Annotated in this window: 43 protein-coding genes (1 of these 43 running past the window's edge); 21 read left to right on the forward strand and 22 right to left on the reverse strand. The window is 39.0% G+C overall.

Features of this window, described 5'->3' with window-relative positions:
- A partial coding sequence (locus M9949_13355; protein MCO5252388.1) for a GEVED domain-containing protein occupies positions 1-843 on the reverse strand: 843 nt, incomplete at its 3' end.
- Positions 844-1,260: 417 nt separating this feature from the next.
- Here M9949_13355 and M9949_13360 point away from each other — a divergent pair.
- Positions 1,261-1,650 (forward strand): DUF302 domain-containing protein, encoded by a 390-nt coding sequence (locus M9949_13360; GenBank protein ID MCO5252389.1) that lies wholly within the window; start codon positions 1,261-1,263, stop codon positions 1,648-1,650.
- A gap of 80 nt (positions 1,651-1,730) precedes the next feature.
- Here the strand turns inward: M9949_13360 and rplI are convergent, their stop codons facing one another.
- Both rplI and rpsF read right to left on the reverse strand, forming a co-directional pair.
- Entirely contained in the window at positions 1,731-2,180 is a 450-nt protein-coding gene (gene rplI / locus M9949_13365) for a 50S ribosomal protein L9 (protein ID MCO5252390.1), read from the reverse strand.
- A gap of 26 nt (positions 2,181-2,206) precedes the next feature.
- The gene (gene rpsF, locus M9949_13370) at positions 2,207-2,686 is read right to left on the reverse strand and encodes a 30S ribosomal protein S6 (GenBank protein ID MCO5252391.1); all 480 of its coding nucleotides are present in this window, start codon (positions 2,684-2,686) and stop codon (positions 2,207-2,209) included.
- A gap of 248 nt (positions 2,687-2,934) precedes the next feature.
- On the opposite strand from rpsF, the gene M9949_13375 reads away from it, so the two are divergent.
- The gene (locus tag M9949_13375; protein ID MCO5252392.1) at positions 2,935-4,458 is read left to right on the forward strand and encodes a S1 RNA-binding domain-containing protein; all 1,524 of its coding nucleotides are present in this window, start codon (positions 2,935-2,937) and stop codon (positions 4,456-4,458) included.
- Positions 4,459-4,578: 120 nt separating this feature from the next.
- Positions 4,579-5,331: a hypothetical protein gene (locus tag M9949_13380; protein ID MCO5252393.1), complete on the forward strand. Its 753-nt coding sequence runs from the start codon at positions 4,579-4,581 to the stop codon at positions 5,329-5,331.
- On the opposite strand, the gene M9949_13385 is transcribed toward M9949_13380, so the two are convergent.
- The 5 genes from M9949_13385 to M9949_13405 all read right to left on the reverse strand — a co-directional run bounded on the left by M9949_13385 (position 5,332) and on the right by M9949_13405 (position 18,219).
- Positions 5,332-5,979 carry a hypothetical protein gene (locus tag M9949_13385; protein MCO5252394.1) on the reverse strand — a complete coding sequence of 216 codons (648 nt, stop codon included), beginning with the start codon at positions 5,977-5,979 and terminating at the stop codon, positions 5,332-5,334.
- Positions 5,976-6,599, reverse strand: coding sequence for a hypothetical protein (locus M9949_13390; GenBank protein MCO5252395.1), 624 nt, complete (start codon positions 6,597-6,599; stop codon positions 5,976-5,978). The genes M9949_13385 and M9949_13390 overlap by 4 nt, the downstream gene beginning before the upstream one ends.
- Before the next feature lie 110 nt (positions 6,600-6,709).
- Entirely contained in the window at positions 6,710-8,698 is a 1,989-nt protein-coding gene (locus M9949_13395) for a hypothetical protein (GenBank protein ID MCO5252396.1), read from the reverse strand.
- Complete coding sequence (locus M9949_13400; GenBank protein MCO5252397.1) at positions 8,695-12,234, reverse strand: T9SS type A sorting domain-containing protein; 3,540 nt, start codon at positions 12,232-12,234, stop codon at positions 8,695-8,697. Before M9949_13400 ends, M9949_13395 begins: the two co-directional genes overlap by 4 nt.
- 243 nt (positions 12,235-12,477) lie before the next feature.
- A complete protein-coding gene (locus tag M9949_13405) occupies positions 12,478-18,219 on the reverse strand; it encodes a GEVED domain-containing protein (protein ID MCO5252398.1) in 5,742 nt (1,913 codons plus the stop codon).
- 180 nt (positions 18,220-18,399) lie between these two features.
- On the opposite strand from M9949_13405, the gene M9949_13410 reads away from it, so the two are divergent.
- Positions 18,400-19,650, forward strand: a complete 1,251-nt coding sequence (locus tag M9949_13410; protein MCO5252399.1) for a hypothetical protein — start codon at positions 18,400-18,402, stop codon at positions 19,648-19,650.
- Here M9949_13410 and M9949_13415 read toward each other — a convergent pair.
- Positions 19,643-21,013, reverse strand: coding sequence for an LptF/LptG family permease (locus tag M9949_13415; GenBank protein ID MCO5252400.1), 1,371 nt, complete (start codon positions 21,011-21,013; stop codon positions 19,643-19,645). The two genes, M9949_13410 and M9949_13415, sit on opposite strands and share 8 nt — an antisense overlap.
- 176 nt (positions 21,014-21,189) lie before the next feature.
- Here M9949_13415 and secG point away from each other — a divergent pair, with 176 nt between their 5' ends.
- The 8 genes from secG (at position 21,190) to mnhG (ending at position 27,473) form a co-directional block, all read left to right on the forward strand.
- Positions 21,190-21,567: a preprotein translocase subunit SecG gene (secG, locus tag M9949_13420; GenBank protein ID MCO5252401.1), complete on the forward strand. Its 378-nt coding sequence runs from the start codon at positions 21,190-21,192 to the stop codon at positions 21,565-21,567.
- A 143-nt stretch (positions 21,568-21,710) separates the two neighbouring features.
- Positions 21,711-24,026 (forward strand): DUF4040 domain-containing protein, encoded by a 2,316-nt coding sequence (locus M9949_13425; GenBank protein ID MCO5252402.1) that lies wholly within the window; start codon positions 21,711-21,713, stop codon positions 24,024-24,026.
- Complete coding sequence (locus M9949_13430; GenBank protein MCO5252403.1) at positions 24,023-24,439, forward strand: Na+/H+ antiporter subunit B; 417 nt, start codon at positions 24,023-24,025, stop codon at positions 24,437-24,439. Before M9949_13425 ends, M9949_13430 begins: the two co-directional genes overlap by 4 nt.
- Complete coding sequence (locus tag M9949_13435; protein ID MCO5252404.1) at positions 24,436-24,789, forward strand: Na+/H+ antiporter subunit C; 354 nt, start codon at positions 24,436-24,438, stop codon at positions 24,787-24,789. Before M9949_13430 ends, M9949_13435 begins: the two co-directional genes overlap by 4 nt.
- Positions 24,789-26,309 carry a Na+/H+ antiporter subunit D gene (locus tag M9949_13440; protein ID MCO5252405.1) on the forward strand — a complete coding sequence of 507 codons (1,521 nt, stop codon included), beginning with the start codon at positions 24,789-24,791 and terminating at the stop codon, positions 26,307-26,309. Before M9949_13435 ends, M9949_13440 begins: the two co-directional genes overlap by 1 nt.
- 2 nt (positions 26,310-26,311) lie before the next feature.
- Positions 26,312-26,785, forward strand: coding sequence for a Na+/H+ antiporter subunit E (locus M9949_13445; GenBank protein ID MCO5252406.1), 474 nt, complete (start codon positions 26,312-26,314; stop codon positions 26,783-26,785).
- Positions 26,782-27,054 (forward strand): monovalent cation/H+ antiporter complex subunit F, encoded by a 273-nt coding sequence (locus tag M9949_13450; protein ID MCO5252407.1) that lies wholly within the window; start codon positions 26,782-26,784, stop codon positions 27,052-27,054. The genes M9949_13445 and M9949_13450 overlap by 4 nt, the downstream gene beginning before the upstream one ends.
- Positions 27,051-27,473: a monovalent cation/H(+) antiporter subunit G gene (mnhG, locus tag M9949_13455; GenBank protein ID MCO5252408.1), complete on the forward strand. Its 423-nt coding sequence runs from the start codon at positions 27,051-27,053 to the stop codon at positions 27,471-27,473. The genes M9949_13450 and mnhG overlap by 4 nt, the downstream gene beginning before the upstream one ends.
- On the opposite strand, the gene M9949_13460 is transcribed toward mnhG, so the two are convergent.
- Genes M9949_13460 through M9949_13470 form a run of 3 tightly spaced genes read right to left on the reverse strand, consistent with a single transcriptional unit; the run spans position 27,470 to position 30,434 of the window.
- Complete coding sequence (locus M9949_13460) at positions 27,470-28,447, reverse strand: aspartate-semialdehyde dehydrogenase (GenBank protein ID MCO5252409.1); 978 nt, start codon at positions 28,445-28,447, stop codon at positions 27,470-27,472. The genes mnhG and M9949_13460 overlap by 4 nt on opposite strands.
- Positions 28,434-29,276: a TIGR00282 family metallophosphoesterase gene (locus M9949_13465; protein ID MCO5252410.1), complete on the reverse strand. Its 843-nt coding sequence runs from the start codon at positions 29,274-29,276 to the stop codon at positions 28,434-28,436. Before M9949_13465 ends, M9949_13460 begins: the two co-directional genes overlap by 14 nt.
- Before the next feature lie 27 nt (positions 29,277-29,303).
- Complete coding sequence (locus M9949_13470) at positions 29,304-30,434, reverse strand: glycosyltransferase (GenBank protein ID MCO5252411.1); 1,131 nt, start codon at positions 30,432-30,434, stop codon at positions 29,304-29,306.
- A 99-nt stretch (positions 30,435-30,533) separates the two neighbouring features.
- Between M9949_13470 and M9949_13475 the strand changes: the two genes are divergently transcribed.
- The 3 genes from M9949_13475 to M9949_13485 all read left to right on the forward strand — a co-directional run bounded on the left by M9949_13475 (position 30,534) and on the right by M9949_13485 (position 32,807).
- Positions 30,534-31,316, forward strand: coding sequence for a class I SAM-dependent methyltransferase (locus M9949_13475; protein MCO5252412.1), 783 nt, complete (start codon positions 30,534-30,536; stop codon positions 31,314-31,316).
- Between the two features lie 51 nt (positions 31,317-31,367).
- Positions 31,368-31,607, forward strand: a complete 240-nt coding sequence (locus tag M9949_13480) for a hypothetical protein (protein ID MCO5252413.1) — start codon at positions 31,368-31,370, stop codon at positions 31,605-31,607.
- Between the two features lie 78 nt (positions 31,608-31,685).
- Entirely contained in the window at positions 31,686-32,807 is a 1,122-nt protein-coding gene (locus tag M9949_13485) for a hypothetical protein (GenBank protein ID MCO5252414.1), read from the forward strand.
- 2 nt (positions 32,808-32,809) lie between these two features.
- On the opposite strand, the gene M9949_13490 is transcribed toward M9949_13485, so the two are convergent.
- The 5 genes from M9949_13490 to M9949_13510 are packed head-to-tail and all read right to left on the reverse strand — an operon-like array spanning position 32,810 to position 35,560.
- Positions 32,810-33,565, reverse strand: a complete 756-nt coding sequence (locus M9949_13490; GenBank protein ID MCO5252415.1) for a glycosyltransferase family 2 protein — start codon at positions 33,563-33,565, stop codon at positions 32,810-32,812.
- A 59-nt stretch (positions 33,566-33,624) separates the two neighbouring features.
- Positions 33,625-34,026, reverse strand: a complete 402-nt coding sequence (locus M9949_13495; GenBank protein MCO5252416.1) for a putative toxin-antitoxin system toxin component, PIN family — start codon at positions 34,024-34,026, stop codon at positions 33,625-33,627.
- Positions 34,027-34,788 carry an enoyl-CoA hydratase/isomerase family protein gene (locus M9949_13500; GenBank protein ID MCO5252417.1) on the reverse strand — a complete coding sequence of 254 codons (762 nt, stop codon included), beginning with the start codon at positions 34,786-34,788 and terminating at the stop codon, positions 34,027-34,029.
- 56 nt (positions 34,789-34,844) lie between these two features.
- Positions 34,845-35,414 (reverse strand): C40 family peptidase, encoded by a 570-nt coding sequence (locus M9949_13505; protein MCO5252418.1) that lies wholly within the window; start codon positions 35,412-35,414, stop codon positions 34,845-34,847.
- The gene (locus tag M9949_13510; protein ID MCO5252419.1) at positions 35,411-35,560 is read right to left on the reverse strand and encodes a hypothetical protein; all 150 of its coding nucleotides are present in this window, start codon (positions 35,558-35,560) and stop codon (positions 35,411-35,413) included. The genes M9949_13505 and M9949_13510 overlap by 4 nt, the downstream gene beginning before the upstream one ends.
- 159 nt (positions 35,561-35,719) lie before the next feature.
- Between M9949_13510 and M9949_13515 the strand changes: the two genes are divergently transcribed.
- The 5 genes from M9949_13515 (at position 35,720) to M9949_13535 (ending at position 47,354) form a co-directional block, all read left to right on the forward strand.
- The gene (locus M9949_13515; protein MCO5252420.1) at positions 35,720-36,139 is read left to right on the forward strand and encodes a CoA-binding protein; all 420 of its coding nucleotides are present in this window, start codon (positions 35,720-35,722) and stop codon (positions 36,137-36,139) included.
- 251 nt (positions 36,140-36,390) lie between these two features.
- Positions 36,391-43,599: a cell surface protein SprA gene (gene sprA / locus M9949_13520; GenBank protein ID MCO5252421.1), complete on the forward strand. Its 7,209-nt coding sequence runs from the start codon at positions 36,391-36,393 to the stop codon at positions 43,597-43,599.
- Positions 43,600-43,679: 80 nt separating this feature from the next.
- On the forward strand, positions 43,680-45,032 hold the full coding sequence (asnS, locus tag M9949_13525) for an asparagine--tRNA ligase (protein ID MCO5252422.1): 1,353 nt from the start codon (positions 43,680-43,682) through the stop codon (positions 45,030-45,032).
- A 34-nt stretch (positions 45,033-45,066) separates the two neighbouring features.
- Positions 45,067-46,365, forward strand: coding sequence for a serine hydroxymethyltransferase (locus M9949_13530; protein ID MCO5252423.1), 1,299 nt, complete (start codon positions 45,067-45,069; stop codon positions 46,363-46,365).
- A gap of 314 nt (positions 46,366-46,679) precedes the next feature.
- The gene (locus tag M9949_13535; protein ID MCO5252424.1) at positions 46,680-47,354 is read left to right on the forward strand and encodes a hypothetical protein; all 675 of its coding nucleotides are present in this window, start codon (positions 46,680-46,682) and stop codon (positions 47,352-47,354) included.
- A 212-nt stretch (positions 47,355-47,566) separates the two neighbouring features.
- Here the strand turns inward: M9949_13535 and mscL are convergent, their stop codons facing one another.
- A complete protein-coding gene (gene mscL / locus M9949_13540; protein ID MCO5252425.1) occupies positions 47,567-47,974 on the reverse strand; it encodes a large-conductance mechanosensitive channel protein MscL in 408 nt (135 codons plus the stop codon).
- A 25-nt stretch (positions 47,975-47,999) separates the two neighbouring features.
- A complete protein-coding gene (locus tag M9949_13545; protein MCO5252426.1) occupies positions 48,000-48,914 on the reverse strand; it encodes an Hsp33 family molecular chaperone HslO in 915 nt (304 codons plus the stop codon).
- 129 nt (positions 48,915-49,043) lie between these two features.
- Here M9949_13545 and M9949_13550 point away from each other — a divergent pair, with 129 nt between their 5' ends.
- The gene (locus tag M9949_13550; protein ID MCO5252427.1) at positions 49,044-51,713 is read left to right on the forward strand and encodes a VWA domain-containing protein; all 2,670 of its coding nucleotides are present in this window, start codon (positions 49,044-49,046) and stop codon (positions 51,711-51,713) included.
- Positions 51,714-51,794: 81 nt separating this feature from the next.
- Here M9949_13550 and M9949_13555 read toward each other — a convergent pair whose 3' ends face one another.
- The 3 genes from M9949_13555 to M9949_13565 all read right to left on the reverse strand — a co-directional run.
- Positions 51,795-52,574 carry a hypothetical protein gene (locus M9949_13555; GenBank protein ID MCO5252428.1) on the reverse strand — a complete coding sequence of 260 codons (780 nt, stop codon included), beginning with the start codon at positions 52,572-52,574 and terminating at the stop codon, positions 51,795-51,797.
- 53 nt (positions 52,575-52,627) lie between these two features.
- Entirely contained in the window at positions 52,628-55,519 is a 2,892-nt protein-coding gene (locus M9949_13560) for a T9SS type A sorting domain-containing protein (protein MCO5252429.1), read from the reverse strand.
- A gap of 494 nt (positions 55,520-56,013) precedes the next feature.
- Positions 56,014-57,671, reverse strand: the 3' portion of a protein-coding gene (locus tag M9949_13565) for a cytochrome b/b6 domain-containing protein (protein ID MCO5252430.1). It continues 505 nt past the right edge of the window; only the last 1,658 of its 2,163 coding nucleotides appear in the window; the start codon falls outside the window, past its right edge; it ends in the stop codon at positions 56,014-56,016.

Genomic DNA, 57,671 nt, shown 5'->3' on the forward strand with positions numbered 1-57,671 from the left:
AGGGAATGTTGATTTGAATGGCAAAGCGAAGTCAATCAAATAATCTTCAATTTCGCCCTGATTATATCCGTACCAATGGTTTGGACCAACCCATGAATAGAGGTATGCATAACCATTCCAGCAAGCATTTGCAGCTTGTCCGAAGTTAGAACCAATTACTGTAGGGTACCAATAACCAGTCATGATTCTCATACGAGTGACACCTGTTTTTTGGTCGTCAGGTATTGTTATTTGATAAGTTTCCCAATAATTTAGTTTGCAAGGACCATAAAATCTCCAATCATTTGTAGCACCGATTTTTTTTGTTAAACCGCTTGCAATTCTGGTTGGATGATTAATCCATTCATTTGGGTCATCCCAGTCGCCATCAATGTTGAAATCAATAAAGACTCTATGGGTACGCCAAGCGTTTGCCCAAGAATAAATACAATAATCGGTTGTACCATAGCCATAGTAGTTCCAATCAACGCGATAAGCAATGTTATAAGTTTCACCGGGTTGCATTTCGCCTTTTACTCCGGTATAAACATAACATCCTTCCCAATGTCCCCATACATATTGACCATCGGAAACACGATGTAATACTACTTCATCAGTATTGCTATTTGATACCTTGACCTCTTTGATAGGCATAGTAAAGTAATACATATAGTTTGAACCCCACGATTGCGATTTTATGTAGCTGGGGTAGCACCACATGTCGGGATTCCAATTTGCAGGAACTTGTGATGTATTCGGGATACAGTATGTTGTAGGCCCGTCATCATCCTGCGCCTGTGCCATGTTCAAAGCCGTGAACATTAAAGCGGCTATGAAAAACATGGTAAATAATTTCTTAAACATAGGAAACTCCTTATATAAATAAACAAAAATAAATTTTTGAACCATTCTAATAGTTATAACAATATTTTTTGAAAAATGTTACAGTAAAATTAATAAATTTGTATAGAAAATATAATTTCTATAATTCGATGCAATATAAGAACAAATATAAATAAAAATTTTTAGATTACAATAGTTTCTTATAAATTTTTATTCAGCCTGATATAATCTACTATAATGAATCATTCGTTCAGTTCTAAGCAATCGTCTTTCATTAATAATTATTCATCAATATTCTTTATATTTTGTAATATGAATATATTTACATTATATATATTAATAAATTTTAATCATAATTACTTTGATTCAAGTCCAAATTACACTATATTGGTACAATCATTTCGTTAGATTATTAAACTAATAACAATGGAAATTGAAATGGAAAAGTACTATTTTTCGAAAATTCTCAATTGCTCATTCGATGAAGCAATTGAAAAAGTGAAGCATGAGCTATCACAGTTTGGGTTTGGAGTTTTAATGGAAATTGATGTCCAAGATACATTGAAGAAAAAACTTGATGTGGACTTCCGAAAGTACAGAATTCTGGGTGCCTGCCATCCACCATCGGCATATAAAGCATTTTTGGCAGAGGATAAGATTGGTACGATGCTACCGTGCAACATTGTAGTTCAAGAATTGGAATCCGACAAAATCGAGGTTGCCGCAATAGACCCAATTGCATCAATGATGGCAGTAGAAAATGAAAAGCTCGGAGAAGTAGCTAAAAGTGTAGCTAACGATTTGAAAGAAATTATTGGAAGACTATAATGCCGGATGTAACAAAAAAAAGGGGCAATTGCCCCTTTTTTTATACATTATATATACAGATGATGTATAATCGTAAATGTTTATTCTTCCTCGCTGATTACCCAAACTTTGATAGTCGCGATAACTTCGGGATGAAGTTTGACTTTGGCATCGAAAACACCAAGAGTTTTGATAGCATCTTCGATTATGATAACCCTACGGTCTATTTCATGTCCGAGTAAGCTTAGTTCTTGTGCAATCATAGCCGGAGTAACAGAACCGTACAATTTGCCTTCTTCACCGACTTTCATAGCGATACTAACTTGAACGTCAGAAATTTGGTTAGCCAATTTTTCGGCAATTACTTTTTCGTGTTCGAGCTTTTTGGCGCGTTGTTTTTTCTCAACTTCTAACCTTTTGACAGCTGAATCAGTTGCGAAATATGCAAAGCTGCGAGGAATCAGATAATTACGAGCATAGCCGTCCTTGACGCTAACAATTTCGCCCATTTTGCCCAAATTATAGATGTCTTGTCTTAATATTATTCTCATTTTATATAGCCTTCGTTTATTTTTTCTTACTCTTGTTCGGTGACTTTTTCAACTGCAGGTGCAGCAGGTGCGTCAGCTTGCTTGTTGTACCTTCCTCTTCCTCTTTCATTAGGAGTGGTTACAGTTTCTTCTTTGATTGGTTCTTCCGGGCTTTCGAGCACGATAGCTTTGCCACTAACTAAAGCACGTTGTCTGCGGAATTCACGCAACTTTTCGGGCAATAGCAAGGTTAGATGGCGTAGAACTGTATCTTCGAGCACGAGAAAACGTTCAAAGATAGGTACATTCGTAGGAATCGAGCTGAATACCACATGAATATATAAGCCGTTGTACTTCTTGTTAATTGGGTAGGCAAGACGCTTGCGTCCCCACTTATTAACTTCGAGTACCTCACCGCCATGGTTTTCGATATAGCCGGAGATTTTGCTGACTACTGTATCGAGGTCAGCGTCTTCTAAAGCGGCATTTAATATGATTGTAGATTCGTAAATACGGCGCAAATTCATTAAAATACTCCTACTATAAACAATTTTTTTTCATAATTTTCTATGTAGTTATAACATAGAATGTCAAAAGTATCATTTTTTATCGAATTGACAAAATCAAATTGAAAATATTTTTGATTTTTTTGCAAATTTATGATAATTTTTTTGTTTACTTATGTAGTAATTTCATATTTATACTTATCTTTGTATTCTATTTTAAGTAAATTTTTAGAATTCAAGCGTTTTTCGTAAATTTTTAGGTGCCGAGAATGACTTCTGAGGAAATCACAAACAAAGTTGATGAAACTAATCAACAAATTACTGATGTAATAAACAAACCCGAAACCACAATTGTGGCAGAGGATAATGAATCCAAATCAGATGATGTAAAAACAGAAGTAGTTGCAGAGCCAACTACTGAATCTGAAGAAACCCCAACTGAACCGGTTGAAACAGCTACCGATAAAGTTCCGGAGCCTTCTGTTGTTGATGAGTCAACTCAACCTCCTGATATCAAAGTCTCCGACGACCACGCCAAAGAGAAAGAGAACGAAGAACAATTCAATGCTGTCTTTGAAAAGTTGAAAGCTATCAAAGAAAGTAATTCTACTATTACAGTCAATGTGGCAGAAAGAATTCGTGGCGGTCTGAGGGTATTCCATCAAGACGTACCCATGTTTTTACCTGCTTCGCAAATTTCGTCTAAACGCAGCCCGAGCGAAGATGAGTTAAAAGAATTCATAGGCAAAGATATCGACGTTCATGTCCACGAATTGCAAGAAGACACCACCAAAAGAAAGACAGTAATAGTCAGTAGGAAGCAATTATTAGAAAGTGATTTCTGGGAAAATCTAAAAGTTGGGCAAACTGTCGAAGGTCCTGTATCTTCAATAGCATCATTTGGTATATTTATTGACCTTGGCGGATACGAAGGCTTGATACATGTTTCGAGATTATCTCAATCACATGTAGAAAATCCTAAGACATATGCCAAAAAAGGTGATGTACTTAAAGCAAAAGTTGTTGCTTTTGATGAAGAAAAGAAGCGGATTTCGCTCAGTACAAAGGAATTGGAAGATTCTCCATGGATTGATATCAATTCTAAATTAGCGGTGAATGCCAAAGTAAAAGGTATAGTAAGACGTTTGACAGATTTTGGTGCTTATGTTGAAATCATGAAAGGAATTGACGGGCTTTTGCGTACAAATGAAATTAGTTGGACAAAAAGAGTCGCTAATCCTGCCGATGCATTAAATATTGGTGACGAAATCGAAGTTCTCATTTTGCAAATTAATGAAGAAAAACGTGCTTTGACTCTCAGTTTGAAACGTTTGTCCGAAAATCCTTGGACAGCTTATGCGGAAAAATATACTACCGACTCTATTCACAACAGTAGTGTCAAAGAAATCGTCAATCACGGAATGGTAGTCAATATAAATAATGAAATTGACGGGTTTATGCCGCGTAGCCGAATGAAAGGCTATCTTAAAGGAAACAAAATTCCGTTTAATGTGGGTGACCCATTTGAAATTAAAGTTCTCAGCCTTGATACTTCGAAAGAATCATTGATTGTTACTCCTGCTGTGGAAATAACGGTAGAGGAAACTACAGAAAGAACCGATAGATCTGAAAGACCACCTCGTAAAAAGTCTGACAGAGACGATAGGAAACCAAGAAGAAGCCGCGAAGAAGATAAATATAAAGAAATGCCAAGCAACGACGGTGCATTTTCATTCGGCGATATGCTATCTGACGAAAACAAAAAGTTGCTTTTCAACAAAATTGATAAATAATTTATAATATTTGTAATATTAGACCGATATTGATTAATAAGCAATATCGGTTTTTTTTATCTTTGTATATGTTATTGCGAACATTTTTAAAAACGTTTTTCCGATGAAAATGAGGTTGTTTTGTTTAAAATTTTAATATTCGTTATTTTGATATTTTTACTGTCAGCGTATATAGCAAATTCGCAAAGCAGTAGTGATGAAAAAAAACCTGAAACAATCCTGAAGATTCAGCCGCCGAAATCTCCTTTGGAGACGATGCAAGAAGGCGACAGCAAAGATGAAAATCAAAAACTGCCAACATCAAAGGATAGCTTCTCGCCTGAGCAAGATAGTGCTTTTTTTGCGGCAATGAGACTATCACTACCAATTCGGACTTTGCTCAACCAAAATTTGAAATATTCCGACGATTTGTGGAATTTTGAGAGAAGTGTTTCGCAAGGAACTCCATGGCAAATTGCTATCGAAAATTTACGCAGCATTCCTCCTGAATTTTACAGAGCAGACCCGGTCGAAATGGTTAACAGGCAATATGCCATCGAGCAATCAATGCATGTACCATTCATAAATAACCATTTAAGAACCGGTTCGAAGTTTACCTTTGAATCCATTGGGAAGTTTTTCGGTCTGATTGAAGATACTTCTACAGAAATCAAGTACAATTTAGACTTTTCTACTAATGTGGAAGTTGTGATTTATTCAATCAGTTCAGTTGTCGTAGCAACATTATATAATGGCAATCAGATGCCCGGTTCGTACAAACTGACTTGGAATGGAAGGGATGAATTTGGCAAACTGATGCCACCGGGAGATTATATTGCCGAAGTGCGAATCGGAAATGAAAGATACATAAGGAAAAGAATCATAATTCGCTAATCAAAATCCACCGAATTTAATCGTCATAGTCGCAGTCAGACCGTTCAAATCGCTCCCTTGCAGATGGACAGTTTTGCCCTCGCTTTCGAGATTTTTGGGCTTGTAATCAAGTCCGGGGATAAATCTATAACCAACTCCAATAATCAACCTGTAAAAAGGTTTAAAATACATATTAAGATTTAATTGGGGTTCAACAATGAAAAAACCTTTTTTTTCGAGTTTATACTCCGGATTGTAAGAATGTACTTCGTTATCAACTGTAACTGTTGCAATCGTTGGTCTGAAATTCATATTTCCGTATCCGGCAGAAATGGTAAGCGATGGGAAGTATTCCTTCTCCGGTGAAAGAATCGCGTAATCAAATTCCAAAGCGATATAGTTCATTGCTAAGACCGGAAATTTATCAATTTGGCTATCAATGACATCGGAGCTATAAGAATTGAAGCTAATAGCATTTACCGATATGCCCGTATAAATTCTCGGTGAAAAATTTAAGCCCAAATTGCTGCCACCAATAACAGAGAAATTATTTGCTAATAATGTCGGCTTAAAGATGATTCCAAAATTCACATGTGGGTATGCAAAAGATGTCACCGGCAGAATACAAGTGGCAATTAGAGCAAATAATATGCTTTTGATAATTTTCAAAATGCTACCAATATGAAATTTAAACGATAAACCACACTGCTCAAGTCTTGTTTTGAGAAATCCCCAATATCGGGTCCTGTACTCATTCTCCAACCTACTGAGCCACCAAGTGAAATTTTGTGGGTAATAGGAATTTCCAATCCAAGTGCTGTTTCGCCAATCAAAAACCACTGAACATTGAGATTGCCAGCAACATCAATGTTTCTGCTATAGCCATAAGATGCGTATGCCAATCCGCCTGAAACTGATATATACGGATAAAAGCCTTCAATCAAATTCAAATAAAATGTGGGGCTTAAACTTACGTATGACAATCGCAGATGCTCCGATTTTTCACCATCAACCACATAAATATTGGTTGACAATAAGGAATACCATTCCATAGCAAGTTTAACATTCCGATTGAAATATACTCCCAAATCGAATCCTAATTCTATACCATATTCAGATTTCATGGGGGAGGCTTTGCCACCTAATGCTACCGCAAATCTGGGAGCATTGGGGTCCTTTTGCTGCTCTTGAGATTCGTTATCTTCCCATTTCCCGCCGGGCAACAGTTGAGCATTGGCGGCTATCGCAAATAGGAAAAACAATACAATATAAAGTGAGTTACGTAACATGAATCTTCTGATAATGAACAATACAACACAAACTTATATTATTACGAACAAATCAGCAATCTAACTTACGAATAATATATATTTTCATCTTTCGGTAGCTGACGCTCGATTTACTCATCAATCCGAACAATGACTGTACGGCTCAAAATTCTGCCGTATGGTGTATCGGTAGAAAATGTAATGGGTGAATCGTAATCTACAGTAAGTTGTTGGGGCTTGACTCCTATCAGCCTGACGGCGCTTTCGCCGCGTTTACGAGCTAAAACGTTGTTATATTCCGGAGTTCCCAAATCATCAGTCAGCGGATACAATGTGATTGATTTCCCTTCGGCTATCTTGGATTTGATATACTTCAGAGCTGTATTATCAATTGCAAAAAAGTCCGATTTGTCGAATTCGGAATAAGCCAAAACGAAATAGCTGAATTGGGAAAGTTGCGATGAAGCATTGATATAAATATTATTCGCAGTTTCTTCGTGCTTCAGATACAATTGTATTTTAGTTTCTGCTGTTTGTTTTTCTTCATTTTCTATTTTGGCTGTCGCAGTTAAAGTTTTCAATCGTGATGACTCGTTGACGAAAATTGAAGAATTCAGCAATAGCTCGTTTTGACCGTTTTTCAGTTTGGTCGGATTAGCACCTTCAATACTCGAAGACCCCTCGAAATAAGTAATTTCTGATTCTGATTCGACAAAAGTTTGCAAAAAGACGACTTTGTTGGTATTGTGGAGTAATTGCATCGATTCGATATTGTGTTGAATAAGACTTTCGACACCGTCAATCTCGAAAATCACTTTGCGAGTTTCGTCAATTAACTCGGTATAATTGAAGTCATTGCCCTTAAGAATTTCATTCTTGAGTATAATCCTTTCCGATGCGATTCCTTTGGCAATGAGTTGAGATTTGATGCTTTCCCCGCGTAAGGCAATAATATCCGCTTCATCATCACCGCTGATAGATTTAATAGTCAATATTTTGCCGGGTTCAGCTTTCAGTTGTTCTGACAAAATATCAGCATACTTAACAGCGAAATCATTTTGCGAAAGAATATTGAAAAAAGCTCTTTCGTCCGATTCCGGTACAGATTGCATTTGAATGCTTCTTTCATTCGGCTTAGTAGCACCCTTTTCAAAAAAGAGCACAGGCAGATAATTCAAATAATAGATGTAATTATCCCTTTTGATAAATGCTGTGAGTGTATCGCCTGAGCTAATCTCACGCCCTTCGTATAGTCCACGTATCGCAATGACAGGAGCTTCCGGTGCTTTTGGAGCAATAGGCATCTTAGGTTCATCAGCAGGAATTACAACCGGACGTGGTAATTCGGGTTTCGCAATATTATAACGGAAAGTGACGCCGGCTCGTAAAGTGGAAATCTTCCAATCGTAATCTGAAATTACATTAGTCAGGCCATATGTATATTGTAAATCTGCAAGAACGTCAAGATTGCCCAAGTTCGCTACTTTATACGATGTGCCGAGAGCTAATCCCAGATAAAGAGGGTTCGCATCGGGCAAATCACCGGAAAATTCTTGGCGGATAGGTAAGCCGTTCTCGAAATTAATTCCTTTAGGACTTGCGATTTCTTCCCTTTGATTAAAACTTTTCCCCAACACAATGCCAAATACAAAACCAATACGGAACTCGAGTGGGATAAAATCCTGTTTGGAAATCTGGAAAAAATGTTCCGTCAGAATTGAAGAATAAGCGACGTCGAGTTTATGGTCAACCCAAACATTTTCGTAAGTATCTAAATGAAGCAGATTGCCAATATTTTCTTCAACATTATAATTTCCCGATAAATTAGCATAATTCAATCTCAAGACATATTTTGATGTGTATGATTCAATCAATTTGTCGAATCTATATTCTCCTCCGACGTACAAACTATAACCAAAATTCGTTGCACTTTCAAATTTGGTGCAACAATTCGGGATGCCCGGCAATTGTGCAAAATCAGATGAATGCGAGTTCAATCCCGCTCCAAATCCGCCAAAAATAGAATAATTTGTATATTGGGTTTGCGACAATGTATTGTTATTTGTTACTATAACAAGTGTTAATATTATAATCAAGAGCAATCTGATTCTGTATGTCATCGTGATATTATTAGTGATTGTGTAGAAATTATATTGTTAGAAAGAATTCTGATAGTATATAGACCGGAAGAAATCGGACTGACGTCAAAATTGACAGAATTTAAACCTTCCGAAACAGAGATTGCTGCTATACGGTTGACAACATTGCCCATGAAATCAGCTATTTCAATATCGGCATTACCACTAAAGTTTGCGTCAAAATCTAACTGAATCAGATTATTTGCCGGATTGGGGTTGACCGACACGTTTGATAAATAATCGTAGGAACGAATAATTCTACGGTCTTCGCATAATCCGATGATAATCAATTTGCCGTTTTCAGTTTCAATTCGAGATGTTGATGCACCAAAGAATGGTTTTCCGCTTGTAAATACCAAATCGGAATTGTCAGTTTCGGCAATCCCTGCCACCCCTTTAACCACGCCGAGAATACCGAAAGTTGGGAAATCACCGTCAATACGGAACCCTATCGTCCTGATATTACCTTCAATTGTATTTCTTGTCAGAATGGCATCTCCCCACTCAGATTTCACTTCCAAAGGTAAAAACAGTCCGGCATGAACTTCAAATTCTCCTTCGAAGGTACGAATGCCCTTATAAGATTCTTGTTCGGTTATCGATACTGTAATTGGGATTTCGACATCATTATCTGTGGCTTCAACTTCAACTACGGGTAAGCTTAAGATTACCGATGAAGTGTATGGTCCGAGCGGAATAAATTTTTGAATCAAACATGGATTGGCATCAATGATTAATGAAGCGTTGCCGGCAACGTCGGTAAGCTTGATAATTTCGATAATAGCTGTCTCGTCAGGCTTCAATGTAAATGGAGTCTGGGTTAGAACTTGGAATAATCCGGCAGGCACGACGTCGAAACCATCGAATACAATATCAGTTTTGCCCACATTATGCAAACGCAATTCACGAGTATTAATTTCAGGAATGAAAAGCAATCGGTTGTGGCTCGTCTCGATAAAACTACCGATTCCAATGCCGCTAACTTCATTAATAATTTTGATTTTATTTTGATTAGAATGATAAACTGCAATATCTGCTTCACGCAAACCCAATTCCAAAGGAGTAAATTTTATCTTTGCAAAGTAGGAACCACCCGGTGGAATTAGAGTATCTTTGATGAAAGTCTCATCTTTGAATTCCTTATTAGCAATTGGTTCGGTTGTCGAAAAATTCACAAGAAGTGGTACCGGGTCATCATTGCGAATCAATTCACGCTGATAAATTACCGTATCTCCAATACAAACTTCGCCCATCTCGAAAGGCTTATTGAAATAAGTCACATTCCTCGGGTACGAATAAGTGGAAAATGGAATTCTTATGTATGTATTGCATGTTTTGAAAACTAATTCAGTTTTGATAATTCCGGTATCTATCGGATTGAAGTTCACAACTATTTCAAGACATTGACCGGGATACAAAGTATCAAAGACCCAATCAGTGGCTAATTTCAAATTTTGATCGTTAGCAAAAAAACCTTCAGATAAGATAATCATCACATCTGTCGGGTTGCAAATTTGAGTAATCACATGTTGATTTTCAGTTCCAAGATATGCATAAGGGATTCTGACTGTATCATCGGTAAGTACTTGTTTGCGAATAATCATATTTCCTGTAATAAATTCCTCAGGATAAGTAAAAACTCTGTACATCAAATTATCGCGAGAGGTTGCCGTAGAAGCGAGCGAATGACCGTTCGGAGCAATTTGCATATCAGTCATTACATCAAAATGTCCGAAAAGAGTTTCGGCTTTCTTGGATTGAGTCAAATCGTAAAATGCTATTTGTTTGTCTTGAGTGGAGCCCACAATCAAGGACGTTGAAGTAGGATTGAAATAGATTCTAATCGGGTCGCCAATTGAAGGTCCATAAACTTTAGCAATTTCTTTTGTAGCCAAATCAATCACAAAAATATCTGTTTTCAAACCGTTACCGTCTGATTTATTGCCCAAACCAATCAACCTTCCGTCCGGAGACATGGAAATCGCCACCGAATTGAGGAAATAATCAAAACTAATTTCATCAATAACGTTGTAGTTGCTCAATTCCACTATTTTGATTTGATTATTGAATAACAGGGCAATACCTGTCCCATCAGCATTAAAAGCGAAATCCATCAAAGGTGCATCAAATTTTACAGAACGTAAGAAAGAACCGTCTATCGAAGAATAGAGGAGCATTTCAGTTCCTGTCAATGGTAAGGCAGCAATTATATCATAAGTCTTATTAGTGATGATTTTTTTTGAAATGAAATCCGCCGGGAGTTGAATTTTTCGAAATGCCGATTGCTCTCCTATTTTGAAAAATGCCAAGCTATCCCGACGCTGAATGAACGGAATACTCCACGAACGATAACCAACTATATATTCGTTTTTAGTATTATTATATACAAGTCCGAATGAAAAGTACTGTTGACTTTCATTTGCTTCGCCAAGATACGCTCTATTCATTATCGTTGGTTGCCCGGGTTGAGTCAAATCCCAAGTTAGCAATTTGCCCGTAATATTAGACGAAGTCAGTTTTGTGCCTTCAGTATCATATCCAACACTGAAAATAGTACGTAAATCTTCGCTTAATAAGTATTCATCAGCTTGTTTGAAATTTTGCTTAATTCTTAATCTCAATCTTTCAGTTTCAATATCAGGAACAGTCCATAGATATTCGTTCCCAATGACATTGTCAATAGTTGTCCAAGTAAAGCCATCATTAGTGGTGTATGATATTTCTGTCGGCAAATTTACGGAATGCCCCTTCCATCGTATAAACACAGTTTGGCACGGAGTGAATTTCGACCCATCAGGTGGTTCGGTCAACTCTATTAAAGTTTTACCATCAAGTTTGAATGAATTGCCGTACAAGGGTAAATGCTTTTTCAAACCTCCCTGATAATGAACGGTCATAACGTCATGATAATATCTATTTTCTTTAGGTTCAAAATAAATATTAACCCAATATGAGGAGCCTGACATAACAAGCCTTGGCGGTTCTGAGTGATCCGGGTCTGAATCAGAACCCAACCACTTTAATCTAAATATATCGGTGTTTGTAGTAATTGAATCTAATTTCATTCTGATTGGTCTTTTATTTTCGTCAAGAAGTGAAAACCTTACACGAACTTGTTTCGGAATTGAATTTCCCGGCTGGACAAGGCTCCAGTATCCTTCCTTGACATCACGAATCTGAATTGAATTTTCGTCAGTAATTATGACATTATGTAGTAATTTCAGGACTCCAAAGAGTAATCCCTGAACCACCTTAGAATCAATTTTCACCATTAATGTGGAAAAAATCAGAGTATCGTCAGGGTCAGATTTTTTTGTGTACCATTTTACTTCTTGCCAGCCATTGATGAGAGGGCTTACCGCTTCCGGAATTATTGCGAAAGCACCTTCGGAAATAAAAACATCTTCTAATTTTACTTCTACAGGTTGCCCCGCATTCAGAACTCTAAAATTAGCTTTAAAATATGGATATTCCGATACATCAATATTTTCTGATTGGGCTTTAAGTTGAATTTGCAACTGATACTGCCCATTTGATTGGGACACAATGCAAAACATGAATAATAGAAGCAATGTTAATTTGGACATGACAGAAAATATTTATGGAACACTATTTTTCTAATTGTTAAAAGACGTCTTGAATCTTTAATTAGTTACATATTTTTCAATAATTATTTTCGTCAATTTTAATTGCTTTAACCAACAAAAAAAAGCCCTTGGCGTTATGCCAAGGGCTTAATTGCTTTATTTAAGCGTGTGTGATTATTTCACGATTGTCACAGGTGTTGTCAAGTGGATGTTGCCACTTTGCAATACCAATGTGTAAGTACCACTTGAATAGTTGCCTACACTTATGTCCAATGTGTGGTCACCACTGCTTTGGGTGCCATCAAATAAGACTGCTACTTCTTTGCCGCTTGCATCGAACATCGAGATTCGTACTGAACCGCTTTCGCTCATTCTGTAGTTTACTTTTGTTTCGTTGCTTACAGGGTTCGGACTTGCGTTTCCTAACCATGCTGCGCCGCTTAAGCCTGTCATTGTTACGATTTGTTCACCGCTGTAACTATGACTGCCGTCTCTGTCTAATGTCTTCAAACGATAGCTGTATGTGTTGCCATAGCTTACTTTGTTGTCAACTACAGGTCCGTAATGTTTGATTACACTACTGTTGCCCGCTGCCGACATTTCATCTATTTTCACATAGTTGCTTGTGCCTGTGCTGTTTACATCGGCTCTTTCGACTTCGAAGCGTGCTGTGTTTTGTTCACTTGCCGTTGACCAGTTTACATCTACTCTTGAACCTACTTGGCGAGCGTTGAAGCTCAATAAGTCAACGGGGATGATGATACCGCCGTTGCCCGTTGCATAGTCAAATGCGCCGCGTAATGCTTTCTCGATATCGCCAAAATGTCTCCAGTCTAAGCCTAAGTATATGACATTGCTTGTCAAGCTTGAGCTTGTGACGCCTGCGATTCTCGCTATGTCGGGCCATTCGTCATTTTGTACTTTGTTGTATCTGAACGCCATTTGTGATAGCCCGTCGCCGGTTTCGACGATATTCATCAATGCCGGTTGTGGGAACATGTCACCTTCGACGTTTGTGCTTAATACATCAAATATCAAGTTTCTGCCGATGGCTACCCCGGTCATTGTCTGACCTGAATAGTTTTGACCTACTCCTAATGGATTGCCCGGGAAACGATATTCGGCACGTAAGATGTTGCGGACAAATACTTCGTCGGCATCTTCTACGTTTGTGTTTTCGCGTACCATTTCTTGGCTACCGATGATTAAGTTGCTCTTTTCGCTTACGGTACCGTTCATTGCAAAGTCGGTCAAGTTTAGTTTTTCTAATCTTGTCAATGCTTTGTCGTGTCCGTCTGACCATAGTAATGTACGATATTTGCGATAGTCAACACTTCTTGGTTCCCAGCCTGCGCGTTGGAATACGTCATAGTCATAACGTCCGTCTGCTAATTCGATTTCCCAATCCAACAATTCCATACCTTTGTCTAAAGCTTGCTTGTTTAAGCCCGATGCCAAGGCATCTGTGCTTAATTCCATTTCGTTCACATTTACATAGTTTTGTGAGCTTACTAAGACTTTGATTGGGCTGCGACGTAAGTAGAATCTTACGGTCTTGCTTACCATGTTGTTACCGTTTTGTTCGTCGGCATCCATTGTGATGTCTATTCTGTATCTTGGCGTTACGTTTGGTTCCATGCCAATGAATTGGCTTGGGATTGTGTAACCGTCACCGCGTAAATCATTGTAAGTACTTGGTACCCAGTCGGTTCCGATTCCGTCGGCTAAGTTGAAACTGATTTCGAGGTTTTCGGTTGATTCGATATCTACGACGGCTTCAATGTTGCTGTGTTCTAAAATGTATGTCCCACTTGGGCTTTCTCTGTAAATTGACGCATAGATTTTCTTGTCGTTTACTTGCAAGCTGCCGCTGTTTCTTACTATGGCTTTGACTTCAACCGGAGCTTCTGTCATTATATATTCGGCATCCGAGAAGGTCCCTTCGGTTGCACGATAGTTGCCCGGCGAGGTGATTACCAATGTTTCGGTGTCACGGTTGAATAAGGTGCCGTTGAATTCAATTGCCCCTAAGTCAAAGCGTGAACCGGCGATACCACGGATGTTGCCATATACGTCACGTCCGTATTCCGGCAATACATCTCCACGTTTTGATAATACTGAACCTTTGACGGTTGGCTTGATTCTCAATTTCTGTGGGTTGCTGCCTTCGTAGTAGTGGTCGTTCACAAAGTTGCCGCTTGATATGGAGTTTAACTCATTTCCGCTTGCCATTTGCCATTGTTCCAATTCTACGTATTCGTTACGGTCGCCGTATTCGATGATGCGGTTTTTAGCGTTTGTATATACATGACGGTATATCGTTGCATTGCTGCTGCCTACCCAATATGCGTTACGGTCAGCGTCCATTCCGGTTACTTGGTATGGATATGCGCCTTGATAGAACATTGTGCTTGATACCATGTTTGTACCGCTGATGCTGTTGTCAGAGATTGCGATTGCGTTGTTTATGACTTTCGCTGCATTGGCTTGTTGTACTGCCAAACCGGCTATGTTCCCAAGGTTGGTGATGCCGTCTTCGCCTAAGATTACCGTGTTGTTCGCTATCATCAAGTCACGTATCAAATAGTCGCTGTGACGTGGTGTAAGCATTCGCATGTTCATGTCTGTTACTGTATGGTTGCGTTCTGTCAATGCATGTACACCCGCACGTGTCGCTTCTTGGCGGCCCGCATTGATGTTCCACATTGCATTGTTTACGGCTACCAAATCATCTGTCTCTTGGGGGAATAAACGGAATTCTGCTCCTAATTGGTATTTGTTCGCATTTTGTTCTATTAAGATACCGTAAACGCGGTTGTTACCTTTCACATTACTTATGCTGTTGCCGTCTATGGTCAAATGTTTGTTGTTGTAACCCAACAAGTCTGCACTTGAGTTTCCACCCGCGATAATACCTGCGGTGATGGTGCCCGGTCCGTTTACATTATAGATTGTGTTGTTCTTGACTGAACTTGATTCTTCATGTCCTACTACTACGCCTGCACCTGCCAAGTTGTACAACTTGTTGTTCTCGATTTTCGTGTTCATGTTATAGAATGGTAAGAAGTCGGAGATGGCTGGTACGCGTAATGGACCGATACCGTAAGATACGATACCATAACCGAAGCCGCTGATGTCGTTGTTAATGAATGAATTGTTCATGTTTACGATTGTATCGAATGCCAATACATATTCTTCAGTTGATAAACCTTGGACTTTGCCACGATTTACTATACCTGCTGAATAACCGCGGGCACCTGTTTCTGTCATTTCTTCATCAGGGGTGAAAATGAAACCGTCAACTATACTGAAGTGAACATTGGGCAAATGAACGCTGTTCTTGATTGCAGGTGTGTTGTTTTCCATTATGATATTTTTTACAGTAATGTTTTGTGAACCAGCATTCAAATAGAATACTGCTCCAAAAGCATCTGTTGTCGTATTCAAGACAAATTTAAGCGCTTGATTGTTGCCACCGTCAAATGTGATATAACCACCACTATTCGAGAAATCGATGTAGTAGTCACGTCCGAAGGATTCTTGTTGGATTGCATATGGATTGGTACTTAGTTCTGATTGACCTAAGAATACACCTTGACCGTTTGTCGAGAATAACTTCACTATGACTGAACCACGTGTTACGGCTTTCGCTGCGGATGGTTTGAATGTCAAAGTTCTGTATTCCCCGGTTTCGGCATTGTAGCCTAAGCCCATGATGGAGGTTGATAAATCCCATGCCGGTGCATAATCGTGTCTTGCTTCTACTTCATATACGTCATCGGTTAATTCAAAGGCTATCGAACCCGACAAGCCACGTAAGAACAAGGCATCCATTGCTTCGTCTATGGTCTTGAAATTGTTGATACTGTTTTGGTTCTTCATACCGATTGTGTATGTACCTTGCAAACCGCCTGTTACGTAGAAGATGATATAGATTTCATTGTCTTCTTCGACTTGGTCGTCAGGATGATTTACTGTCAGTGTGGCTCTATAAGTACCCGGTTTTGTGATGACCATTGGATTGAAACGGACTGACTTAATATTGTAACGTCCCGATGGTATATCTTGGACTATTATGTTTTGTTCCAATACTTTGATGCCGCTCGGCTCTTCTGTGATTACAAGTCGTGTCGGGGCATCGGTGATGTCGCCTACTCCCATATTCCGTAATTCCACCATTGGGGAGAAAGGTCTGCCCGCTATGATTTCGCTGCCGGCGGAAGGGACGTTAATTGCATAGGCTTGGGCTTGTATTTCATCACGTATTGCGAAGAAATACGGTTCTACTGCATCTGCGCGACGGAAACAGTCGTTATATGGTTCCATGTCGGTTGAACTTTTCAAATCTACACATAGTACAGCTCTGTATTCATCAGGAATTGATGATTTGAATATTCCAAAATCTAATGGCACTTTTTGTTTTGCCAATACCAAGAAATCTCCAAAGTTTGTTGTATCCCATTCACGCTTGTATTCTGCAACCATTACATTCTTCGAATTATATATTCTCAAATAAGCATCAAATTTTGCTACAGGGCGAAGACCTACGTTTTGGACTACACCTTGAACTTGGATTTCTAAGCCTCTCGGATAGATATGAAATCTCGGTGGTCCGTTGGATAATGGACTTGTAATGTCTTGTGACGCCATGTCCCATTCCCATGATACTGTAAAGTTTTTCCTCATCTCTTTGTATTCTTGACCTACGCCGGGTTTTCTAATTCCGAGTACTAATTGGTACTCGCCACCGCTATTGTGGCGGAATGTGAATGTACCGTTCTTTGCAGATGGTCCGCGAGCTGCTAAGATATTATAAATTGTGTTTGAGCCTAATACATCCGTACCTACATTTATATCTATTGTGCCGTTAAGTGGGTCTAAGCCTTCATAAATGACATCTTGGTCGGGTAATGGACCAACTATTTTGTAACGCAAAGTTGTTCCCGGCGCTTGTGGTGAACCGAATTCTACCATCGTACGTGGGAATGTCATCATCTCGCCTTCGTGCATTCTTGTTGTTCCGTTATAATCTTGACCGGCTAACAATATGTCGTAAGGTGGTTTTGTGTCAGGGAATGTTGATTTGAATGGCAAAGCGAAGTCAATCAAATAATCTTCAATTTCACCATAGTTATATCCATACCATGCATCAGGACCAACCCATGAATAGAGGTATGCATAGCCGTTCCAGCATGCATTTGCAGCTTGTCCGAAGTTAGAACCCAAAGTATAAGGGTAAGAATAAGAAGTCATTATTCTCATGCGAGTAACACCTGTTTTTTGGTCGTCAGGTATTGTTATTTGATAAGTTTGCCATTTATTTAAATGGCAAGTTGTATTCGTTCTTCTCCAATCCCATGTATCGCCGATTTTTTTAGTCAAACCGCTTGCAATTCTTGTTGGGCTGTTAATCCATTCATTTGGGTCATTCCAGTCGCCGTCAATATTGAAATCAATAAAGACACGACTGGTATAAGTCATCCATGACCAGCCGAAATTGCAATAGTCAGTTCCAAAATAACTCATGTAGTTATAGTCGGCGCGATATGCAATGTTATAAGTTTCACCGGGTTGCATTTCGCCTTTTACTCCGGTATAAATATAACATCCTTCCCAAGGTCCCCATAAATTGGTTCCATCAGAAAGGCGATGTAATACGACTTCCTCTGTATTAGAGTTGGTTACTTTAACTTCCTTAATAGGTATAGTAAAGTAATAATCATAATATGAACCCCACGATTGCGATTTTATGTAGCTTGGGTAGCACCATAAATCCGGCGTCCAATTCTGGGGTACTTGCGAAGCATTCGGGATACAATAATTTGTAGGTCCGTTGTCATCCTGCGCCTGTGCCATGTTCAAAGCCGTGAACATTAAAGCGGCTATGAAAAACATGGTAAATAATTTCTTAAACATAGGAAACTCCTGTATTTTTGTTAAACATGAAAATAAAAATTGCTCATTTTCTTATTATATAACAATAAAAATACAAGAATGTTACATAGAAATATAAATTTATTTTCATTATTTTACATTTTTTTGCAATCATTTTTCTGTTACTTTGAAATTAAATTTTAATGCTTGGAGGATTTATTCATGATAAAAATTATCAAAATTGGTGGCATATCACTCAGCAATGCTGTCCTATACAACGAATTGAAAGATTTATTGCGGCGTGACAATGAAATATATTTCATCGTAATATCGGCGCTGAAGAATGTGTCTTCATTGCTCAAACAAGCCGCCAAATCTGCCGAAAATGGAAATAAAATTTTATTTTCAGAGATAGTAAACGAAGTTTTTTCGATTCATAACGATTTTATTGAAAGAAATTTGGAGGGAAAAGTGGCGAACTTTTCCCAAATATTGTCCGAATCGAAAGAAAATCTAATGAAATCTCTCAAAAGTGTCTATCTGACAGGTTATCTGAGCAACCGTACTTTAGATAGTATTCTATCGCAAGGCGAACTCCTTCTCTTAGAAATATTAAAAATTGATTTGGCGGATAATACTAATGTTGAAGTCATAGACTCGAGGTCGATAATCAAGACTGACAGCAATTACAATTGTGCTAAACCACTACAAGATGAGACTAATCAAGCTATTAAACAACTCAATACAGCTTCGGATGCCAAGCATCACATTACTCAAGGATTTGTAGCATCCGATTTGCAAGGTAATACTACCACTATGGGATTTGAGAGTTCTAATCTAACGGCGTTGTTGATTGGTCAAGCTCTTGGGAGCAAGGAAATACGGATTATTACTGACGTGCCTGGGATTTGCGTAGCAGACCCGAAAATTTTTCCGGACGTGAAAGTTATTGAAGAGATAAGCTACGACAATGCTTATATTGCAGCCAAATACGGTCTGAAATTATTCTATGCACCAATGATTGAATCATCTGATAAGACCGATACTTCCATTATATATAGTAATAAAATCAATCATTTGAATGAATTCACTAAAATTGTTAGAGCTGCAGAATGTAAGAAATCATTGATTATTGTCAGAGAAGTAATCAGGATACAGACTGAAGTTGATTTATCTAAGGCATTGTACTCATCAGCAGCGTTGATAATTACAGATAATATGAGCAATTCAATTTATATGGACAAAAGAAATATGCATATTATGGAAGGAAAATCATTAATAAATTTTAATACAAACTGTTTGATTACAGTGCTATTTTCTGAACAAAGTTTAATCTTAAATCAGGCATTGAAATTTTTTACAAACAATGAGGAATTCAAATTAGTAATCGCCAATAGCGATGTACTTCACATCGTAAGCGATATGGAAAGTGGAATGGAGTTCTGTAAAGTGATATTGCCGATGATTAGCTGATTTGTTTCTTTTTCTTGGGAAATGTAAATAGTTTCCAAGACTCACGACTTACCTTCAAAGTCAGGTATAGTCCGAAAAGCCCTATAATGAAATTTCCTGCCCACATGCTAATGAATGGGTCTAAATGCCCACGGTCGGCTAATTTTTCACCACCGATAAGCAATGCCCAGTAAATGACGTAAAAAGCAAGGCTCATGCCTGCACTCAGCCCAAAATTCCCGCCCTTAGTAATGACACCGAGAGGCGCCCCAACCAAAACGAAAATGAAACAAGCAAATGGAATTGCATATTTTTTGTGGATTTCAACTTCGTATTGGAGCGATTTGCTCAGAAAAAATTCAGCTTGGTTAATATCTGCTTGAATACTCGAATATTGAATATTTGCATTTTGAATCACCCGAGTAATGACGCCAATTCGATTTGTATCAATCATGACACTATCGGGTATAGTTTGAGCAGTTTGCTGCATACTGCCAATGACTCTTTTTACACCTTGGGATTCATCAACAAATATTTTTTCAGCTTTTTCGATAGGAACCTTTTTTCTATTAGCGGAGAACAAAGCAATCCCGCCTTTCAAAACGGAATCTATCCGCCCAATGATAGCGTTGCGATTAGTACGAGCGCTGTCAACAATTTGTTGCATGTCTGAAATTCGCATTTCGCGGTCACCACGGGAGCCCATTTCGAGTTGCGAACGTTCAAATGCAAAGCCATGTGCCGGGATACCAATTTCATATGTGCCGAAATTTATAACCCTATAATCTGTAACCAAACCAATGTTCATGCGGTGGATTTCGCCGTCAAATAGTGTGACAATCAAATTTGAATAACTATCATCGAATTTTATAGTTCCACTGTCAGAAGAAATAATGTTGCGTTCTTGAAATCTGCGGACGTCATAAATTGTTACACCATGCAAATTACCACTTGCCGAATCAACTTGACGTGCGAGAATTGTATATCCGTCCAATTGAGTTGAAAATCTTCCTGATTCGATGCTGAAAGTAGGTTTCTTGCGAGTGATGTCACTCATTAGCAATTTAGCTTTGAGATTTGAGTCCGGCAAAACTTCGTCATTAAACCAAAAAAGTGCATAAGATAACAACAATCCACCAATCAATACCGGCGCCATCATCCGAAATACACTGCCACCACTTGCTTTGACAATTGTAATTTCTTGGTTTGCCGCCATCGAACCGAATGCCATCAATGAACTGAACAATACGCCCATAGGCAAAGCAAGAATAACCATCCAAGCCAAATTCAGTACAATCAAATGAACAATCACCCACTCACTCAGCCCTTTGCCTACTAACTTTGACAAGTAATTCATGATGAATTGCATAAGGTAGATAAACATAACGGTAGAAAACCCAAATAGCAGTGGTGCAATATGGGTACGCAAAATATATCTGTCAATCAAAGTCATGAGGGATTGACGAATATAATTTATATAAGTTTGATAAAAATCATTTTTGTGATTTAAAACTATTGTGTTATATTTGTAGTTCTATATTTGAAAATTAGGGTAAAACTATGTTTACAGTATTAGCTATCGTAATGATTATACTTTCGGTGTTGCTTATTTTAGTGGTGTTATTGCAACCCGGCAAAGGCGATATGATTACCGGAATGGGTGGTCTGGGCGGAACTTTTTCTTCTATGTTGGGTTCGCGTCGTACCTTGGACTTGCTTTCGAAAATTACTGTCGGATTAGCAGCTTCAATTTTTGTTTTAGCTCTCATGACCAACAAATTTTTCGTTGGTTCGGCAGATGAAATGACTAGACCTGTTACCGAAGGTGTTGCTGTTCCTCAGACTGTTCCAAGCACCCCTGTTCAACCGGCTTTGCCATTGCCTGAGCAACCTAAAGAAGCTCAACCTGAGCAACCACAGAAAGAAGAAAACAAGTAATCATTTACCTGATAAAAATATTTCGAGGCTTCTCATTTTTTTGAGAAGCCTTGTTTTGTTTAGTCTAAATTGGTTTCAACATTCAAGCTAATTTTAGATTTTAATCGTTACAATATCTTTATAATTCGAAAAAATGAGGTTTGATGTTATTTTTTTCCGTATTGTCGGGCATAATAGTGGCTTGTTTGGTTCCATTTTTGTTTAAACTCGGCAGAAAACCGGCGAGTATAATCATATCATTGGTGCCTTTGAGTTTGTTTTTGTATTATCTTTTTAATTTCGGGATAACCGATAATTTGGGATATAGCGAATCAATTGATTTTTTCCCGGCTTTGGGTGTGAACTTAAATTTTGTTATGGATTCCTATGCTTTGATTTTCGCACTGATTATCACGGGTATTGGGACAGCTGTTTTCTTCTATTCATCTTATTACCTTGCCGAGCATCCCTATTTAGACAGATTCTACATTTACATTTCGATTTTCATGGCTTCGATGCTTGGAATAGTAACTTCCGACAATATGGTCATCATGTTCATATTCTGGGAATTAACTTCCATAAGCTCGTTCTTGCTTATCGGGTTCAAACATCGAGAGGAAAAATCCCGTTATTCGGCATGGCAGGCATTGCTTGTTACCGGAAGTGGAGCATTAGCTCTATTAGCCGGGATATTATTATTATATGTAATAACCGGCAAGATGAATTTCTCTGAAATTAACGCTATGCCGGGAATTATCCAATCTTCCACCCTATTTCTACCTGCAATGTTCCTTGTACTCGGTGGTGCATTTACAAAATCGGCACAGATGCCATTCCATTTTTGGTTGCCAAATGCAATGGAAGCCCCGACTCCCGTTAGTGCATACTTACATTCTGCGACTATGGTCAAAGCGGGCATATACTTGATGGCCCGGATTAATCCCGCTTTCCAGGGAGCAATCGAATGGGAAACAACATTAACGATTTTTGGTGGCATTACCATGCTTTTTGCGGCATATATGGCATTGAAACAAAGTGATTTGAAACGGATTTTAGCATATACTACTCTTAGTGTGTTGGGAACTCTGACATTGCTGATTGGCATCGGGACGCCGTTGGCAATGCAGGCAATGCTTGTATATTTGATTGCTCATGCACTTTACAAAGGTACATTATTTTTGGTGGCAGGAGCAATTGACCATGGTACAGGAACCAGAAACATTGATGAAATCGGAGGTTTGCGAAAATTCATGCCAATAACGGCAGTAGCAGCGACATTAGCAGCACTATCGATGGCTGGAGTAATACCTTTATTCGGTTTCATAGGCAAAGAATTGCTTTATGGAGCAGCATTGGAACACAGTCTTTTTGAGTATGCAACATTTGGTGCAGTTTTCTTAACGGCATTATTCGGTGTAGTAGCTGCCGGAATGAGTGGAATATTCCCATTTTTCGGTCAAGCAAAATACCCCAATTCCCAACCACACGAAGCTTCATTTACAATGTATTCCGGCTATGCCATTACTGCGTTTCTCGGATTACTTATAGGTTTGCTCCCGATGATTGTTTCCGGCAATGTAACGAAAGCGGTTTCTGACATTTACTACAATTTACCGCTTGCAGACAGTTCGTCAATGTATTTATCTTTGTGGCATGGCTTCAATTTAGTTCTATTTCTGAGTTTGGGCACATTGGCTTTGGGTATCGTGATATTAATATTTAGGAGAAAGCTATTCAATTTCATCAGAAAAATCAATCTCCCCGGATACCTCTTGCCATCCAAAGCATATGATACGTCAATGTCAATTTTGATTGCATCGGCAAGATTTACAACAAAAGTACTCCAAAATGGATATTTACGAAATTATATAACATTGATATTGCTTACACTATTGGTTCTAACCTCCTACTCATTATTTACATTTAGTGATTTGAGTGTTATCAGCTTGTATCACCCTGTTACTATATATGAAATCATTATTGCAGTAATTATTTCGATTTCTGCGGTTTTGGTTATCAAATCATCAGGAAGATTACAAGCCGTAGCAGCATTAGGAGTGGTTGGGATTTTCGTTGCTGTGGTTTTTTCGATTTATGGAGCTCCGGATTTGGCTATGACACAATATTCGATTGAAACACTTACAGTGATATTATTTGTACTTGTGATTTACAAACTCCCTAAGTTTTTGGATTATTCAAAATTCAGCCACAGAATGCAGGACTTTTTCCTCGCTTCGGCAGTCGGCTTAACCATGACAATACTAATATTAATGGTAACAGCTAATGAAATGCCAACTGAATTTAAAGATTATTATGGGCAGACTTCATACATATTAGGCAAAGGACGTAATATTGTGAATGTAATCCTTGTTGATTACAGAGCATTGGATACTTTTGGCGAAATTGTTGTTCTTTCTTTGGCAGCATTAGGAGTCTTTGCATTGTTGAAATTGAAAAAAGATGACGGAGGCTCCGAATGAAATCTATAATTTTACAGACAGCTACGCGATATTTATTGCCGATGCTGTTGCTATTTTCATTCTTTTTGCTCTTCCGAGGGCATAATTCTCCCGGTGGTGGCTTTGTCGGCGGATTAGTAGCATCAGCTGCTTACGCATTGTATTCAATCGCATTCGGAGTGGAAGAAGCTAAGAAATTATTGCGAGTTGAGCCGGTATATTTGATTGCGACAGGTCTAACGTTTGCATTGTTTTCCGGAATGATTGCCTTTTTCAGTTATGATACTTTCATGACTGCCAAATGGAGCGATTTGAATTTTCCGCTTTTCGGTAAATTGGGCAGCCCACTACTTTTTGATTTGGGAGTTTATATTGTCGTGATTGGGATTACACTCAAAATATTATTCACGATATCGGAGGAGGTCAAACCATGACGCTACTTTTAGCTATTGTGACAGGCATTTTATTTACAGCAGGATTTTACTTATTGCTGCGCCGAAGTTTGGTGAAAGTGATTTTCGGCTTGATGTTTTTGGGTCATGCTGCCAATTTGCTGATTTTCAATATTGGGCGTTTGACCAAAGGTGCTCCGGCATTCATATTGGAAGGCAATCAAACGGCAGTTGAGCCATATGCAGAACCAATACCACAAGCATTGATATTAACGGCAATCGTAATAGGTTTTGGTGTCCAAGCATTTGCAATTGTTTTGTTCAAAAAAGCATATCAAATGATTGGCAGCGATGATATTAATAGTTTGAAATCAACCGACAGGATAGCCTAATGACTACATTCGACATTGAACTGTTAGTTTTGTTGCCAATATTATTGCCATTGGCTTTTGCCATATTGATGTTATTCGCATGGAAAAATTTACAATTCCAGCGAATATTGAATGTAGTGGCAGGAAGTACGAGTTTCATCGTTGCAATAATTTTGTTTTCCACGATTTATGTCAACGGAATTCAGGTCGTTGCTGTTGGTGGGTGGAAAGTGCCATATGGAATTGTACTCGTAGCCGATAATTTTTCGGCTATAATGATTCTAATGTCCGGGCTGATGGGCTTTGCGGTAGCATTTTATTCGATAGTGACAGTTGACACAAAAAACGAGCAGCATTTTTACTATCCATTGCTTCAAATTTTATTAATGGGCGTAAACGGTGCTTTCTTGACGGGCGACATGTTCAATCTCTACGTTTGGTTCGAAGTGATGCTCATTTCATCATTCGTTTTGTTGGCTCTCGGTGGCAAGCAAGAGCAATTGGAAGGTGCTGTAAAATACGTAACACTGAACTTAGTGTCATCAATGATATTTCTTTCTGCGGTAGGCATTTTGTATGGTTTGACGGGCACTTTGAATATGGCTGATTTGGCTGTAAAGGTTCAGTTAGTAGAAAATGAAGGGTTAGTGACTGTAGTGGCAATGATGTTTTTGGTTTCTTTCGGAATCAAGTCAGCCGTGTTTCCTTTGTTTTCGTGGTTGCCGGCATCATATCATACTCCACCGGTTGCAGTTTCGGCATTATTTGCCGGATTGCTTACAAAAGTGGGCGTATATACAATGTATAGAGTATTCACTTTGATATTTGATATTAATAATGAATTTATCGGAACTGTGATTTTGATAATCGCAGGGTTTACAATGGTAACAGGGGTGCTTGGAGCAGCTGCACAAAATGATTTCAGGCGAATATTATCGTTTCATATCGTGAGCCAAGTGGGTTATATGGTAATGGCGCTGGGCTTGATGACAGCATTTTCCTTTGCAGCAGGAATTTTCTATATAGTTTATCATATTATCACAAAGACAAATTTATTTTTTATAAGCGGTATAGTGGAGCGAATTAAAGGAACATATAATTTAGATACTTTAGGAGGGCTATTCAAAAAATATCCGTCCGTGAGTCTCTTGTTTTTAATCTCGGCATTTACTTTGTCAGGAATACCGCCCTTTGCCGGATTCTGGGCTAAATATACGGTGGCTCTGGCGGGATTCAGAATTGAGCAATACCTTATCGTTGGAGTATCATTATTTGTCGGGTTGCTAACATTGTATTCGATGACAAAGATTTGGAATTTCGCCTTTTGGCAAGATGAGAAACAAGAAAGCGAAGTGGAAAGAGAATTTTACAAAATTCCAATTAATCGTAAATATATGCTTTATTCGCCGTCGATTTTTATGACCGTAGTGATTTTACTGCTCAGTCTGTTTGCCGGTTCGGCATTTGATTTTGCGGTGCTAACAGGCGAACAGCTTGCAAATCCACAACATTATATTAATGCAGTATTGGGAGTCAGATAATAATGGGACTACTACTTCTAAATCTTGTGCTTGGGATATTGTGGGCTTTGCTGACCGGTGATTTGCACTTTACAAATTTCATCCAAGGTATAATTATTGGCTATGTGATTTTGTTTATTTCCAAAAATGCAATCGTCAAAACAAGATATTTTTCAAGGCTACCAAAAATCTTCTTATTCATATTATATTTCCTCAAAGAATTGATAGTAGCTAATTTCAAAGTTGCTGTTGATATTTTGACAATCAAGGACAGAATGAGACCGGGAATAATTGCAGTACCATTAGATGCACAAACAGATTTGGAAATCACTTTATTTGCTAATTTAATTACTATGACACCCGGCTCATTAAGCATTGATACATCTGACGACAAGAAAGTTCTTTATGTACACGCAATGTATATGGACGACCCTCAAAAATATAAAGAGGGATTAAAATCGGGTTTAGAACGAAAATTATTGGAGATATTGAGATGAGTTACGTAGAAATTGCCATATTTATATCTATACCTTTAATTATTGTTTCGATGCTGATTATGCTGTATAGAGTTGCTGTAGGTCCAAGTTTGGAAGATAGAGTCGTAGCACTCGACTTGATAGCAACAACAGCAATCGGATTTGTAGCAGTATATGCAATTATTTCTAATTCCACAACTGTGATTGATGTAGGGATTATTATTGCTATGTTAGCTTTTTTGGGTACAACTGCTTTTGCGTATTATTTGGAGAGGAGGTCAAAAACATGACTGAAATAATTGATGTTGTAAGTGCAATATTGATATTGATAGGTTCGATTTTCATCTTTATCTCATCAATCGGTTTAATCAAAATGCCCGATATTTATATGCGAATGTCCGCAACCACCAAAGCAACAACTTTAGGTGTAGGGAGCATATTATTTGGTACGGCATTGTATTTTGAAGAAGTCGGGATTCTAACGCGTGCAATTATTATAATTATATTCTTGCTCCTGACGGCACCAATCGGTGCGCATTTAATCGGTCGAGCTGCATATTTCGATGGAATACCTCTTTGGAACAAATCCATTATAAATGAATTGGAAGGCAGTTTCAATCCTATTGAACATGTTCTATACAGCGAGAAATTCGGCAGTGATGAAAAAGTGTCGTTCCCGCGAGACCAAACTGAGCACAACTCAGATTAGTTTTCCTTAATCAATAGTTGTGCTATTTGAACTGCGTTTGTAGCGGCACCTTTGCGTAAATTATCTGCTGCTACCCATAAATATAAAGCATTTTCGGCTGAATCATCGCGACGAATTCTACCGATATAAACGGGGTCAGTGTCTTGGGTGATTTGAGGTGTCGGATATGAATCGCGACTTGTATCATCCATCAGAACAACTCCGACAGTATTGGCATAAAGGCGCTTAATTTCTTCGATTTCATAGCTACTTTCAAGCTCTACGTTTACAGATTCGCAATGCCCACCTAATGTTGGGACACGGACACAAGTAAATGCAAGCGACAAAGATTCATTCCCGAAAATTTTACGGGTTTCGTTTATCATCTTTGATTCTTCTACCGTGAATCCTGATGGTTCAAACTGATGAAACAGCAAATTAAATGCAATTGGTTGAGCGTCAGTCCCTGTACCGGATATTTCATTTCTTAACTTCTCGACACCTTTATTTCCGGCGCCGGAAATAGATTGGTAGGTCGAGCATACAACACGTTTCAGACCGAAATTATCCGAAAGAGGCTTTAGAGCAACGACAAGTTGAATAGTAGAACAATTTGGATTGGCAATGATGCCTTTGTGACTTTGGAGATGATGTGGATTGACTTCAGGCACAATTAGTGGAACTTCAGGGTCCATTCGCCAAGCGCTACTATTGTCAATAACAATGCAGCCCTTTTCGACAGCTATAGGAGCAAACTCCTTAGATACCGAGCCACCTGCTGAAAAAAGCGCAATGTCAAAATCTTCAAACACTTCCGGCATTAGCTCTTCAATTTTGTAGCTTTCTCCTCTGAAAGATAGCTCTGTTCCGGCAGAACGGCTACTTGCAAATAGCCCGAGGCGTGCAACGGGAAAATTTTGTTCTTCGAGCACTTTCAACATGGCTCTGCCGACTAAACCACCGGCTCCAACAATAGCAACATTATATCTTTTCATTTTCGTTTTCGTTTACTTGGTCATACATAGAATTTACAAATTTTGGTAATATGATTTGTTCGATTTTCATTGCTTGCCCTGTTTCGGAATCAATTTCAACATATACGGCACAAAGCTTCAAATCACCGATAGCTTGCTCGTATTTATGAGCAGTCTGCAATAATAAACGCTTTAGAGCAATATCTTTTCTCATCCCAACTACAGAATCGTAAGGACCGGTCATTCCGACATCAGAAATATAAGCAGTGCCATTCATTAATATCGAAGCATCGGCTGTAGGAATATGAGTATGTGTGCCGATAACTGCAGAAGCTCTTCCGTCTAAATGCCAACCCATTGCCACCTTTTCTGCAGTGGCATCGGCATGGAAATCAACAATTATTATCGGCGTTCTTTCGCTTAACATTTTAACTAAATTATCTGCTGCACGGAAAGGACAATCTATAGCCTGCATGTAGGTTCGACCTTGTAATTGGACAACAGCAACTTCCAATCCGGGAGCTTTCTCAACTACTTTGAAACCCTTGCCAACGTTGCCCGGAGGATAATTATATGGTCTTATTACGCGGTCGTTTTTTGCCATCAAAGGTCGCGATTTCCAATTGTCCCAAATGTGATTGCCGGTGGTAATGACATCCACGCCGAGAGCGAAAATCTCTTCGGCTTGGACTTCGTTCAGCCCTTTGCCGTTTTCGATATTTTCGCCATTGACGACAACAAAGTTAGCACCGTAAGATTCAATCAGCCCTTTCAGTTCTTTTTTAAGAAATTCAAGCCCGACGATACCAACAACATCTCCAACAAATAGTAGTTTTATTTTCTCAGCCAATTTATTTCCAATTTTATACTTAATATATTAATGACGTTTACTTTTCGATTGATTATACAATTCGATGATTTTTTGAGTCAAAGTATTCCATTTTGCTTCTGCTTTGTATTTGGCGATATTCATTGTCATCGCTTCCAAATTACGGCTGAAATAATCTTTCAAAGCATTTGCAATTCCATCAGCAGATACTTCTTCGGTCATAATTCCGGTTTGGTAGGGTTCAATCATTTCGGAAAGACCGCCCACATTTGTAGCGATTAAAGGCAAATCAAAATGATAGGAAATCCCGACGATTCCGCTTTGTGTTGCCGAACGATATGGCAGAACGCAAACATCTGCCGCGGAAAATAGCAAGCGCACATCATCATCGCTGATGAATCGAATCATTTCAGTCACTCGATTTCCCAAATTATGCCTATTTATAATTTCAGCATATTCAGTGTATGATTCGTAAGGTTCGCCGGCAATGATTAAATGATATTCCTCGCTAAGTTTGCTCATAGCTTCAATCAGCAAATCCAAGCCTTTATACTTGCGAATAAAACCGAAAAAGAGAAGAACTTTTTTATCGTCATGAATTCCCAATTTTAATCTTGCCTCAGATTTGGAGAGCTTTTCACCGAAATGGTCATACAAAGGATGCGGAGTAAGCACAAAATCGGCATTTGGACGAAAACTCAACAAATCATTTTTGACAGATTCGCTCATTGTAACAAATGCATCGAAACCGGAAAGGAAATACTTAATCAGAGCCATATCGCCAATTCGTCTTTCGTGAGGAATTACATTGTCGAGAATAGCAATTTTCGTGGTAGATTTGCCGATAAATCTCGCAGTAGTGCCCAAAGACGGCGCCAAGAATGGAATCCAAAATTTTGTCAATAAAATATCGGGAGCGAATTTGTTGATTTTTGAAGCAGCGGTAAAATAAGACAGCGGATTGACTGTACTCAAAATTCTATCCGCAACTATTGTCGGTTTATCGTCCGAATTTTCTACAAATTGGCTTTTGCCCGGGAAAAGGAAATCGGGATATTGCGTAGTAAAAGTGTAAGCACGAGTATCGTGATGAATTGCAAATTCGGAAATCAAATTTTGATTGAATTGGGCAATACCACCCCGAAACGGGTAAAAAGTAGATAAATATGCGACTTTCATTTCCTTGGCATGGCAATTATAGTTATTTTAAAACGTAATTTACGAAGTTAAACTTAAATATTGTAAATGATTAATATAAAAGACATAAGAGAAGCCGTCATGAGCAGTAATTTATCGGACAATGATAAATATTACTGGGGTTATATGTATGATTTGGGCAAAAGTACAATTGTACCGCTTTTAATCGAGCAAGGGATTTTCAAAGCCGGTGATAAAGTTGCCGAAATTGGTTCTGCAGAAGGTGGCGTGCTCCATGCTTTAGCAGAAGCCGGTGCATCAGAAGCAATCGGGACGGATATTGCATTGGAAAGAATCCAAACAGGCGAACTAATTACGAGAATTGCGGGACTTGACGTGACATATTCTTCTCACGATATAATCGGTGAAGAGCCCCACACAGAATGGCAAAATCGCTACGATTTGGTAATACTCCGCGATGTAATCGAGCATCTTGATTCGGCATATACGGCTTTGGCAAATATACGAAAAATTATGAAACCCGGCGGATTCCTGTATGTGACTTTTCCTTCTTATTATTCCCCTTTTGGCGGTCACCAACACACCTTAGCAGGTAACGCTTTGACAAAATTGCCGTACATTCATTATTTTTCTAAAGGTTTTTTTGAATTTATGATTCAATCCGGCAGACCACAAGACATCGAGGAAGTTATGCGTTTGCGGGATATTAGACTGACTCCCGACAAATTCAAAAAAGCTGCCCGACAAGCAAATTTGAATATTTTTCGTGAGGATTATTATATTTTACGTCCCGTATTTAAGGCAAAATTTGGTTTACCTGCATTGAAAATGCCAGCTTTTTTGGGTATTCCGCCTTTTAATTCAGTTTTTTGTACAGAATCATCATTTATTTTGCAAAAATAATTTGTGGTATAATTTTTTTTGATTATATTTAGGAAAATTTTGAGGTGATTTATGACAATTGAACCAAATAATGCAAATATTGAACGTAGTGCGGCTACAGTTCAGGAATATCAACCTATGGCAGTGCAGAATGAATTGCAAAGGGAAGTGCTACGTGAAGCTGTCGGCATAGGCGATTTGAGCATTCAGAAGCAGTTAATGCAGTTGTTGATGTCAGCCCAACCCATTATACAAGTTCAACAAATAGCACAAAATCAAATTGCAAAAGGTTTTTTGGACATCAAAGTTTAATAATTTGCTTTTTTACCGCGAAAGTATCATTTATAAGAAACTATACTTATATTTGAATCTTAATTATTGCGGAAAGACATGACATTTTTAGAAACAATAGCAAAATTTGACAGAGTCGTGAGACTTCTGTCTTTTTATTTTTCACCACGCCTCGCCATCGAATTATACTCACGCGGCAGAAGAGAATTTGTCAATGCTTTGAGCAAAGAACAATTATCCACACCTCGATATATCAACTCCGGAAACAGCGTAACCATTTGGGGAGTCGAATTTGGTAACAGGTTGATGAATGCTGCCGGAATGTTCAAAAATGGCATTGGGTATGATATTAGTTACATGCAAGGTGCCGGAGCATTTTTAGCAGGAACCACAACAGCAACTCCTCGAGCTGGAAATCGTAAAAATGGAATTTTACATCCTTTTATGCCGTATCCTCGTTCAGAGGCAGCTATGAATTGGATGGGTTTGCCGAATGACAGTCACGAAACTGTTGCCGAGCGGATAAGCCGAATTCACAAGAAAGACGGCTGCCCTATCGGCGTTAGTCTCAGCGAATCTCCCGGAGTAGATTTTGATATTGCAATGGCGGGGATTGTAAACGGATTTATGCTTTACGAAAAAGCAGGCGTTACATTCGCAGAACTCAACGAAAGTTGCCCGAATACCGAGGAACACAACGGAAGCACAAATTTGCTTGATAAAGCTCTCATTTCTCGGCTCGAATACATTAGTGATAAGTATATAAAGAATTCAAGCAAAAGCATTCCCATTGTAGTCAAATTTTCGACAGATACAGAATTAGCGCAAATCCCGACACTTGTAAATTTACTGATTGATATGGGATTTGGTGGTGTGAATTTTGGAAATACGTCTGTCAATTACATGGATAAACTCATTCAAATCGACCATAAAGAAGAAGACAATTTCAGGTATTTCATGACTCATTTTGGAGGCGGAATTTCCGGGAAACCATTGAGAGAAGATTCACTAAAATTAGCTTCTGAAGCAGTCAAAATCAGAAATAGTCGCGATATGCATAAAGAATTCATCGTTATCCGTACAGGCGGAATCGAAACTATCGATGATTACAATGCTTCGGTGGAAGCAGGAGTTGATTTGATGCAATGGTTTACGGGATATTTCGAGCTATTCTCCAAATACGGACATGACCTTTACAAACATTTATTCACCCAAAAATGAATCTAAGTACGACTATTTTTTTTGTAAATTTCTGATTCTACAAGCCCAAGTTTGTTGAACAAATGCAAGAATGACACGCCCAACACACCAAGTCCGTATTTCATACTGCGAGAAAAATTAATCGAAGATGCTTCCTCGAAATACAAAGTCGGGCAAGTAATTTCGGCAATATCATACCCTTGGTAAAAAATTTGCGATAGCATTTGGTTATCGAAAATGAAATCGTCAGAATTTGCCATGTAGTTGATTGATTTCAAGACATCTGCCGAAAAGGCTCTATATCCTGAATGGTATTCCGATAATTTCTGACTGATGAGTATATTTTGGGCTAAAGTCAGAAATCTGTTTGAAATATATTTATATTTCGGCATTCCACCTTTGATAGCACCTTTTCCAAGTATCCGAGAACCCAAGACAACGGGATAAACGCCATTTGCTATCAAATATGCCATAGATTGGATTAGTTTCGGAGTATATTGGTAATCAGGATGTAACATTATTACAATATCGGCGCCTATCTCAAGTGCTTTATTATAGCATGTTTTCTGATTTCCGCCGTAACCCTTATTCTCCTCGTGCCTTATCACATACTTTATGCCAAGTTTGTTCGCTAACTCGTAGGTTTTATCGGGGCTATGGTCGTCAACGAGTATAATTTCGTCCACAATATCGAAAGGAATTTCCGCGTGTGTGCGTTCGAGAGTCAACTCTGCATTGTATGCAGGAAGCACAACCGCTATTTTTTTTCCGTTTATCATGTTATATAATTATGTAAATTCAAAAATAAAATACTTTCAAATTGCGATTCAAATGCCAATCAAAGTAAATTTGAAACAAAAACTTCCGGTTCGACGATTGAAGTTTCAATTTTGTAATCGGCGCCCAATAGTAACTTGTCATATGTAAGCAAATACTCAGCTTTGGTAGAAACTGCTAATTGTATAAACTTGCTATCGGAAATATCTCCCGAAAAATGGAAATCACTTTCCGGGACTTCCAAAATTGCATTGCTTTTTATCAAATCTCGCCAAAAAAGCTTCTGTTCGTCTGAAAATGAAAATTTATCACGGTTGATAATCAGTTTGTACTCATTGTAAATTGATTTTGAAATATGCCAAGTAGCTGAATGCTCCTTGCATACAAAATCGATGATTTTGAGAGCAAGCGGATTGCCAATCATAGCGGCAATGAGAACCGAAGTATCAATAACGAGTTTCAATTATCTTTTGCCCGATTTGAATTTATTGATGAAATCTTTAGTAAAATCCGACAAAACGAGTCTGCCACTTATTTCGGCTCTTTCGAAAAGTAATGTATCCCAATTTTCAGTTCCTTGGCGGAAGATGCCTTTTAATTCTTTTGTGGCATTAGGGCTCATGTGGGAAAGTCTCCCTGCGAGCTCGGTCACAGCATTATTCAAATCTTCGATAGAATAATAAACATTAGCATAAAGCCCCTTGCTCAAAGCCCAAGTTTCGTTGTACCATTGCGTATCAATTGATATTTGCGAAAATGCAGTAGTACCGATTTTGCGTTCGACAGCAGGTCCCACCACAAAAGGTCCAATTCCCAAGTCGAATTCGGAAAGTTTAATCGCTGCTCCTTGCATTGCCAAAGCATAGTCTGATGCAGCTACAAGCCCGACACCACCGCCAACAGCCTTGGCTTGAACACGTGTGATAACAAATTTGTCGGAATTACGCATAGCATTGATTACCTTAGCAAATCCGCTGAAAAATTCCTTGCCTTGTTCAAAATTTTCAATTGCAATTAATTCGTCAAAAGATGCACCGGCACAAAAGGCTTTATCGCCTTCGCTACGCAAAACTATAACATTGATGTTCGTATCTTGAGATGCCTGAGTAATCGTTTGAGCTAATTTATTTAACAATTCGCCCGGGAGTGAATTGCTCTTAGGATGAAAAAAAGTAATCAAGCCCACTTTGTCATGTATTTCTAAATGCACAAAAGCTTCATTCATAATAATTTGATGATTATATAAAAAAATATGAGAGTTGAAACGATATTTAGGTATGATTATTTGATTACTCGACCAACGCCTGCAAAACGGCGAGTGTAATATTCGTCAGAAACGGCTTGTTTGATAACGCCGCGACTCGATGATGCGTGAATCATTTCGCCGTTGCCGATGTAGATGCCGACATGATTTACGATAGCACCATTACTGAAGAAAATCAAATCTCCTTGCTGAAGATTGTCTGTTTTCACTCTTTCGGAATTTTCATATTGTGTGCGGCTTGTGCGAGGAACACTGATGCCGAGAGCCCCGTAAACTTGAGCTACAAGCCCCGAGCAATCAATGCCGGAACGGTCGTCGCCACCATATCTGTAAGGAGTACCAAGCCAACTAACGGCTTCGCTGACAATTAAATCACCCATATCATTTTCATCATTCCCCTTAGGGAAATTGAGTTGACCAAAAGACGCTTGTGAGCCGGATTTTGAAACTGTGTTAGATGTATTTTTTTTGGCGGACGGAGTAGCTTGCTTATTGGATGCGAATCGAACATGCGAACTACATGAACTTAGAAGCACTAAGAGCACTAAGCAAAAGGAAAATGATTTGTATGTAACATTTCTTTTCATTTTCTCGCATTTGTGTCATTGCCGCTTTTTAGTTTAACTGTTTTTAGTTTGCCGGAACCAAACATTTTGATTGAATCCGTCATCAAGAAAAACAATCCTAAAGCTGCCAATAGGACTAAAGCCATTTTCAGATACAACTGTTCCATTGAACCCCCAAGATATAATATCATAAAAAGCAATTTTTATGCCAATAACCAGATTTTTAAACAATACGAATATGTCAAAGTAAAAGTTACAAAAAGTACAAGAAAATTGACCGAATAACGTTTCAATCATAACATATTAACTCAATTTTGAGGTTTTGAATGACGTTTAGAGAAATATTTGAAAGCTACGAAACAATCGCTGTTTATGGAATGTCCAAAAATACAGTTAAGGCTGCCCATACAGTACCTGTTTTTATGTACAATCAAGGTTACAATGTGATTCCGATAAACCCGACAGTTGACAAAATTCTCAAACTTAAAGCATACCCAAGTTTGGATGAAGTGCCGGACGAAATCGAGATACTTAATGTTTTCAGACCTTCCGAGCAAGCTTTCGAAGTGGTCAAAGAAGCTGTCGAGCGACATAAGAAGAAGGGCGACATCAAATTGATTTGGCTTCAACAAGGAATTGAATCTGAAGAAGGCAAAAAATTAGCTTTGGATAACGGAATCGAATTCATCCAAAACAGATGTATGTATGTAGAATTTATAAATAGCGGATTAGGGAAAAAAAAATAATGTAAATTTTTGTAACTTTATACCGATTAAAAAGTCTTATCATAACGAAATATCTGCTGCTGAAAATGGCATGATTTGTGAATATATTTTTGTGAAGTTTACTATATATGAAATTATCTGAGGTGATATAAGTAATTCGCTACAATTTGTATATTTTGTGATGATAAAATCAATGGTTAAACGGCATATTCCATTTTTGATTGGGATAAGCCGAATTGCAAATAGTACACAAATTTATAAACTAAAGAGATATGGTTGCTTTGCGTAGCGGATTCATTAAAATAGCTTTAATTGTTTCATTACTTACGATTTCGGTTGTGCCGTCAAAAGCATCACCGAATGTGTTGATGTCGTTGAATGTCCCCTATTTCTACACTCAATCGTTTATGCAGTTCTTCATGTTCCAAAACCTTTGGTCGAGTACTTTGTTGTTTCCCTCGATTATTCAATTGCAGGAAAACAACTTCAACTTTGCACAAAACTTGACGAACACCGACCAAGAGATTGAGATAGACACTACTCAGCAAGAGCCGCCCTTACCTGATGAAACACCTGAACCAATCGAGCAAGAACCCGAACCAACATTAGAAGAATCCGATGCTGACACTGTAAATACACAAGATGATGCACCTGATGATTTGAATCAGGTCCCCGAACCCGATGAAACGCTTCAAATTCCTGATAATACCGATCTTCAAGTTGACGAAAATCCCGTAATCACACCATTAGATACCGCAAACAGAATATTTTTCAGCGATACCGACGACGGGCACTTCCGGCGACCTCAATTTTTGCAAAGATACGAATCAAACAGACAATCACTATACGAAAGTAGTTTCGGCTCGCCTTATAATCAACCTACGGGATTGAAATCCACCAACAAATTGGATAGTACGGCATCGCAAGTCAGAACAACAGAATCAATAGACAACGACGAAATCAGTTATCCTTTCGTTGTGCAATTAGATGATTATCTCACACTTCGCCAAAATCAACTAAGAGGGCAAATATGGGATTCCTTACTCACAAGATATGACCTCAAAATGGCGCTGTCCAAAGGCGATTTGGCAAGATTAATCAGCCAATCAACAGGTTTGACCATACCAATTCCGCCAAATCCATTGACGAATATATTCGGCAAGCCCGAAATCAGCATCAATGTAAACGGCGAAGTAAATATCAGGCTCGGCGTAAGGTGGGATTCGCAAAATTTGGGAACTGTTTCGCAATTCGGTCAAACCCAGTTTTCGCCGATATTCCATCAAGACATTAGAATTGATGTCAATGCTCGAATCGGTGATAAATTGAAATTGAATACGAATTGGAACACTCGTCGTACATTCGATTTCGACAATAAATTCAAAATCGGCTTTGAAGGCGAAGATGACGATATAATCAAACTTGTAGAGCTTGGCAACGTTAATTTGCCATTGCCCACAACTTTGATTCGTGGTGGTGAAACACTTTTCGGCGCCAGACTTGATATGCAATTTGGTCCACTTTACATCAAGACTTTGTTCTCCCAAAAAAGAGGCGAAAGAAAATTTGTTGACGTTCGGGGAGGCACAAGTAAGCAATATTTCCAACTCCGCGCCTATGACTTTGCCAAGAATCACTTTTTCGTAGATACGGCATACCAAAAAATATACGATAAATATTTCGAGAATTCGACACCTGTAATTCCTGTCGAAGGCGACAGTTTGAGAATCAAGGAAATCGAAGTTTGGGAATCAACAAATGACATCAGAGAAGGCGTCTCGATGGCAGGAACATCTATAGCAATTGCCAATTTGCAGCCTGTTTTGGGTGCACAGAATGAAAAATATCCTGATTCATTTAAAACTTTAGAAATTAAAGCAGGCGAGGTAGAAAGAGGCAATTTCATAAGATTGGACTCATCTAAATATCGGGTTGACTATAATTTGGGAACAGTTTCTATCCGAAATTTACGCCCTGACAGATACTACGCCGTGTCGTATCGTACTGAAGGACCAACAAGCGACCCCAAAGACGACCGTTATTATGGTAATTTGTCCGCATATGCAGACGTAAAAGATACATTGATTTTGAAATTGATTTATCGCCCAAATATGCAACCCGGTTTCTCAACTTTGTGGAAACGTCAGATGAAGAATATTTTCGACATCAATGCGCGAAACGTCAACGTTAACGAAACTAATATCAATATTTGGTACCTCCGAAAAACCAACGACTCAACCGATGTGCTGGAAGGTGCACCGGATAAATTAGTTACAATTTTCGGTGTTGACCAAGTAAATAATAGCACCGGAGCACCGCAGCCCGACGGTATATTCGATTTGAGACCGCCATTCTTTGACCCAAATGAAGGCTTAATCACATTCCCGAATTCTCGTCCTTTCGATTCAGCTTTGGTCAAATATTTTTCGCGTGAAGACATTGGTAATCCCGACCTTGCAAGGGAATACATTTTCAGCGAACCTTATGATACAACTTACGATGTAGCAAGGCTCAACACTGCTCGAGACAGATTTATCATTTCGGGTGAAGTTTCAGGACGTGCTACAAATAGGATTCAGTTAGGTGCATTCAACCTTGCACGCGGTAGCGTTAGAGTGCTGCTTGACGGTCAGGAATTGATTGAAAATCAGGATTATATTATTGATTATTTTGCCGGTACGCTGACATTGCGAAACCCGCGAGCATCATTACCGAACGCAAATCTGAAGGTGGAATACGAGCAGCGAGATATATTCAATATCTCGACGCGAACGTTAGCCGGTATCAGAGGTGATTATTTGTTGCATCGCTCACGATATGCTAATGCAAATTTGGGCTTCACATTCATGCACTACGACCAATCTGCACTCATTGACCGCGTCAGGCTTGGCGAGGAACCAATTTCGAACTCGATATTCGGGTTCGATGGTAATTTGAATTGGGAAACAGAGTTCATCACAAGATTATTAGATTATTTGCCTTTTTACGATACAAAAGCACCGTCATCATTTAATATGCGTGGTGAATGGGCAATGATATTGCCAACACCGAATAAAAGACGCTCGGAAATTGCATCGGATAATAACGAGCCGGTGGTATTTATTGACGACTTCGAGGGAGCTCAACGTACAATTCCCTTGGGATTGAATTCTACGCAATGGCAACATTCTTCACCACCCGTGAACACAATGTTCTGGGACAGTGATACAGTAGCAGTGACTTATAAAGCAAATATGTTTTGGTATCAATTTTTTATAGCGCGTGTACCGATTCGCGATATTTATCCTAATAATACATCATACCAGCAAGGTAGAAACTATCGCAATCCGATGCACATTTTGTTCGACCCGAGCAAACGTGGTATTTATAACATGAACCCATTATTCGTAGATGAAATCAACCCGTATTTCGACCCAACTGATGTTTGGAGTACTCGCCCTGAAGTTAAACCCAAAGTGTGGTCGGGAATGATGAGATTGCTCTCATCATTCAATACAAATTTCGATACAGAAAATATCGAGTATGTAGAAATAATGATGCGTGTAAATGCTTACGAACCCGGTCAGACTAAGATGTATATTGATTTTGGGCAAATCAGCGAGGATATAATCCCGAACCGTGTATTGGATACGGAAGACGGCATAACAGCCGCAAATCCATTACCAAACGGAATCATTGACGAAGGCGAAGATGTCGGGATTGACGGTTTAAGTAATGCTCAGGAAAAAGTAACATATCCTTTCCCATTGAGTGAAGAGGAAGACCCTGCACGCGACGATTATGCTTTCAATTTCACCAAAAATGATGACGAACGCACCTGGCAAGATTTCATTAAATATAATAACTTTGAAGGGAATTCAAGAGTGTCGGAATTGGGGCAATTTCCCGATACAGAAATTTTGAACAAAAACAACGGACAGGAAATATCGCTCGACAATAGCTATTTCACTTATGAAGTCAATCTTTCGCAATCAGCCGTTGATGCCGCAAACAACCCTCAAATCGTCGGTGGTAACCCCGAAACTGGGTGGTTTTTGTACAGAATTCCTATTCGTAAGCCAATAGACAGAGTGGGCAATCCCCTGTTTTCAAACATTCAATACGTTAGAGTTCGCTTCCAAGGCGGTTATTTAGATGCTTCGATTGATGATTGGAAGCTTGTAGGTTCGCAATGGCAAAGAGTTAGTAACTTGCAACCAAACGTCAACCCTAACGATAGCGTATTATCGGTATCATTTGTCAATCTTTGGGAAAATTCAGGTCCACCGGATTATTACACGATGCCTCCGGGAGTTGCCGCACCACGCCAATTAAACAACCCTGACCCAACTCGGGACATCAGGCTGAACGAGCAATCAATTGCAATAGGTGTGAAAAACCTTCGCTATGGCGACGAGAGAATGACAACACGTATTTTCCGTCAATTAGACTTATTTTACTATAAAAAGATGAAATTTTTCATTCATGGCGATGGTTCTATGCCGGATAATATTATCCCGGGAGCAGTACCCAAAGCCTATGCCTTCCTACGTTTCGGTATAGACTCATCCAACTATTACGAGTACAAACGCCCACTTATGAGAGGTTGGCAAGATATTGAAATTGATTTGCTCCAACTAACTGCAATCAAACAGCTTCGCGATTCGCTCAATAGATACGAAAGATTTGAAATGCCTGTGCCGGGAGACCCGAATGCAGTATTTGCCATAAAGGGAAATCCGATATTGACACGTGTGCAATTCTTCGGTTTGGGTATAATCAATCCGGCTGAGCGTTTCCCGAATGAATTGACCACAACAATGTGGGCAAATGAATTGAGACTGATTTCGCCGGAAGAATCAGCGGATTGGGCAGGGATTGGTTCTTTCAATTTAGTACTTGCAGATTTGGGGACTGTTAGTGGTAATTTCCAGCATAGCAAACCGAATTTCCACCAACTCGAAGAACGCTTCGGAAACAGGAGTAATTCTACAAATTGGTCTGTGACGATGACAGGGAACTTGGATAAATTCGCCCCAAAAAGTTTCAGCAATATGAAAATTCCCGTTACATATACACATGCTGAAATAATGGAGACGCCCCAATTTGTGGCAAATGACGATATATTTTTGAATGAAGCAGCAACTGCAGCATATAATCAGGTAATTGAAGCCGGTGGAACTCCCTCTGAAGCGGCTCAAGCCAGAGACCGAGTTATCAACCGTTCACAATCATTGAGAGTGATGGACAGTTGGGCACTTACAGGATTCAAATTCGGACTGCCGATAAATCATTGGACGATTAGAGAAACAATTAATAAAACAACCGTTACATACGCTTATTCGCAAGAGTTTGAACGTAATCCGATTTATTCGGAACGATTCAATTGGCAATGGCGATTGGGAGTTCAGTGGGGAACAAGTATTCCTGACTTCCTGAGTTTCAAGCCATTTACATTTTTTGAAGGAATGCCATTTTTCGGTGTGTATAGCGGTGCAAAAATCAACCCTCTGCCAACAACTATCAACACAAATGTGACTTTCAACAGAAGGCGCCAAACAGAGCAATCACGATTCCTCGATTTCCCGAGCCCTATTTTGCGCGATTTTTCTGCGATGCGAGTAGTCAATTTAAATTGGAAATTATCAGAAAGCGGTTTCTTAAGCCCTGTAATTGATTATAATATGTCAACAAACAGCACTTTAGTAAATATGGAATTTGACGAATTCGGTCAGCAACGTACAGGTGCTCAAATCGGCTCGGCAATGTTTTTTAATAATGGACAATTAATCAATTTCGGAACAAATAACTTACATACACAAACTGTAGCAATAAATTTACGCCCGATGTTACCCAATATAATTTCGTTAAACGAATTTATTGATATGACCGGAAGTTTTACGACTACGTACAATTGGTCAGACCCATTGCAAACGAAACCGGAAATCAGAGATATTGTTAAAAATGCCGGATGGACAAATTCGATACGATTCAATATGGGATTGAAATTGAAATCTTTGGGCGATGGATGGTTCGGTGTGGAAGCTGCTAAACCGACTGGAATAAGACAATTCCAGCCACAATTGGACACAACAACGAAAAAAGCATCATCGGGTAAACTATTTGCACCTGTGGCAATATTCAAACTAATATTTTTTGATTGGGATAAGGTTGACTTTGTTTTCACTCAACAAAATTCAAATCTTACGCCCGGCGTATTTGGTGGAACGGGAATGCACAATTTCTGGGTAAACGGACTGACATTCCGCGAAAGCCAAAATATTCATGGTCCAAGTTGGGCATATCAAATGGGGCTTGTCGGTCATCCTCACGGTGGCTATGACCTTGTAAGCTCAGACCAATTCCCATTCTTTGGTTTCCAATCTTATCCGGGGCTAAGACCTGCAAATGCTCGTTTGCAAGATAATTACAGACAAACAACATCGCTGAATATCAAAACCTCTCGCCCACTTTGGAAAGGGGCAACAATGGAATTATCTTGGAAATCAGAAGTCGGCTTCAATCGTAACCAAACTGTTGTAACAGATGAATTTGGCAATCCGACGTTTACAAATATTATCGGTACGGAATCATTCAACAGGTCATTCCTTACATTCCCTACTTTATTTGGATTCAATCCATTCAATAATACAATTGACAATGTAATCAGATTATATGAAGCTCAAACCGCAATTGTTGAAAATAGATTTGTTAATGGCGAAATTGGCGAAGTTGAAAGGAATCAGCTGTACCAAAGGGCTTTGAACGATGCATTTTACAACGGATTGGAAATGTTCTCAATATCCGGAGGCAGTACTGCAAAATTCTTGCCGGCAGTCAATTGGTTAATCAGATGGGAAGGATTAGAAAATTTCTGGCTATGGAAAGATTACGTTAAGAAAATGACATTAGACCACCAATATACTTCTTCATTCAATGAAATGGCGAATTTGACCGACAACGGGCGTGCAGTTACCACGCAGACTGTTCAGTATGCATTCCAACCACTTATTGGTATAAATTCAACATTTGACGAAAATCTTTTTGATGGAACATTGACTGCTACTTTGCGTTGGTCAAGCACCAAATCCTTTATGATAAATTCGGCAGCCCGCTCCACAGTTACATCTCAAACTACTAATGACATTACTGCTCAAGCAAGCTACACTATGAAAGGATTCGAGTTTGCATTCCTTGGTATTTCACTGCAAAATGATTTCGAGCTTTCGTTCCTTTTCACATATAAAACTAACGGACGCGCCCTTTACAACATCACAAGCCCTGCCGATACATACGTTGGTGATGAAGCCGGCGGACAAACTCTTGACGGCAACACTCAAATCATCATCGAACCACGTGCTCGTTACTCATTGAGCCAAAGGCTTACAGCCTCATTCTTTGTACGATACGAAGGCACATTTACCGAAGGTGCGGCACAACCCGGATTCCATTCTACGCAAATTGGATTCGACCTCAGATTGTCCGTTGCAGGCGGAAGATAATAACTTTTATCATTCAAAAGATTATTTTGCCGTGATATTCGTATTTTTGTAAATACAATGTTTATAAAAATGGGATAATTATGTTGTCGAGTTACAAAAGTTTTCATTATATCGAAGACATCCACAAGTACGTAGGCGAAGAAGTCACTTTGCGTGGCTGGGTTTACAATCTTACCGGAAAAGGGAAATTACAATTCATAATGCTTCGCGACGGCACCGGAGTAATCCAATGCGTCGTTTTCAAGACTAATGTCAGCGAAGAAGCTTTCGAAAATGCCAAAAGCCTGACCCAAGAGTCATCAATTAGTTTGACAGGCAAAGTAGTAAGCAACGAAAAAGCCCCGGGCGGCTTTGAAATAGATGTCACAAATTTGCAGATTATTCAATTAGCTCAAGAATACCCAATAACTCCCAAGGAGCACGGGGATTCGTTTTTGATAGAGCATCGCCATTTGTGGTTGCGTTCATCGCGCCAACATGCGATTATGCGCGTCAGAGCGGCTGTGATGAAAGCAATTCGTGACTTTTTCGACGGTAACGGATTCAAACTAATGGATTCGCCGATTTTGACTCCAAATGCTTGTGAAGGCACTTCCACATTATTCGAAACCGAATATTTTGATTTGGGGAAAGCATACTTGTCACAATCGGGTCAACTTTACGCCGAAGCAACAGCACTCGCTTTGGGCAAAGTTTATACTTTCGGACCTGCTTTCCGTGCCGAACGTTCCAAAACGCGTAAACATTTGACTGAATTTTGGATGGTCGAACCCGAAATGGCATTTTTCGACTTGAACGATGATATGGATTTGGCTGAAGATTTGGTCGAATACATTGTCCAATATTGCTTGAAAACCTGCCAAAAGGAACTTCAAACATTGGAACGCGACATTACAAAACTCGAAAAAGTTCGTCGCCCATTCCATAGAATGAGCTATTCGGATGCAGTTGATTGGTTGGTAGAAAACAAAATTCCTCTGAACAAAAAAATTGACGGCAAAGATGTCGAAATACTTCCATTCCCATGGGGCGAAGATTTTGGCTCGCCACAAGAGGAAGCAATCATGGAACAATTCGACAAACCGTTGATAATTCATCGCTACCCGACTGAAATTAAAGCCTTTTACATGAAACGCGACCCAATCAACCCAAAAGTCGTTCTTGCAATGGATATGTTAGGACCTGAAAAAGCGGGCGAATTAATCGGTGGCAGCCAAAGAGAAGACGATTTCGATTTGCTGTTACAACGCATTAAACATGAAGAATTGCCCGAAGAGGAATTCAAATGGTATTTGGATTTGCGTCGCTACGGAAGTGTCCCCCACAGCGGATTCGGACTCGGAGTAGAGCGCACAGTTAAATGGATTACCGGAGCGGCACACATTCGCGAGGTAATTCCTTTCCCAAGAATGATTTACAGAATTACACCATAAATTGGAATATTATTCAATAAAAACGGATTTTGATATGTATGAAAATGTAAAAAAATATGACCCCGAACTGTACGACATTTTGATGTTAGAAAATGGAAGACAGCACGACAAAATCGAATTAATTGCAAGTGAGAATTTCACTTCCGAAGCTGTAATGCAAACGCAGGGCTCGGTGCTAACGAACAAATATGCCGAAGGATATCCGGGCAAACGCTACTATGGCGGTTGCGAATATGTGGATATGGCTGAAGACCTTGCTCGCGAAAGACTGAAAAAGCTCTTCGGTGCGGAATATGTCAACGTGCAACCACACAGCGGAAGCAATGCCAACATGGCTGTGTATTTCACATTCCTCAACCATGGCGACACAGTCATGGGATTGAGCCTTGCTCATGGCGGTCACTTGACTCATGGTTCGCCTGTGAATTTTTCGGGCAAATTTTATAACTTCGTAGCTTACGAATTAGACCCTGCAACAGGCAGAATTGACTATGACAAAGCGGCTGAATTAGCCAAAAAGCACAAACCAAAGCTAATCACAGTTGGTGCTTCGGCATATCCGCGTGATATTGATTTCAAGAAATTCCGCGAAATAGCAGACTCAGTGGGTGCTTTCCTATTTGCAGATATTGCTCATCCCGCGGGATTGATTGCCAAAGGTAAACTGAGCAATCCTGTCCCCTACTGCGATATCGTCGCTTCGACTACTCACAAAACTTTACGCGGACCTCGCGGCGGTATCATCATGACTCATAAAGATTACGAAAATCCATTCGGAATCGTTGCCCCGAAATCCGGTCGCGTCAAAAATATCGGTGAAGTTTTAGATTCGTGGGTGATGCCGGGCGTGCAAGGTGGTCCACTTATGCACGTAATCGCTGCTAAAGCTGTGGCATTCGGTGAAGTATTGAGCGACGAATTTGATTTATACGCAACTCAGGTAATTAAAAACGCCCAAGCATTCGCCAAAGCACTTGTATCCAAGGGCTACGATTTGGTCAGCGGCGGCACAGACAACCATTTGATGCTTGTTGATTTGCGGAACAAAGGCGTGACCGGCAAACAAGCCGAGAATGCCCTTGATGAATCCGGCATCACTTGCAACAAAAACGCAGTGCCCAACGATACTCAGCCACCATTGGTAACGTCGGGTATCAGGCTCGGAACTCCGGCGATGACTACTCGCGGATTGAAAGAAGATGATTTCGTCCAAGTTGCTGAATTTATTGACAAAGTAATCACCAACATCGGTAACGAAAGCGTTTACGAGCAAGTCCGCAACGAAGTGAAAGAATTCACCTCGAAATATCCGCTACATCAAAAAATGCTCTAATCTAACTGAGGCTGTCCGATTGGGCAGCTTTTTTTTTTGCCTTGTAGATGTGCCACACCCGGCAGGTGTGGCACATCTGAAATGTAGGGACAGAACAGCGTTCTGTCCAAAACATAGCCCACGGTTTTAACCGTGGGAGAAGAATGTCAACCTCGTAGATTTGCCACACCTCCGAGGTGTGGCACATCTGAAAACATAGGTCTGGAAGACAAAAACAATTTCAAAATTTGCTACTATTCAATTTTTTCATAAGTTTGTGTTTTGTATTGTTGGATTCTGATTTTAAAAATAAGGTATATCGAAAAGGTGAAATCATGAACAAGATTTGGATTATTTTGATACTATTAGTGCTAAATGCGCAATATATTTTTTCGTCAGAACTGATTAGTTCAATCGAAGCACAGTATTTAAATGATGAAGTAATAATAAAAGTTAAGATTTTCAACCCGACTGATGATTCATATATATTTGCTCTATCGGATTGGGCAGTCAAAGCGAATAAAGATAATGTCATTCCTCAGGTTTTGGGTAGTTTTTATAGTTTTTCAAATGAAATCTATTTTATAAGAGATGGTGATGCTTATTTAAGCCCTGCTTGTGGAGTATTTGAACATAAATTTGATAAAATACCACATTTTGTACGCTTGCTTCACAAGGACTCATTAAATTTGACAATTCATATGAAGAACGAAGATTTTTTCGAGCCTCTTTTTAAAGATACAACTTATAGAATTGAATTTTTTATGTTTTACTCTGATGACGAAATATTTTATCGGTCTTTAAGAAACATAAATTGTAAATATAATGATATAGTTTCGGAAGAAAAACAATATAGTTTCAATGTGCAAAAGACAAAGCGTTTGCATTTTCATGTGGGTGTACCTCATTTTAAAGGTTGCAAATGGGATAAAAAATATTCTGAAATATTAGATATTGGCTTTGTAAATAGGATTGAAGCAGTTTGCGAATTTTATGTTCCGGGAGATTGAAAAAAGCAGAATTGAAATTTGTCAACGTATTTCAGGATTTTCCCCGCATTTCATACGGGGTTATTCACATTTAACCACTTCGTGGTTTGATAATGTTGCATATGATACGTTCCCCGCATTTCATACGGGGTTATTTATATTCAAGCCCTTTGGGCTTGCTGTATTCTAACCTTCCGAAGGTTTGGAACCTTCGGAAGGCTTTGAATGCTTTTTTACTTCCTCAACAAATCTCTGATTTCGGTTAGCAATTCTACTTCGGGGCTTGGTGCTGCCGGTACGGTGAGTTCGGGAGCGGCTTCTTCTTTGCGTGTCAATCTGTTCATAGCTTTAATCGCCACGAAAATAGCAAATGCTATGATAACAAAATCAATCACATTGTTGATAAACATGCCATAATTTATAGTTACGGCTTCTTGTGCTTCTGTAGCTTCTCGGAGTACGTAGCTAAAATTTTGGAAATCAACTCCGCCTACAAGCATTCCTATTGGTGGCATCACGACATCGTTCACAAATGAACTCACTATTTTGCCGAATGCAACACCAATAATCATACCGACTGCTATATCAACTACGTTGCCTTTGACGGCGAATTCTTTAAATTCTTTAATGAAACTGCTCATAATAGCTCCCAATAAAATGAAAAAATTAATTAGTTTTTGCCAAAGATTCTTCGATTAGCTTGTCGAAGTCGTCATCTTGGATATAATAATGTTTGTTGCAATATTTACATACCAACTCATTGTGTTGGCTGCTTTTCATGGATTTGATTTCCTCTGCTCCAAGTGTCAACAATTTCGAGAGAAACATCTCTTTCGAGCATCGGCAAAAGAAATCAACTTGCGTGCTGTTGATTACATCGAACTCGAAGGGAAGCACTTCTTTCATTATTTGCTTTGGATTCAATCCCGCCGAGAAATAATCTGAAAGTGGTGTAATGTTTTCCAATTTATCCAATACTGCTTGGAGTTGGTCAATGTGAAATCCCGGCATAGCTTGCACCATAAGTCCGCCTGAATGTTTGATTTCGCCTGAATCGTCAAATTCTACATCCAACACAACTGCCGTTGGGATTTGCTCGGATTGAACGAAATAATATGCCAAATCATCGGCAATATCGCCCTTGACAAGCGGGACAATTCCCTGAATAGGTTCCGCTTTGTGATACAAAATCTTTGTGATTCGTAGCGAACCCGAACCAATAATTTCCGAAATGTCATTTACATGGTAGATGTTTTCGGTGTTGTTCATATCAACATATCCCCTGACTTCGCCCAATTGCATTGATTCGGCAAATAGTTTTTTGAATACATTGCTACCGTCAACTTCGATGACTACACGCTCCTCGCCCTTTAGAAATGAGGCAATCATGAGCGATGAAGACATCATTCGCGACAAGAAAAACGCCGATACTTTATCCAATTTATGGTTGCGTTGCGCTGTGAGTGAGGTATTTGAACTCTTTACACATACTGCTCTGAAAAAGCCGTCCTTCGATAATACCCTTACCGAGCGGTCTCGCTGCTGGAATATTTTTTTCAATTCTTCATTTTGTTCATTCATAATTTATCCCTAATTTTATATTTTTGAATTAAACATTCATTTATAACAAATATAAGTGTAACCAAATTCATAAAAAAGTAGTCTATTTAGATAAGTTGAATAACATTTTTCTTAAAGGTGGTTGAGAGTATGAAATTTTTAATTTTAACAATTGCGTTTTTGGTCTCTTTAAGTTCCGTTTCAGCACAAAGGTCATTCGTAGAAGCCGGTGTAAAGGGGGAATCACCCTATTTTGAATTGCCACCGGACATTAACATCGAGCATTTCCCCTTACTATCAACAAAAGCGGACGTCACCATTTCGGGTATGATGGCAGATGTGACTATTACCCAAAGCTACGTCAATCGTGGCGAAAAAGCCATCGAAGCCGTTTATGTTTTCCCGGCTTCCACTCGGGCAGCAGTGTATGCTATGGAAATGAAAATTGCTGATAGGACGATAAAAGCAGTAATTCAACCGAAAGTGAAAGCACGTGAAATGTACGAAGAAGCCAAGGAAGAAGGCAAAAGTGCATCACTTTTGGAGCAAAGAAGACCAAATATTTTCTCAATGAATGTGGCAAATGTCATGCCCGGCGATACAATTCAAGTAGCATTGCGATATACCGAAATGCTGATTCCCGAAGAATTGGAATACGAATTTGTGTTACCAACAGTGGTCGGTCCGAGATATATTTCGGAAAAGAACGACACTGATAATCCGGTAGAAAATGTAGGATATATACCTTCAAATGTGCCGACATACGATTTTGATATTTCCATCACGATGAACACAATCATCCCAATGGACAAAATCAGTTCAAAATCGCACAAAATTGAAATTCAAAAACTCAACGATAACCAACAAATTATCAAATTGGCAAAAGGTGAAGAGAAAAGCGGCAACCGCGATTTCATCCTTTCCTATCGTCCGGCGGGAGAAAGAATCGAAACGGGACTATTGCTACACCAAGGCGATAAGGAAAATTATTTCATGTTGGTAATCCAACCGCCTAAAAGAGTCGAAATCAAAGATGTCGTGCCGCGGGAGTTCATCTTTGTGGTTGACGTGTCGGGTTCAATGAATGGATTTCCGATAGACATTTCAAAAGCTTCTATGGAGCAATTGCTTCGCCGAATGCGTCCGAATGATTTATTCAATGTGATATTATTTGCTTCGGGCACAGTTTTATTTTCGGAAAATTCAATTGCCGCTACCGATAAAAATCTAATGAATGCGATTGAATTCATCAACAAAGAACACGGACACGGCGGCACAGAATTAATGCCGGCGTTAGAATTAGCATTGAATATGCCGAATAATGAGGGCTATTCCAAATCTATTGTCGTGATGACAGACGGATTGGTTGGGGTTGATAAAAAAGCTGTGAATTACATTCGCGACAATCTAAACAAAGCCAATTTATATTCATTCGGAATCGGCGGATATATGAACCGATTTTTAATCGAAGCAATGGCATTAGCCGGAGCAGGCGAGCCGCTTATTATTACTGAACAAGAAGGAGCTCAAAAAGCTGCAGATAGATTTATGAAATATATCGAATCGCCCGTATTGACTGACATTAGCATCGAATTTGACGGATTTACGACTTACGACGTTGAGCCAATCAAGCCATTCGATTTGACTGCCGAAAGACCAATCATTGTTTATGGCAAATACGAAGGGCATCCGGGCGGAAAAATCATTTTGAGAGGTAAAACTGCAAAACAAGATTTGCATGTAAATATTCCTGTTGACAGGTTCGGCAAAATGGACCAATCGAACGCAATCAAATATATTTATGCCCGAAATAAATTGAAATTAATCGAAATGTATGATAATTTCGGCAAAAATAATTATAATGATAAAAGCACGCTATCATTTGAAGATGCAATAACTGAGATTGGCATGAAATACAATCTTCTTACCGAGCATACTTCGTTTGTGGCAATTGATTCGGAAATTCGCAACGCAAACGGTGAATATGATACTATTAATCAGCCGTTACCGATTCCTGAGGGAATGGGTTCCATGGTAATTGCCGTAAACATGATGTCACGGGGTTCGGCATCCGGCGGACTCAGCGGTGGATATCCATCACGTATGTCTGCACAAGGTGGGGATGGTGTTGATTATGGTGGATTTAGTAGCAATATTGAAATAGAAACTCCAATAATGCCATATTACGAAAATGTAAATTATTCCGATCTCGTAGTCTATCTAAAGGATAGTAGCAGGGTTTTTGACTATAATTTGGAAAATATGATAATAAACGGCAAATTATTTTTAACAGATGATGGCAAGTTTGATAGGGTTGAAATATCTAAAAAATATCTTCTTGACGATTATATTTTATCTGAAATTGACAAGACTGTTAAGGATTTATTCATCAAAGCTAGCAAAGAAGAGGACTTTGAAATCCCTGAAGAGAAAAGTGGCCCATTTAGTCTGTCCCTAAAACTGCCGGATAGATTCATGATGAAATATAAGGGCAAGACTATTGAAGCTGAAAAGAGGAATGGAAATATTTTTGCGATACTCAAAGAAGGTAGTGGCGAACAAGTCATGATAGGCACCAAAGCAAAAATTGAGGTATCTTATTTTGATGCCGAAAATAATTTGCTTAAAACTCATACATATAATGATATATTCGGATTTGGCAAAGTGCCGGATGGAATATCGGCGATTGTACACAAATCAAAACGCGGAACCGAAAAGCTGATTTCCTTTATTTTTATGCACAACCCGACGAACATAGCTCCCAAGGAAGTCGTGGAAGAAGGTCATAAAATTAAATATATAATTGTAAAAGTATTGTAATTAAATCATTTAATTAAAAATAAAAAATGCACGGGTTCAGGCTCGTGCATTTATTTTGTTGTTTATTTATAAATTAATTCTTTACATTTTAAACATAAAATCTATTCCAACATTGAATTTATTGAATTTTAAATTCGCGTCTGATATAAGAGAAGTAAAGTAGTAAGTGAAATTGGTGTATGGACTTATTTGAATAGATGACATGTTAAAATCGTAGCTAATACCCGCATTAATCCCGAATTGGAACTTATTAAACTCTTCAATTTCCGATTTATCTTTCATTACCATCGTCCGACCATTGTTTTCGAGTTTGAAACCTTCTTGAGGTCTGAATGTATGATAATCCGGCTCATGCACATTATAAACTCTTTTGATTTCATTTTTTATAAAATAATCAAAACTTAATCCACCGGCAAGATTCAAATTGCCAAGGAGATAATGTTTGAATTGCAACTCCATGCTAATCGCAGATAAATCGAATTGGTCCACAGTGGTGAAATGTCCCATCACAATTTCATTCTCTGTGTCATCTATTCCAATCAATCTCTCTTCGTAAAAAGTGCTTTCAAACCCGTAGTCGTTATATGTCATCCTAATAAGTATCGTTTGAACAAGAAATTCGACAGGTTTGATTTCCGCAACAAGACCAACCGGAAAAGAATAATTCCGTTGGCTGATTTTATCCGGCGTCCCGGCAGTCCCGGAAAATCCTTGATGCCATGAAAAATTAGTATTGTCCGAAGTATGCAAATAGCTCATTGCACCGCCTGTGATGCCAAATTTCAAATAGTCATCGTCTGCGATTGCACTATTTTGCATTGCGAAAACAGATATTACAGCCAATAAAATACACTTAATCATTTTCATAAATTTCCTCTAAATTGCTTTTGAATTATTAATTAATTAATACTTTATTATTTTACAACAATAAATGAGACTCTTTCGATTTTGCCGCTCGATTCGACATCTGCAAAATAATATCCGGCAGATAAAGTACTCAAATCAATTTTTGCAGAATGATTAGTCGGTTCAAATTCAATCAATTGTTCGCCATAAATATTATAAATTATAACGCGTTGAATCGCTTGGCTGACTACATTGTCAAAAACTACAAATTCACTTGTGGGATTTGGATAAACCCTGATGCTTTTGTTATCATTGTTGTCGCGAACGCTCAAAGGCGAATTAGATATTTCAATATTATCAACATACCAGCCCTCATCTGCATAAATTTTGTTAGAAATAAAGCGGAATCTTACGAAGCTCTGTTCCCATTCGTCAGTATTTTCAAAATGAATTGATTCAGGCTTCCAATCTTCGTGGTCGAGTATTGAATTCTGCCATGGTTCGTAATAAGTTTGATTATATCTCCCGATAATTGTCCATTCCGATTGTAGGTTTGGGGCTATTTCAACGTATGCTGAATCGCCACGATGTATAACTGCTGCATGGCGAAATAAAATATAAACATCTTCATTATTTGCCAAATCAATCGGAAATACTATCAATGTGTCATGCTGCTCGGCTTTGTAATGCCCATCAGGAGATATTGCAAATGAAAAAGGTTGACTGAAAGCAAATTTATTGGTCTTTTGCCAATTTCCTGCAAGGTAATATTTTGGCAGTGGTCCCGTGTCAAAATTCTCATTCAAGTCGGAATGATTTTCGCCTGAATAAATCAAAAGCCTCTCTGAGAAATTGCTTTGAGTGGTTAATTCGATTTGTGGGAAATAATCCTCTACCACAACATTCAAAATATAAAACCCGGGCTTAGCAGTAGTAAATTCAAAAGTTTTGACCAATCCGGTGTCTGAAGCGGTAAGTAGGTACGATTGGATGAATGCGCTATCCAGATAAACTTTCAATTTGCTGAGATTATAAATTGGAGTTATCGAATCTGTTCGTAAAGTTGGTAATTTGACTTCGATTTTTATATCTTGATTTTGCCGAACAACCGAAGTAATCCAAGGTTTATCGGGCTTTTGAGAGCCGCCGGGATAGGCTGTCAATTCCATCGACGGGCTTTTGTCTTCATTTCTAAAAGCATAAATTTTGTAGTCATAATCTTTGAATGGAATGAGTGCGGTGTCTATGTAAATGTCCGTTCCACCGGGTAAAGTAGCGAGCAATTCTCCGTCTCGATAAAGATTCAAATCATAATCATCGGGCAATAGTGGCTGCCCGAATGCTTTTTTCGCGGGCGGTATCCACGTCAAATCAACTTTTGTAGGCTCGGACGGATTAAAATCATATGCAAAATCACTCGGTGCTTCGGGTGCACGTGTGTTTACTATTGCAGTAAATACATCACTATCCCGAATATTGGTAACTGCACCACGCATGTCCACCCAAGACGGATAAATTATACCGTCAAAAAAGGCGTTGCCACTGTAATCGCCCGCAAAGGCATTGCTGCCGAATGGATTCAGCCTAATATCGCTGACTATGTCCGACACCCTGCGGTCAATCCATGTATCACCGCCATCAGACGAATAACTGACATAGCATTCAATCATAATATTTTCGGGGTCGTTTCTGCTATCGAGATACATAATTGCCAATTCGCCACTTTTGGGGTCCATACTCATCCATTGCCAGAATTGGTCATTGTCGTTTTTTTCATGAACGATGACCGGTTCAGTCCAAGTTTCGCCTTCGTCGGTTGATTTCGAAAAATAAATATTGGGCGGATTATCCGCAGCCCAACAAAGATAGAGGTCGCCACTTCGTTCGCCTTCGGTGTTATCGCACACAATTACAGGATAGGCTTCTGCTCGGACACGCCCTTTGACTGTATGGCGATATCCTTGACCGGGAATGAATCTTGTTTCGCCGAAAATATTATAATTGTGAATTATTCGCGGCTCGGTAAATGTTGCACCGCCGTCATAAGATTTGACAAAACCGATACCGTGAACAATGCCATGATTCCAAACAACGTATAGCTCACCATTTGGTCCCGTGGTTGCAAGCGGGAAACTTTGCCCGAAAGTTGTATCTTCGGAGCTTCCTGAGACTCTATCGCTAATTGGAAGGGGTTTAGTCCACGTCGAGGCGAAGTCAGTTGACTTGGCGATTACAATTTGTGTTGCAGAATCTCGCGGTGTGACTCTTTTCCATGGGATGTAAACATGCCTGTAATAAGGTGATTTGGGCGAATTATCCACTTGCACGTAGTATTTATCTTCGAAATTAGAATCTAAAGTCTGTGGACCCGTGTGTACAATCACCGGAATATGAGCTTCCCAATTCTTGCCATCGTCAGTAGTTCGGGCAATGAATACTCCATTTTCACCCACAAGTCCGGCATCGCCGCTTTCGAGAGAGCCAAAACCGCCATATACTAAATAGCCGATTCCTTCGGCATCGAACATCACCGACGGGTCATTGGATGAGCGCCAAGTCGGGTATGGTTTCCCGAGATTGAAATTTTTCCATGTAATACCACCATCGCTGCTGACATAAACCCAAGTTGAAGATTCTGCTCGATAGTCCACAGCAGACGCAATTAGAATTTTGGGATTAACGGGATTGACAGAAATCGAAGATTCGTTCTGCATTGGATTCGGGTCGGAAAGCAGCTCGTCGAGCGTTGCATTGACATTTAAAAATAGTGGAACTTTGCTTTTTTGCGATAGGAGATAACTCGGATACACCGTCCTATATTTCGTAGGGCGTGGTTGAGCGGATTCCTTCAAACGATTGAATGCATCAATAGTGCGCTGCCGCTCGTTATTGTCATCGGCTAACATAAAATTAGAAGCAAAAACAGCCAATAGCAAGCAAAGTGTAAATATAGTTTTCATAGATTTTCTCATTTTATTCAATAAATTTTCGTAAATTATGCAAATATAGGATAATTTCCAAATAAAATCGGAAATTTGCTTGTAAATATTCATAGAATGCGTTTGAATAAATCACATTAGCCCTTCAGCATATAGGATAGAACAGCGTACTGTTCATCTTGAACAGGATTATCAAGATATCGTGATGGACAGGATTAAGCAATCAAAACTAAAATAATTTAACCGCAGTGTTCGCAAATTAAGAACCTTCCGAAGATTTGGAACCTTCTGAAGGTTAAATGATTTTCTATAAATTTCTCTTCTTTTCAGTTGTAACAACTGACATGACGAGACAAATAAACAGGGGTTTAAAACATAATTTACTCTTGTGAATCTTGTAATCTTGATAATCTTGTTTAAGATGAATAGAATATATTAGTTTTTCCTAAATAATTTGCGTAAGACCTCCTAACCCCCTCTTGAAAAGAGGGGGAAGAAGACATTTCTTAACTTATTTATTTTTTGAATGCCTGTATGCTTTTGACTTGCTTTATTCCGTGGCAATCGGAACAAAGTCTGTTCTCGATGTTGAGGTTTTCGCCACCGGGGTGCTTAAATTCCAAGTCTAAACCGCGTTTTTCTTCAGTCTGTCCGGGCGCTTTTTGCGAAATAATTGTATGGCAAACATTGCAATCGTGGCTTACTACTTTTCCGTCGATAGATTTATGTTTACCGCCGTGGCATCTGAAGCAGCCATCGGAATACATATGCCCCAAATTATTAGGGAAACGTTTCCAATTTGTATGCATTTCGGGGAAATAATTACGCAAATAAATTGTGTTAATGTGATGAATTGACTGCTGAATCTGATGTTTTTTCTCTTTCGCTATTTGTGGGTAATATTTATTATAGAAATTATTTATATAATTACTAATTTCAGCCAAAGAATTTTCGCGATTAATCGAATAAGATTCGAGTATTTGGACGGAGAGATTTTTGATAAATGGCAAGGAATTGTCAATTTTGTTGTTCGACATATATGTATTGACTTCCTTGTAAGGAATCTTGTAAATGTGCGCCGGGCGGTTGTGACAATCAATACAATCCATTTTCCGTAAATTGTCAGGCTTAAGCATATCCGGTGTTATTTCGTCGTCCTCTCGGATATAAATAGTCGTATCACCTGTCAATTTTGAAATCACTCGTACCCAAGGAATATCTTGGCGTTCGTAGTCATTTGCAATATAATGAATCTCATTAGCGAGATTCATATGCCAATGAATCCCGGATTGCCTACCGCTTTCTGGAGTACCACCACCGGTTTTGACCAACATAGTCAACATCGTTTCGGAATTTACTTCGTCCGATTGGAAAAAATCGTAAACTATTTTCTTTTCGCTATTGAAATTTGCGGGCCAATGGCATTGCTCACAAGTCTCTTGGGCAGGGCGTAAATGAGCTACAGGCACTTGTATAGGTTTTGAATATAAATCAAATAGAACTGAAATCAGCTGCCAACTACCGGATAACTTAGATTTGACAAACCAATCTGCACCCGAGCCAATGTGGCATTTGACGCATCCCACATTTGAGTGCGGAGAATCCTGATATGCCAAATATTCAGGGTGCATAACCTGATGACATGCCTCGCCACAGAACTCATCAGATTCCGTATATTCGTAAGCCTTAAATGAGCCGAATACTGTGAATAACAACAAAATCACCCCAATAATTGACATAAATGCTATAATTCTTTGTGTTTTAGGATTATTTAAATCTATTATTGGAAATGGTTTATCTTTCTTTTGAGCCAGAAATCGTTTTTTACTTTCCCATAAAGCACCGAGAAATATCAATACTATGCCGAGACCAAGAATTCCGGGCAAGAAAATGAAAGTTATAATGCCGATATATGGATTGTCAAATCCGGCAATTATATCAACAAATAAAAGTCCGATAATTACTACAAATGCCATTAATGCCAATAAAGAGCCGAGCATAGTAAGCGGATTATAAAATGATGTCGGGAAGAACTTCTTTTGCTTTACTAAATCCGACGGTAATACCGGCTCCGGCAATTTTTCTTCGTATTCGAGGCTACCGCTTACAATAGCTTTGTAAAATTGACCAACTGTCTTGCCTGTTGTGCCCAAATATAAGTGCAAAAGGAAAA

The organism is Candidatus Kapaibacterium sp. (genome assembly GCA_023957315.1).
Taxonomy (GTDB): Bacteria; Bacteroidota; Ignavibacteria; order Kapaibacteriales; family UBA2268; genus PGYU01.

Excerpts from the sequence above, each read along its gene's own strand:
- M9949_13360 (MCO5252389.1), top strand. The coding sequence starts at position 1,261 with ATGGAAAAGTACTATTTTTCGAAAATTCTCAATTGCTCATTCGATGAA.
- rplI (MCO5252390.1), bottom strand. The coding sequence starts at position 2,180 with ATGAGAATAATATTAAGACAAGACATCTATAATTTGGGCAAAATGGGC.
- rpsF (MCO5252391.1), bottom strand. The coding sequence starts at position 2,686 with ATGAATTTGCGCCGTATTTACGAATCTACAATCATATTAAATGCCGCT.
- M9949_13375 (MCO5252392.1), top strand. The coding sequence starts at position 2,935 with ATGACTTCTGAGGAAATCACAAACAAAGTTGATGAAACTAATCAACAA.
- M9949_13390 (MCO5252395.1), bottom strand. The coding sequence starts at position 6,599 with ATGTTACGTAACTCACTTTATATTGTATTGTTTTTCCTATTTGCGATA.
- M9949_13395 (MCO5252396.1), bottom strand. The coding sequence starts at position 8,698 with ATGACATACAGAATCAGATTGCTCTTGATTATAATATTAACACTTGTT.
- M9949_13405 (MCO5252398.1), bottom strand. The coding sequence starts at position 18,219 with ATGTTTAAGAAATTATTTACCATGTTTTTCATAGCCGCTTTAATGTTC.
- M9949_13410 (MCO5252399.1), top strand. The coding sequence starts at position 18,400 with ATGATAAAAATTATCAAAATTGGTGGCATATCACTCAGCAATGCTGTC.
- M9949_13415 (MCO5252400.1), bottom strand. The coding sequence starts at position 21,013 with ATGTTTATCTACCTTATGCAATTCATCATGAATTACTTGTCAAAGTTA.
- secG (MCO5252401.1), top strand. The coding sequence starts at position 21,190 with ATGTTTACAGTATTAGCTATCGTAATGATTATACTTTCGGTGTTGCTT.
- M9949_13425 (MCO5252402.1), top strand. The coding sequence starts at position 21,711 with ATGTTATTTTTTTCCGTATTGTCGGGCATAATAGTGGCTTGTTTGGTT.
- M9949_13430 (MCO5252403.1), top strand. The coding sequence starts at position 24,023 with ATGAAATCTATAATTTTACAGACAGCTACGCGATATTTATTGCCGATG.
- M9949_13435 (MCO5252404.1), top strand. The coding sequence starts at position 24,436 with ATGACGCTACTTTTAGCTATTGTGACAGGCATTTTATTTACAGCAGGA.
- M9949_13440 (MCO5252405.1), top strand. The coding sequence starts at position 24,789 with ATGACTACATTCGACATTGAACTGTTAGTTTTGTTGCCAATATTATTG.
- M9949_13445 (MCO5252406.1), top strand. The coding sequence starts at position 26,312 with ATGGGACTACTACTTCTAAATCTTGTGCTTGGGATATTGTGGGCTTTG.
- M9949_13450 (MCO5252407.1), top strand. The coding sequence starts at position 26,782 with ATGAGTTACGTAGAAATTGCCATATTTATATCTATACCTTTAATTATT.
- mnhG (MCO5252408.1), top strand. The coding sequence starts at position 27,051 with ATGACTGAAATAATTGATGTTGTAAGTGCAATATTGATATTGATAGGT.
- M9949_13460 (MCO5252409.1), bottom strand. The coding sequence starts at position 28,447 with ATGAAAAGATATAATGTTGCTATTGTTGGAGCCGGTGGTTTAGTCGGC.
- M9949_13470 (MCO5252411.1), bottom strand. The coding sequence starts at position 30,434 with ATGAAAGTCGCATATTTATCTACTTTTTACCCGTTTCGGGGTGGTATT.
- M9949_13475 (MCO5252412.1), top strand. The coding sequence starts at position 30,534 with ATGAGCAGTAATTTATCGGACAATGATAAATATTACTGGGGTTATATG.
- M9949_13480 (MCO5252413.1), top strand. The coding sequence starts at position 31,368 with ATGACAATTGAACCAAATAATGCAAATATTGAACGTAGTGCGGCTACA.
- M9949_13485 (MCO5252414.1), top strand. The coding sequence starts at position 31,686 with ATGACATTTTTAGAAACAATAGCAAAATTTGACAGAGTCGTGAGACTT.
- M9949_13490 (MCO5252415.1), bottom strand. The coding sequence starts at position 33,565 with ATGATAAACGGAAAAAAAATAGCGGTTGTGCTTCCTGCATACAATGCA.
- M9949_13500 (MCO5252417.1), bottom strand. The coding sequence starts at position 34,788 with ATGAATGAAGCTTTTGTGCATTTAGAAATACATGACAAAGTGGGCTTG.
- M9949_13505 (MCO5252418.1), bottom strand. The coding sequence starts at position 35,414 with ATGAAAAGAAATGTTACATACAAATCATTTTCCTTTTGCTTAGTGCTC.
- M9949_13510 (MCO5252419.1), bottom strand. The coding sequence starts at position 35,560 with ATGGAACAGTTGTATCTGAAAATGGCTTTAGTCCTATTGGCAGCTTTA.
- M9949_13515 (MCO5252420.1), top strand. The coding sequence starts at position 35,720 with ATGACGTTTAGAGAAATATTTGAAAGCTACGAAACAATCGCTGTTTAT.
- sprA (MCO5252421.1), top strand. The coding sequence starts at position 36,391 with ATGGTTGCTTTGCGTAGCGGATTCATTAAAATAGCTTTAATTGTTTCA.
- asnS (MCO5252422.1), top strand. The coding sequence starts at position 43,680 with ATGTTGTCGAGTTACAAAAGTTTTCATTATATCGAAGACATCCACAAG.
- M9949_13530 (MCO5252423.1), top strand. The coding sequence starts at position 45,067 with ATGTATGAAAATGTAAAAAAATATGACCCCGAACTGTACGACATTTTG.
- M9949_13535 (MCO5252424.1), top strand. The coding sequence starts at position 46,680 with ATGAACAAGATTTGGATTATTTTGATACTATTAGTGCTAAATGCGCAA.
- mscL (MCO5252425.1), bottom strand. The coding sequence starts at position 47,974 with ATGAGCAGTTTCATTAAAGAATTTAAAGAATTCGCCGTCAAAGGCAAC.
- M9949_13545 (MCO5252426.1), bottom strand. The coding sequence starts at position 48,914 with ATGAATGAACAAAATGAAGAATTGAAAAAAATATTCCAGCAGCGAGAC.
- M9949_13550 (MCO5252427.1), top strand. The coding sequence starts at position 49,044 with ATGAAATTTTTAATTTTAACAATTGCGTTTTTGGTCTCTTTAAGTTCC.
- M9949_13555 (MCO5252428.1), bottom strand. The coding sequence starts at position 52,574 with ATGATTAAGTGTATTTTATTGGCTGTAATATCTGTTTTCGCAATGCAA.
- M9949_13560 (MCO5252429.1), bottom strand. The coding sequence starts at position 55,519 with ATGAAAACTATATTTACACTTTGCTTGCTATTGGCTGTTTTTGCTTCT.